At 45.4% G+C, this 56525-nt stretch carries 57 protein-coding genes and 2 rRNA genes (2 of these 59 running past the window's edge); 33 read left to right on the top strand and 26 right to left on the bottom strand.

From position 1 onward, the window contains the following. The 3 genes in view from hslU to ACPUEK_RS04730 are tightly spaced (at most 34 nt apart) and all read left to right on the top strand, a layout consistent with a single transcriptional unit that may run on beyond the window. On the top strand, positions 1-1002 hold the 3' portion of the coding sequence (gene hslU / locus ACPUEK_RS04740) for an ATP-dependent protease ATPase subunit HslU (protein WP_067032849.1). The gene continues 321 nt to the left of window position 1, outside the view; only the last 1002 of its 1323 coding nucleotides appear in the window; the start codon falls outside the window, past its left edge; it ends in the stop codon at positions 1000-1002. A gap of 34 nt (positions 1003-1036) precedes the next feature. After that, positions 1037-1423: a gamma-butyrobetaine hydroxylase-like domain-containing protein gene (locus tag ACPUEK_RS04735; RefSeq protein WP_067101606.1), complete on the top strand. Its 387-nt coding sequence runs from the start codon at positions 1037-1039 to the stop codon at positions 1421-1423. Between the two features lie 14 nt (positions 1424-1437). Next, complete coding sequence (locus tag ACPUEK_RS04730) at positions 1438-2058, top strand: ubiquinone biosynthesis accessory factor UbiJ (RefSeq protein ID WP_425642505.1); 621 nt, start codon at positions 1438-1440, stop codon at positions 2056-2058. Positions 2059-2505: 447 nt separating this feature from the next. On the opposite strand, the gene ACPUEK_RS04725 is transcribed toward ACPUEK_RS04730, so the two are convergent. Further along, positions 2506-2721 carry a hypothetical protein gene (locus ACPUEK_RS04725; protein ID WP_425642504.1) on the bottom strand — a complete coding sequence of 72 codons (216 nt, stop codon included), beginning with the start codon at positions 2719-2721 and terminating at the stop codon, positions 2506-2508. Between the two features lie 9 nt (positions 2722-2730). Further along, entirely contained in the window at positions 2731-2985 is a 255-nt protein-coding gene (locus ACPUEK_RS04720; protein ID WP_425642503.1) for a hypothetical protein, read from the bottom strand. Positions 2986-3002: 17 nt separating this feature from the next. On the opposite strand from ACPUEK_RS04720, the gene ACPUEK_RS04715 reads away from it, so the two are divergent. Continuing rightward, on the top strand, positions 3003-4100 hold the full coding sequence (locus ACPUEK_RS04715) for an ISAs1 family transposase (RefSeq protein ID WP_425641831.1): 1098 nt from the start codon (positions 3003-3005) through the stop codon (positions 4098-4100). 441 nt (positions 4101-4541) lie between these two features. Here ACPUEK_RS04715 and ACPUEK_RS04710 read toward each other — a convergent pair whose 3' ends face one another. From ACPUEK_RS04710 to ACPUEK_RS04695, 4 genes are all read right to left on the bottom strand, one after another. Then, on the bottom strand, positions 4542-5030 hold the full coding sequence (locus ACPUEK_RS04710) for a hypothetical protein (protein WP_425642502.1): 489 nt from the start codon (positions 5028-5030) through the stop codon (positions 4542-4544). Further along, positions 5030-5911, bottom strand: coding sequence for an N-acetylmuramidase domain-containing protein (locus ACPUEK_RS04705; RefSeq protein ID WP_425642501.1), 882 nt, complete (start codon positions 5909-5911; stop codon positions 5030-5032). Before ACPUEK_RS04705 ends, ACPUEK_RS04710 begins: the two co-directional genes overlap by 1 nt. Positions 5912-6400: 489 nt before the next feature. After that, entirely contained in the window at positions 6401-6988 is a 588-nt protein-coding gene (locus ACPUEK_RS04700) for a hypothetical protein (RefSeq protein ID WP_067221063.1), read from the bottom strand. Positions 6989-7060: 72 nt separating this feature from the next. Then, positions 7061-9601 carry a putative bifunctional diguanylate cyclase/phosphodiesterase gene (locus ACPUEK_RS04695; RefSeq protein WP_425642500.1) on the bottom strand — a complete coding sequence of 847 codons (2541 nt, stop codon included), beginning with the start codon at positions 9599-9601 and terminating at the stop codon, positions 7061-7063. A gap of 87 nt (positions 9602-9688) precedes the next feature. Here ACPUEK_RS04695 and ACPUEK_RS04690 point away from each other — a divergent pair, with 87 nt between their 5' ends. Continuing rightward, a complete protein-coding gene (locus ACPUEK_RS04690) occupies positions 9689-10492 on the top strand; it encodes a substrate-binding periplasmic protein (protein WP_425642499.1) in 804 nt (267 codons plus the stop codon). 83 nt (positions 10493-10575) lie between these two features. Here ACPUEK_RS04690 and argS read toward each other — a convergent pair whose 3' ends face one another. Together argS and ilvA are read right to left on the bottom strand one after the other, a co-directional pair. Beyond that, positions 10576-12309, bottom strand: coding sequence for an arginine--tRNA ligase (gene argS / locus ACPUEK_RS04685; RefSeq protein WP_425642498.1), 1734 nt, complete (start codon positions 12307-12309; stop codon positions 10576-10578). A gap of 103 nt (positions 12310-12412) precedes the next feature. Beyond that, positions 12413-13918 carry a threonine ammonia-lyase, biosynthetic gene (ilvA, locus tag ACPUEK_RS04680; protein WP_067221076.1) on the bottom strand — a complete coding sequence of 502 codons (1506 nt, stop codon included), beginning with the start codon at positions 13916-13918 and terminating at the stop codon, positions 12413-12415. A gap of 255 nt (positions 13919-14173) precedes the next feature. On the opposite strand from ilvA, the gene rpiA reads away from it, so the two are divergent. Then, positions 14174-14845 (top strand): ribose-5-phosphate isomerase RpiA, encoded by a 672-nt coding sequence (gene rpiA, locus ACPUEK_RS04675; protein WP_417507621.1) that lies wholly within the window; start codon positions 14174-14176, stop codon positions 14843-14845. A 167-nt stretch (positions 14846-15012) separates the two neighbouring features. Here rpiA and ACPUEK_RS04670 read toward each other — a convergent pair whose 3' ends face one another. The 3 genes from ACPUEK_RS04670 to ACPUEK_RS04660 form a co-directional block, all read right to left on the bottom strand. Beyond that, positions 15013-15756, bottom strand: a complete 744-nt coding sequence (locus tag ACPUEK_RS04670) for a hypothetical protein (protein ID WP_425642497.1) — start codon at positions 15754-15756, stop codon at positions 15013-15015. 78 nt (positions 15757-15834) lie between these two features. Then, the gene (locus ACPUEK_RS04665; RefSeq protein WP_425642496.1) at positions 15835-16578 is read right to left on the bottom strand and encodes a hypothetical protein; all 744 of its coding nucleotides are present in this window, start codon (positions 16576-16578) and stop codon (positions 15835-15837) included. A gap of 293 nt (positions 16579-16871) precedes the next feature. Beyond that, entirely contained in the window at positions 16872-17831 is a 960-nt protein-coding gene (locus tag ACPUEK_RS04660) for a zinc transporter ZntB (RefSeq protein ID WP_067221081.1), read from the bottom strand. Between the two features lie 127 nt (positions 17832-17958). Here ACPUEK_RS04660 and ACPUEK_RS04655 point away from each other — a divergent pair, with 127 nt between their 5' ends. After that, positions 17959-18918 carry a class 1 fructose-bisphosphatase gene (locus tag ACPUEK_RS04655; RefSeq protein WP_067221084.1) on the top strand — a complete coding sequence of 320 codons (960 nt, stop codon included), beginning with the start codon at positions 17959-17961 and terminating at the stop codon, positions 18916-18918. Positions 18919-19013: 95 nt separating this feature from the next. Here ACPUEK_RS04655 and ACPUEK_RS04650 read toward each other — a convergent pair whose 3' ends face one another. Further along, a complete protein-coding gene (locus ACPUEK_RS04650) occupies positions 19014-19331 on the bottom strand; it encodes a hypothetical protein (protein ID WP_067032826.1) in 318 nt (105 codons plus the stop codon). Between the two features lie 285 nt (positions 19332-19616). Between ACPUEK_RS04650 and fucP the strand changes: the two genes are divergently transcribed. Together fucP and ACPUEK_RS04640 are read left to right on the top strand one after the other, a co-directional pair. Next, positions 19617-20903: an L-fucose:H+ symporter permease gene (gene fucP / locus ACPUEK_RS04645; protein ID WP_425642495.1), complete on the top strand. Its 1287-nt coding sequence runs from the start codon at positions 19617-19619 to the stop codon at positions 20901-20903. Positions 20904-21160: 257 nt separating this feature from the next. Then, positions 21161-21544 (top strand): STAS/SEC14 domain-containing protein, encoded by a 384-nt coding sequence (locus ACPUEK_RS04640; RefSeq protein WP_067032821.1) that lies wholly within the window; start codon positions 21161-21163, stop codon positions 21542-21544. 12 nt (positions 21545-21556) lie between these two features. Here the strand turns inward: ACPUEK_RS04640 and ACPUEK_RS04635 are convergent, their stop codons facing one another. After that, a complete protein-coding gene (locus ACPUEK_RS04635) occupies positions 21557-23257 on the bottom strand; it encodes a GGDEF domain-containing protein (protein WP_425643017.1) in 1701 nt (566 codons plus the stop codon). Between the two features lie 177 nt (positions 23258-23434). Between ACPUEK_RS04635 and ACPUEK_RS04630 the strand changes: the two genes are divergently transcribed. Together ACPUEK_RS04630 and ACPUEK_RS04625 are read left to right on the top strand one after the other, a co-directional pair. Further along, positions 23435-23872 carry a hypothetical protein gene (locus ACPUEK_RS04630; RefSeq protein ID WP_425642494.1) on the top strand — a complete coding sequence of 146 codons (438 nt, stop codon included), beginning with the start codon at positions 23435-23437 and terminating at the stop codon, positions 23870-23872. 243 nt (positions 23873-24115) lie between these two features. Further along, positions 24116-24895, top strand: coding sequence for a DUF4852 domain-containing protein (locus tag ACPUEK_RS04625; RefSeq protein ID WP_067223646.1), 780 nt, complete (start codon positions 24116-24118; stop codon positions 24893-24895). Positions 24896-24952: 57 nt separating this feature from the next. On the opposite strand, the gene ACPUEK_RS04620 is transcribed toward ACPUEK_RS04625, so the two are convergent. Together ACPUEK_RS04620 and ACPUEK_RS04615 are read right to left on the bottom strand one after the other, a co-directional pair. Continuing rightward, positions 24953-25204, bottom strand: a complete 252-nt coding sequence (locus ACPUEK_RS04620) for a hypothetical protein (protein ID WP_067032810.1) — start codon at positions 25202-25204, stop codon at positions 24953-24955. Positions 25205-25276: 72 nt separating this feature from the next. Next, on the bottom strand, positions 25277-26524 hold the full coding sequence (locus tag ACPUEK_RS04615; protein ID WP_425642493.1) for a DEAD/DEAH box helicase: 1248 nt from the start codon (positions 26522-26524) through the stop codon (positions 25277-25279). 203 nt (positions 26525-26727) lie between these two features. On the opposite strand from ACPUEK_RS04615, the gene ACPUEK_RS04610 reads away from it, so the two are divergent. Further along, entirely contained in the window at positions 26728-27468 is a 741-nt protein-coding gene (locus tag ACPUEK_RS04610) for a substrate-binding periplasmic protein (RefSeq protein WP_067223652.1), read from the top strand. Between the two features lie 54 nt (positions 27469-27522). On the opposite strand, the gene ACPUEK_RS04605 is transcribed toward ACPUEK_RS04610, so the two are convergent. Next, on the bottom strand, positions 27523-29445 hold the full coding sequence (locus ACPUEK_RS04605) for a RecQ family ATP-dependent DNA helicase (protein WP_425642492.1): 1923 nt from the start codon (positions 29443-29445) through the stop codon (positions 27523-27525). Between the two features lie 158 nt (positions 29446-29603). On the opposite strand from ACPUEK_RS04605, the gene ACPUEK_RS04600 reads away from it, so the two are divergent. The 5 genes from ACPUEK_RS04600 to ACPUEK_RS04580 all read left to right on the top strand — a co-directional run bounded on the left by ACPUEK_RS04600 (position 29604) and on the right by ACPUEK_RS04580 (position 33250). Beyond that, positions 29604-29987 carry an STAS/SEC14 domain-containing protein gene (locus tag ACPUEK_RS04600; RefSeq protein ID WP_067223654.1) on the top strand — a complete coding sequence of 128 codons (384 nt, stop codon included), beginning with the start codon at positions 29604-29606 and terminating at the stop codon, positions 29985-29987. A gap of 55 nt (positions 29988-30042) precedes the next feature. After that, entirely contained in the window at positions 30043-30696 is a 654-nt protein-coding gene (locus tag ACPUEK_RS04595) for a TIGR02466 family protein (protein ID WP_067032787.1), read from the top strand. A gap of 26 nt (positions 30697-30722) precedes the next feature. Then, positions 30723-31076, top strand: a complete 354-nt coding sequence (locus tag ACPUEK_RS04590; protein ID WP_067032784.1) for a DUF4870 family protein — start codon at positions 30723-30725, stop codon at positions 31074-31076. A gap of 153 nt (positions 31077-31229) precedes the next feature. Next, the gene (locus ACPUEK_RS04585) at positions 31230-32243 is read left to right on the top strand and encodes a GGDEF domain-containing protein (protein WP_067223662.1); all 1014 of its coding nucleotides are present in this window, start codon (positions 31230-31232) and stop codon (positions 32241-32243) included. A gap of 110 nt (positions 32244-32353) precedes the next feature. Then, positions 32354-33250, top strand: a complete 897-nt coding sequence (locus ACPUEK_RS04580) for an aldo/keto reductase (RefSeq protein WP_067223665.1) — start codon at positions 32354-32356, stop codon at positions 33248-33250. 5 nt (positions 33251-33255) lie between these two features. Here ACPUEK_RS04580 and ACPUEK_RS04575 read toward each other — a convergent pair whose 3' ends face one another. After that, positions 33256-33816: a TetR/AcrR family transcriptional regulator gene (locus ACPUEK_RS04575; protein ID WP_067223668.1), complete on the bottom strand. Its 561-nt coding sequence runs from the start codon at positions 33814-33816 to the stop codon at positions 33256-33258. Between the two features lie 114 nt (positions 33817-33930). On the opposite strand from ACPUEK_RS04575, the gene ACPUEK_RS04570 reads away from it, so the two are divergent. Continuing rightward, positions 33931-34416, top strand: coding sequence for an HPP family protein (locus ACPUEK_RS04570; RefSeq protein ID WP_067223670.1), 486 nt, complete (start codon positions 33931-33933; stop codon positions 34414-34416). A gap of 74 nt (positions 34417-34490) precedes the next feature. After that, complete coding sequence (locus ACPUEK_RS04565) at positions 34491-35498, top strand: LLM class flavin-dependent oxidoreductase (protein WP_425642489.1); 1008 nt, start codon at positions 34491-34493, stop codon at positions 35496-35498. Positions 35499-35513: 15 nt separating this feature from the next. On the opposite strand, the gene ACPUEK_RS04560 is transcribed toward ACPUEK_RS04565, so the two are convergent. Beyond that, positions 35514-36422 carry an alpha/beta hydrolase gene (locus ACPUEK_RS04560; RefSeq protein WP_425642487.1) on the bottom strand — a complete coding sequence of 303 codons (909 nt, stop codon included), beginning with the start codon at positions 36420-36422 and terminating at the stop codon, positions 35514-35516. 453 nt (positions 36423-36875) lie between these two features. Here ACPUEK_RS04560 and ACPUEK_RS04555 point away from each other — a divergent pair, with 453 nt between their 5' ends. The 4 genes from ACPUEK_RS04555 to ACPUEK_RS04540 all read left to right on the top strand — a co-directional run bounded on the left by ACPUEK_RS04555 (position 36876) and on the right by ACPUEK_RS04540 (position 39518). Then, positions 36876-37283: a ketosteroid isomerase-related protein gene (locus ACPUEK_RS04555; RefSeq protein WP_425642485.1), complete on the top strand. Its 408-nt coding sequence runs from the start codon at positions 36876-36878 to the stop codon at positions 37281-37283. Positions 37284-37297: 14 nt separating this feature from the next. Continuing rightward, positions 37298-37888, top strand: coding sequence for a GNAT family N-acetyltransferase (locus tag ACPUEK_RS04550; protein WP_425643016.1), 591 nt, complete (start codon positions 37298-37300; stop codon positions 37886-37888). Next, on the top strand, positions 37885-38763 hold the full coding sequence (locus ACPUEK_RS04545; RefSeq protein ID WP_425642483.1) for a carbon-nitrogen hydrolase family protein: 879 nt from the start codon (positions 37885-37887) through the stop codon (positions 38761-38763). The genes ACPUEK_RS04550 and ACPUEK_RS04545 overlap by 4 nt, the downstream gene beginning before the upstream one ends. A gap of 209 nt (positions 38764-38972) precedes the next feature. Beyond that, entirely contained in the window at positions 38973-39518 is a 546-nt protein-coding gene (locus tag ACPUEK_RS04540; protein ID WP_425642481.1) for a YaeQ family protein, read from the top strand. On the opposite strand, the gene ACPUEK_RS04535 is transcribed toward ACPUEK_RS04540, so the two are convergent. The 4 genes from ACPUEK_RS04535 to ACPUEK_RS04520 form a co-directional block, all read right to left on the bottom strand. Then, a complete protein-coding gene (locus tag ACPUEK_RS04535; RefSeq protein ID WP_067101692.1) occupies positions 39505-39819 on the bottom strand; it encodes a hypothetical protein in 315 nt (104 codons plus the stop codon). The two genes, ACPUEK_RS04540 and ACPUEK_RS04535, sit on opposite strands and share 14 nt — an antisense overlap. Beyond that, entirely contained in the window at positions 39819-40220 is a 402-nt protein-coding gene (locus ACPUEK_RS04530) for a hypothetical protein (protein WP_425642479.1), read from the bottom strand. Before ACPUEK_RS04530 ends, ACPUEK_RS04535 begins: the two co-directional genes overlap by 1 nt. A 27-nt stretch (positions 40221-40247) precedes the next feature. Further along, the gene (locus ACPUEK_RS04525; RefSeq protein WP_425642477.1) at positions 40248-40589 is read right to left on the bottom strand and encodes a DUF883 family protein; all 342 of its coding nucleotides are present in this window, start codon (positions 40587-40589) and stop codon (positions 40248-40250) included. Between the two features lie 125 nt (positions 40590-40714). Further along, positions 40715-41947 (bottom strand): NAD(P)/FAD-dependent oxidoreductase, encoded by a 1233-nt coding sequence (locus ACPUEK_RS04520; protein WP_425642476.1) that lies wholly within the window; start codon positions 41945-41947, stop codon positions 40715-40717. 227 nt (positions 41948-42174) lie between these two features. On the opposite strand from ACPUEK_RS04520, the gene ACPUEK_RS04515 reads away from it, so the two are divergent. The 7 genes from ACPUEK_RS04515 to ACPUEK_RS04485 all read left to right on the top strand — a co-directional run bounded on the left by ACPUEK_RS04515 (position 42175) and on the right by ACPUEK_RS04485 (position 49369). Then, positions 42175-43152 (top strand): TRAP transporter substrate-binding protein, encoded by a 978-nt coding sequence (locus ACPUEK_RS04515; RefSeq protein WP_425642475.1) that lies wholly within the window; start codon positions 42175-42177, stop codon positions 43150-43152. Then, positions 43153-43668, top strand: a complete 516-nt coding sequence (locus tag ACPUEK_RS04510) for a TRAP transporter small permease subunit (protein ID WP_067223697.1) — start codon at positions 43153-43155, stop codon at positions 43666-43668. A gap of 13 nt (positions 43669-43681) precedes the next feature. Then, complete coding sequence (locus ACPUEK_RS04505) at positions 43682-44983, top strand: TRAP transporter large permease (protein WP_067032746.1); 1302 nt, start codon at positions 43682-43684, stop codon at positions 44981-44983. A gap of 198 nt (positions 44984-45181) precedes the next feature. After that, positions 45182-45613 carry a DUF7282 domain-containing protein gene (locus ACPUEK_RS04500; protein WP_067223703.1) on the top strand — a complete coding sequence of 144 codons (432 nt, stop codon included), beginning with the start codon at positions 45182-45184 and terminating at the stop codon, positions 45611-45613. Between the two features lie 161 nt (positions 45614-45774). After that, complete coding sequence (locus ACPUEK_RS04495) at positions 45775-46425, top strand: 2OG-Fe dioxygenase family protein (RefSeq protein WP_067223708.1); 651 nt, start codon at positions 45775-45777, stop codon at positions 46423-46425. 211 nt (positions 46426-46636) lie between these two features. Beyond that, entirely contained in the window at positions 46637-47653 is a 1017-nt protein-coding gene (locus ACPUEK_RS04490; protein ID WP_425642473.1) for an amino acid ABC transporter substrate-binding protein, read from the top strand. Between the two features lie 12 nt (positions 47654-47665). Further along, positions 47666-49369 (top strand): diguanylate cyclase, encoded by a 1704-nt coding sequence (locus tag ACPUEK_RS04485; RefSeq protein ID WP_425642472.1) that lies wholly within the window; start codon positions 47666-47668, stop codon positions 49367-49369. Between the two features lie 6 nt (positions 49370-49375). Here ACPUEK_RS04485 and ACPUEK_RS04480 read toward each other — a convergent pair whose 3' ends face one another. Both ACPUEK_RS04480 and ACPUEK_RS04475 read right to left on the bottom strand, forming a co-directional pair. Continuing rightward, entirely contained in the window at positions 49376-50935 is a 1560-nt protein-coding gene (locus ACPUEK_RS04480) for an EAL domain-containing protein (protein ID WP_425642470.1), read from the bottom strand. 150 nt (positions 50936-51085) lie between these two features. After that, positions 51086-51673, bottom strand: coding sequence for a DUF2057 family protein (locus ACPUEK_RS04475; protein ID WP_425642468.1), 588 nt, complete (start codon positions 51671-51673; stop codon positions 51086-51088). A 150-nt stretch (positions 51674-51823) separates the two neighbouring features. On the opposite strand from ACPUEK_RS04475, the gene ACPUEK_RS04470 reads away from it, so the two are divergent. The 3 genes from ACPUEK_RS04470 to ACPUEK_RS04460 all read left to right on the top strand — a co-directional run bounded on the left by ACPUEK_RS04470 (position 51824) and on the right by ACPUEK_RS04460 (position 53209). Then, positions 51824-52489 carry a 7-cyano-7-deazaguanine/7-aminomethyl-7-deazaguanine transporter gene (locus ACPUEK_RS04470; protein WP_425642467.1) on the top strand — a complete coding sequence of 222 codons (666 nt, stop codon included), beginning with the start codon at positions 51824-51826 and terminating at the stop codon, positions 52487-52489. Between the two features lie 70 nt (positions 52490-52559). Beyond that, complete coding sequence (locus tag ACPUEK_RS04465; protein ID WP_067223728.1) at positions 52560-52853, top strand: TIGR03643 family protein; 294 nt, start codon at positions 52560-52562, stop codon at positions 52851-52853. Between the two features lie 197 nt (positions 52854-53050). Beyond that, the gene (locus tag ACPUEK_RS04460; protein WP_067223730.1) at positions 53051-53209 is read left to right on the top strand and encodes a YqaE/Pmp3 family membrane protein; all 159 of its coding nucleotides are present in this window, start codon (positions 53051-53053) and stop codon (positions 53207-53209) included. A 1001-nt stretch (positions 53210-54210) separates the two neighbouring features. Here ACPUEK_RS04460 and rrf read toward each other — a convergent pair. Continuing rightward, a 5S ribosomal RNA gene (gene rrf / locus ACPUEK_RS04455) occupies positions 54211-54325 on the bottom strand. Between the two features lie 239 nt (positions 54326-54564). Then, positions 54565-56525, bottom strand: a 23S ribosomal RNA gene (locus tag ACPUEK_RS04450); it runs 926 nt beyond the window's last position.

Here is a 56525-nt window from a genome sequence, read left to right as displayed (position 1 = left end):
ATTTCCATGTTGCGCAAGCAAGAAACAGAGCGCATGAAAGACAAAGCCGAAGACGCCGCCGAAGACCGCATCCTTGATGCCCTACTTCCACCGGCACGCGGTTTCGAAGAAGATTCAGCGTCTAACTCAACGCGCCAAGCGTTCCGTAAAAAACTGCGCGAAGGTCAGCTAGACGACAAAGAAATCGATATCGAAGTGTCGGATTCCCCTGCAGGCGTAGAAATCATGACGCCACCGGGTATGGAAGAAATGACCAGCCAGCTACAAAGCCTGTTCTCCAACATGGGCGGCGACAAAACCAAAAAACGTAAGCTGAAAGTAAAAGACGCACTGCGCCAAATCCGTGAAGAAGAAGCAGGCAAACTGGTCAACGAAGAAGAACTGAAAGCACGCGCTGTCGAAGCTGTTGAACAACACGGCATCGTGTTTCTCGATGAAATCGACAAGGTCGCGAAAAGCTCGGATCGCTCCAGCGGTGAAGTGTCTCGTGAAGGTGTACAGCGTGACTTGCTACCACTGATCGAAGGTAACACGGTCAGCACCAAATACGGCATGATCAAAACGGACCACATCCTATTTATTGCGTCCGGTGCATTCCACCTATCCAAGCCATCGGATTTGATTCCCGAGCTACAAGGTCGCTTACCGATTCGTGTTGAACTGGACGCACTGACCGTGAACGACTTCAAGCGTATTTTGACGGAACCTAGTGCGTCCCTGACAAAACAGTACGTAGCACTGGCGAAGACGGAGAACATTCATCTAAACTTTACCGAAGAAGGCATCACACGTATTGCGGAAATCGCTTGCCAAGTGAACGAACGCACTGAGAACATTGGTGCTCGTCGTCTGCACACCGTTTTGGAGCGCCTACTCGAAGAAGTGTCCTACTCCGCAAGCGACATGCCGGATGAGCAACAAGTTGATGTTACGGCTGAGTACGTAGATCAGCAACTTGGCGAAATCGCTGAGAACGAAGATCTTAGCCAATACATTTTGTAATTTGATAACCTTTTAAGATAGATCGAGAGCAATCATGGCAACGCCTGTTCCAACAAAAATTCACTACCATAAACAATCCCGTGAACTGGAGCTGGCGTTTGCCGATGGCTCAAGCTATCGCCTCAGCGCTGAATATTTACGTGTTCACTCACCGTCCGCGGAAGTCCGCGGTCACGGTGCGCAAATTCCAATTTTACAGCATGGCAAACGCAATGTGATGATTATGAACATTGAGCCTGCAGGCAACTATGCCATTAAAATTACCTTTGATGATGGCCATGATTCTGGCCTGTATTCGTGGGACTACCTATACAATCTAGGCAAAAACCACGATGAGCTCTGGCAGATGTATTTAGATCGCCTTGAGAAAGAAGGCCGCACGCGCGACTCTTCTAGCATTCAAATTCATCAAGTACATTAAACTGGATCGAAACCATGTCTTTTAGCCTTGCCGCCTTTAGCTCTATCGAACATGCCATCAACTACGCCCTGAAAAAGGACCCGCCATCGCAACGCCACTTGGCAAAGCTAGCGGGCCAGCAAATTTTTCTGGAAGTAGAAGATTTTAATCTGATCATTCAGATTCATGTGTTGGAAGAAGGCGTCATGCTCGACTGCCCACAAAGTATGGAAGACATGGAGCTGGACGCAAAATTGGATACCCATGTTAAAGGCCCAAGTAGCGCTTATCGCAAGCTTCTAGAAGGGGATGGTTTCTTCGATGGAGATTTACGCATTCGCGGTAACGCTCAAGCACTGATGACGTTGCATAAAGTCATGCAAGGCTTTGAGTTTGACTGGGAAGGTATCTTAGCAGACAAGATTGGCGATCTACCTGCCGCCACCTTTGCACGTCTTATGCGCACACAATGGACATGGTCAAAACAAGCCGCCACCAATGCTCGCGTACATTTAGTCCACTACCTGCAATCCAACAGTGAGCTATTGCCAAGCAAGATCGAGTTTGATCACTTTGTCGATGAAACCGAACGCTTAGGCATGCAGATCGAACGCTTAGACGCCAAACTCAAACAAGCCGAGCGCAAGCGCGGTTAAACTCTAATTTATATACTGTTTTCATTTAAACGCCTTAATTTTAAATGAAAACAGTCATTAATAGCTTAAAAGATCGATCATCGATAAAAATCAAAGCCTCAGTTCTTTCTATTTTTATAGCTCCAACTATTATGTAAAAATGCCAAGAAGAAAAAGAAATATAAATAGGAATTTATTTTTAATTCATCAAAACTTTCACCGGAAGAAAAGAAAAAATAAGCAGCCAACAGTGGGTAAATATAAAAAGTAAATCTTATATATGAAAACAAAACCTTATTAAAAATAAGGTACTGAACAAACAAGGAAAAAATCAAAAATAAAGAAAACTCAACATTACCCATACTAGTCCCATTTAATTTATTGGATCTTATATAAAATCCTACACTTATAGGTAAAAAATAGGATGGTTGTATAAAAACTCAGTAAAATCAACTCGAATCACTACCACTAAATAAAATCATCACACACCCAATACCAGAGAATAGAAAAAAAACTTTCTATATTAAACTTCAAATCATCTTCTAAGAAATTAAAATCACCCCAAATAAGGTAAAATGAAAGTAAAAAATAAAATGGAGTCAATATTAAAATTATTTTTTTATTGAAGAAACCAACCACATAGGAATTAAGTAAAACGGCTAATATTACAACCACAGTGTCCAAAATCTTCTCCTATAGCTTAAAGCTCAACGTGTCATAATATTCTCTTCGTAATATATCTGATATTTCCATGCGTTGTTGACCAATGCCACCATTAACAGAAGCCTCTATTTTAATGAGTAAATCTTGATTGTTCATTTGATTTGTATTTTCAACAATAAAGTCAGTCAAATTACTTCTAACCCACATGCCTACCAGGGCGCGAGCATACTTTGAAGAACTAGCTTCAAGCCTGCCAAAACCTGTATTGTAGCGCTTGTAGTTCATCAAACAGGCTTCATTCCGTGACTCTTATCGAACATCTATCTGTTATTAAAGAAACTCGCTCTGATATTAACCAAAAACATGATTTAGTGGATGTCATGTTTCTCGTTATCACCGCCATTATGGCTGGCGCCGAAGGTTGGCAAGATATCGAAACGTATGGGAATGGGAAGTCTGAATGGCTGAAACAGTATAGAGCATTTAAACATGGTATCCCAAGACGCCACACTATTGCTCGCATTCTAAAGGGCCTGGTGCCAGAAACCTTACTGGAAGCATTAATCAATTGGGTTAATGAGAACCGGAAATCACAAGGAAAACCCTTGATCGCATTGGATGGAAAAGTGCTACGAGGAGCTTATAGAGGGAACCCGCAATCAGCTCTTCAACTTGTCACAGCTTACGATACTGAAAATGGCTTAGTTTTAAGTCAGAAAGCTACGGCCACGAAAACAAGCGAAATCACGACAGTACGAGATATGTTGAGTGTGTTAAATATTCAAGGGGCTGTGGTGACGGTTGATGCACTGCATTGCCAGAGAGAAACGCTAGAGCAAATTAGGGAGCAAAAAGGTCATGTTGTGGTTCAGGTTAAAGGCAATCAAGGGCAGCTAAAAAAAGCGATTGAACAGCAATTTGAGGCGTACTTTAAAAAGCCGAAAGCCACGCCTGTTATAGAGTTGAAAGAAAAAGGACATGGGCGAACAGAAGAGCGAAATGTCTTTCAACTGAAAGCGAAATTCCCGCCGGAGTTGTCTGAGAAGTGGCCCACTGTACGCAGTATCATCGCTGTAGAGAGGCTTAGAACGGTCAAAGGAAAAACAACGATAGACACGTCGTTTTATGTGAGCTCTTTATCGCCTAAACATAAGTCATTGCATCATTACATACGCCAACACTGGCGTATTGAAAACAGTCAGCACTATGTTCTGGATGTCGTGTTTAATGAAGATAAGTCAAGAATCGTGATGGATGATGCGGTAGAGCATATGGCTCTATTCAAACGTTTTGTGATGAACATACTTAGGCAATGTAATGATGATTCACCGAGCCAACGGCAGAAGCTAAAAAGAGCTACTTGGAGCGATGATTATCGTGCTCAATTATTGTTTGGTTAAAAAAGAACAAAGTATGCTCGAGCCCTGACATGCCTACAGCAGTACCTAAACCGCTATCAATTTTTCTCTTTACAGTCGAGCATCTTGCAAAACTCACAGACAACACAATTTGTGGCTAACTTATCGCCCCTTTAGAGGCTATTTTTTTGCTTAGTTAAGCACTTTTTTCTACGCGTTTTATTGCCGCTGTCGGAGCAGTTGATCTACACTCAATATAGGGCAAACGCATGAACGTTTTTCAATCAACTTAAGGCGTTTTAAATGACTAAAAACAGTCAAATATCGGTATAGATAGGCTAAAACGGCTAGGGAAATAGACTCAATTTATTGCTATGAGATCAAATAAGCGATATTTGCTTACTAAATAGGCATTTTTATTGTACAAATTATGCTCATGCGTTTGCCCTGCTCTTCAAAGTATGCTTGCGCCCTGCGTAGCACTTAGATGTCATTATACAAGTATAAGTTGCTTATAAAATCTCCCTGGCACTCATGATCATCTTCACCATTTTGGGTTTCAATTTTAAAACCATGTGATTCAACGGGGTAGCTATCCTTACCTTCTATGCCTACTGAATCATTATCGTATAGATCATAGACGGTAACTTTCTTATCTTTTAGATGAAAAGATAGCTCACTGTAATCGAACTGATACCTGAAGTGATGTTGATATATAAAAGCATTGTTCGATTTAATGTACTGACTTTCTTTATCATTAGGATCAGGAATAGGTATTTGTCCAACAGTTCCCTGGACTATTTCTTTATCTTTCTCAAATGATAGACTTGCAATCAACTCTTTATCTTTACTGGTTATGTTGATGGTATAGCCACCAGACTGGCATTGAAATGTGACGTCTTGATTTGAGGAAGGCTTATCTGACGCAACTGTATAAGAGGACATTAAAAAAGCAAATAAAAATATTTTCATTATTTTTTTTCCACCATACTTAAATATGCTGCTTCCATTCGAGCATCATAACCTCTTTGATATCGGCCATTATACCCTTCTGCAAACTCTGTCCAATCATGATTTTTTAAAGATTTGCTCAATCCCTTACTTCTAACGAATTTTGTAAATGCGATCAACTGCTTTTTTTCTGATAGAAACATATCCTTTACAAAACTTTCAACATCAGAGTAACCGCAACTGTCAAAATTAAACCCCATTATTTGAAAACGACCCCATGAGGCACATTGTAACCCTACTTTTCTATCTAAAACCATTGCCGTAAGCAACTTATGATATTGTGCTTTTTCTAGACCATATTCGATATTCTTAGGACTTTTTGTAGCGATTAAGGGGAATAAATTACAATATATATGACCTGTTCTAAGAGAAAATTGATAGGGTTCAAACAGTATTGCAGGTCTTCCTGATGGGAAAAATGCTTTACCCTTTGTTTCTACGTATGCAACAGCTTTAATTTCTTCTATATCACACCCAATGATTTGAGCCGCTTCGACGTAGTCTTCTTCGGCTAATGTAGGAGATACTGTTATCGGAGGGAGATGGGTGCTCTTACCGGGGAAAGTAATTCTTAAATAGGTGTTGATTGTCTTAAGTGTCACACTATTAGGTTCAATAGTTCCACTGGGGCTACCAAAATCTTGAATCATATTTGATTGAAATTCACGAATAGCTGCAACTGTTTTAGACTTATCAGGGTTAGATCCAATAATTCCATCAACAACTAGCATCTTTGTTTTTGGTATCAGCATTAGTAAAGTGTTAAGAGTTTTCTGAATTATTTTTACATCGTTTTTACGATTTTTTCCAGAATATCCAACAGAGTTTGAGATAATAGACATTATAAATCCTTTTATATCAGATGGTGGGAGAGAAAGTTTTTATTTCACAATAACCAGATTTTTTATATTGATATTAACTATTATGTTCATTGTAAGAATTAAGCTCATGCGTTTTCATTGATATCCAACCGCACTCCCTATCGTTTCTGAAAAAGTATCTCTATTATTGTTTAACTCAATGGATTGGCCTTTAGATGTAGCTCAGAGTACATTATGACTGATTAAAAGAGGCCGTTTGTAGATGGATTCATTCTAGATGATATCCTCAAAATAGCTTCATCAAAAGTATCAATCAAGGCTGATCCTATTCTCACACTACCATGATCAATTTAATTTTTATCGCAGCCTTACATATCTAGATAAACTATCTAATTAATGTTTTAGAAGGGGTTCTACTACTAAACCTTTAAGTTTATTAGTCAATTCCATTTTATAATCCTCAAGTAAGCCAGCTTTACGCTGGCTCATATGATTTTTAACACTGCTATATTACTTCTTACTATTTTGCACTTCGTACAAACGATAGAATTCATGCTGATCGTAAGATCCATGAGAGAAACAAAGCTCGTAGTTCATATCTTTGGGTAGTTTGCCTTCCGGCGTATATAGGCCCGCGTAGCCAGGAATATACAGTTTTGTATGGCGATCTGAACCATCGAAATAAAGCATGCTTTGTGTCGCGCCGTCGGCTTTGTTAACAATGCGGTATTTTAATGATGCGGTGTCAATGTCTTCTGCTTTGTAAAGCATAGCTTGGTCGTTTAGCTCCGTGTCTACACCAGAAATACGCACTAAGAAGTCTTTTGCAGATTTCTCGCCAACACGCATCACAGACACCGAAATAGGCGAACCACAACCTTCATAGTTGTATACGACTCGACCTAAGTCAGGGCGCTCTTGAGCAGCGAAAGTTAATGCAGAGAAGGTGGCGCCTAGGCCAATAAGAAGCTTACGATACATGATGATCAATCCCTTGTGTTTAATGAAGATCGCACCATAGCAAGCGACTTTACTAGGTAAAAGCGCAAACTTTGCCACCTGAAATAATTTTTCAATTTCATGACGAAAAGAGCCCATACATTACGCTTTGTATACAGTCCTTCTTCAGCGTATCTCGCGATCACTCTATAACAATAACGCAATGGAAGCTTACAGCGTCACACTGCGTAGCAACCATTGCTCAAAGTCGATTGCCGACATAGGACGGGCAAAATGATAACCCTGAAGGTAATCACATCCTTGGCGTGCTAAATACTCAGCTTGAGCGACTGTTTCTACCCCTTCTGCGACCACCTTCATATGAAGACCTTTAGCCATCGCAATGGTCGCAATTACGATGCATTCATCGGATTCGTTTTTACCTATACCGCCGACAAAAGATTGATCAATTTTTAAATAATGGGCTTCCAGTTCTTTGAGGTAACTGAGTGAGCAATAGCCGGTGCCGAAATCATCAATCGATATACTGATATTGTGATTACGAAATAATGATAAGTTACGTATCAACTGTTCTGAGCGCACCATTAACGTCGTTTCGGTGAACTCAATCGCAATCGCTTTCGCTGGAATATTGTAAAGCCTCATGCCCTCCAATAACTCTAATGCGACATCCGAGTTCGACAACTGAATGGTAGATATATTGATCGATAATTTACCGACTGGAATATCTCGGTCACGCCAATCTGCTAGTTGACGCAAGGAGGTATCAATGATCCAGCGCCCTAACTCGATGATTTGACCACTGTCTTCAGCAATCGGGATAAAGTCTGCAGGAGAAATCCACTCGCCACCGCGCTGCCAACGAACCAGCACTTCAGCACCTATTGATGCTTCGCTAAGAGCCGCGACCTGTGGCTGATAATGCAGTGATAGCTGATCACTCTGACTCAATGCTTCTTCCAAATGACGCTGAGTCGCCACCCGACGCTGCATGTTTTCATCCATGGACTCATCAAAGAAGCGGTACGTATTTTTACCCGAGTGCTTGGCTCGATACATCGCTAAGTCGGCTTGGCGTAATAGAGCCGAGGCATCAATTGAGCCAATCTCATTCATCGATACGCCAACACTGCAACTTACAGAAAACGTGGTATCACGATAATCAAAAGGAACCGCCAATGCTGACACGATACTTTGCGCTAGATGGTGTATTTGGGCTTCAGTGCCAGCAGGATGTAGGAAAATCGCAAACTCATCGCCTCCTAAGCGTGACAACAATGCCTCATCAGGCATCAGTGATTGCAACTTATTAGCAACACGCTTTAGTAATGCGTCCCCCGCATCATGGCCCAAGGTATCGTTGATTTCTTTGAACCGATCTAAATCGATAAACATTAATGCTACGGAGCCATATTGACGCTTAGAGACACAGTCTTCTAAACATTGCTCAAAGTATCGGCGATTAGCCAATCCAGTCAAATCGTCATGTTGCGCCATATACAAGACTTGTTGCTCAGCTTGTTTACGATCCGTAATGTCTTCGTGTACCGCGATAAAATATTCGATTTCATCTTTGTGACCCACGACTGGCGTAATGGTTTGATCGACCGTAATAAGACTGCCATCTTTGTGGCGATTAATCAGCTCATTGCGCCAACTATGGCCTCGGCTGATCGTACTCCAGAGCTCTTTAAAAAATAAACGTTCATGCACACCAGAATTTAATACACGTGGTGTTTTACCTCGCACTTCTTTCAAGCTATAGCCTGTTAAACGAATAAAAGCATCATTTACCCATTCAATTTTCCCTTTCGGGTCGGTAATAAAAATCGCATTGGCGGTACTTCGAATCGCCATACTGAGCAGGTAGTTATTCCCTTGTATCTGATCTCGTTTATGTCGTAGCACGAGGTACATGGCAAGCATCAGCACTAAAACACTCGCCAACACCGCAAAGATGGTTTTAACGACTTGAGCATCATGGTACCAGTTGGCGAGGGCATCTTTGTTATAAGACCTTATGGCGATGACAATGGGATAAAAAGACGTAGCACGGTAACTGTCTAGGTATTCGCCCTCTTGCCCTTGGCCTCGTACCTCGCCCCAAGATCGCTCCATAATCAATGATTGCAGCTTCTCATCTAATAGCTCAAGGTCATTACCAATAACGTTCTCACCCGTAAATAAAAACAGTGATACTTCGCGTCGGCTGCTGGAAACGGACTGAAACAGGCTTTGATAGTAATTCAAATTAATCGATCCAATGACATAGCCGACCACTTCACCATGGAGCTGGTAAGGCACACAGATTGGCCAGTATTCAAGCTCTGGAATCATTACTTCATCACCCCAGAAGCGACCCTTTTGCGAAGGTAAAAATAAAACTTCTGTATTCGATACGCGTTGCGAACATTGCTTGGCTAGGGCTAGCGGCACCACATCAATACTGCGCATTTGCGGTAGGCCGTGCAGTAACCGGTTTTTAAGTGTTTCTAATGTACGAGGTGGCCGCTCTAACACGTTGGCTGAAATCGTTTGTAATGCACCAACAGCAGATTGCAAAGAACGAATCACAGAATCCTCAAGCGCATACGCTAACGAGGCACTGGTCATAGACTGCTCCTCAAGAGAGCGTTCATAACCACGCACCAGAATATTTTGTAAACTGATCGCCATCACTAACAACACAATGACGGCACTCGCCACGATCACTGTCTGGCGCTGTATGATAGTAGATATAATTTTGAGCAATGTTATTAACCTAGATCAGTTCAAATACGTTATAGATCTGCATAATAAGCGTAGCTTATCGTTTATATTATTAGGAGGTTTTGACGTATGTCGCTTAGAGCCAAAGCAAGTGCTTTCTTTTTCGGGATTCTTATACTACTCACTGGAAATGCTTTCGCAGAAACGAATCCGACCCTCGACGCTATCACAGAAAGAGGACAAGTAAACGTTTGTATTTGGCCTGACTATTTCTCCATTACCTATCTCAGCCCACGCACACAGCAGCTAGAAGGGATCGACATCGATTTAAGTCAAGCGCTGGCAACGGATTTAGGCGTTCACGTAAATTACGTCAAAACCCATTTTGGCCGTTTTATGGATGACCTAGAAGCAGGCAAGTGTGATGTCGCCATGTTTGGTGTTGGTAATACCGAAGCACGCCGTCAGCGCATTGCTTTTACTGAGCCTTACTTGGCCAGCAATATGTATGCAGTCACTACACAAAATCATCCGTTTATTAAACGCTGGCAGGATATAGATCAGAAAGGCGTCATCGTGTGTGTCCAAAGAGGGACTTACATGGAAAGCGCCATGCGTAAGTCACTCAAACATGCCACGCTAACCACCGTCCGTAAACCAAACGAACGAGAATTAGAAGTACTGTCTGGCCGAGCAGACGTTTTTATTACAGATTATCCTTACGGGCAGAAGATGATCCATGTGTACGACTGGGCGGAGCTGCTCGCGCCACCCGGTAAGACAAAGCAGTTCCAATACGCTTATGCGGTTGCCAAAGGCGACACCAAGTGGCTTGCACGCATGGAACAGTTTGTCAGTGATATTAAGCAGGATGGACGCTTAGAAACGGCGGCGGCAAACAACAACTTGTCGCCAATCATCATTACAGAGTAAAGCCCACTCCCCTAACTAAACAATCAAAAAAGCCCGAGTATGCTCACCATGCTCGGGCTTTTTAATGATCAGAAGCATTAAGCTTACATACGTTCTAGGGTTTCGATGCCTAACAGCTCTAGACCTTGTTTCAAGGTCGATGCCGTATTCAACGCCAATTGCAAACGGCTTTCTTTGACCGCGTCGTCTGCGTTTAGAATTGGGCAGGCTTCGTAGAAGGTCATGAAGATACCCGCCAGCTCGTATAAGTAGGCACACAAGAAGTGTGGCATACCATCACTGATCACTTGCTGAATCGCTTCTTCTAACTGACAAAGTTTCACTGCCAAAGCACGCTCTTGGTCTTCTACCACGGTAATCGGAGCATTCAACGCTGATACGTCCATTTCTGAACGGCGTACAATACTCGCCACACGTGAGTATGCGTACAATAAATAAGGCGCTGTATTACCTTCGAAGCTCAACATAGAGTCCCAGTTGAACACATAATCAGAAGTGCGGTTTTTCGACAAATCGGCGTATTTTACAGACGCAATACCAACCACTCGGCCGATATTGCGTTGCTCATCTTCCGACATGTCTGGGTTTTTAGACGCTACCAATTGGAAGGCGCGCTCTTGCGCTTCTTCCAGCAATGCAGACAGCTTCGCCACACCACCAGAACGGGTCTTAAATGGTTTACCATCGCTGCCCATCACGGTACCGAACGGCATGTGCTCTAGGCTAGTTTCGGGCTTCACAAAGTTCGCTTTACGCGACAAGGTAAAGATTTGCTGGAAATGCAACGACTGACGCGCATCGACGAAGTACAACACTCGATCAGCATTTAGTGCTGTCTGACGGTAACGCACTGCTGCCAGATCCGTCGTAGCGTATAAGAAGCCACCGCCCGTTTTCTGCACAATAATAGGGGTAATCTCACCCTCTTTGTTTGCAAACTCTTCCATGAAAACACACTGTGCGCCGTTTGACTCTTGCAATAGGCCCTGCTCTTTCAGCTCATTGACCACATTCGCTAAGTCGTCGTTATAAGCACTTTCAGGTTTCACATCTTTACGTGCTAGAGAAACACCTAGCATTTGGTACGTCTCTTCACAGTGCTGTAATGACACTTGAATGAATTCGTTCCAAAGCTTCAGACATTGCTCATCACCAGACTGAAGTGAAACAACTAATTCACGCGCATGCGCCGCAAATGCTTCATCTTCGTCAAAACAGATTTTCGCTTCACGATAGAAGGTTTCAAGATCAGAAAGCGCCATACTCACTTCTGAACTCTGCGCACGTAGACGCTCCATGTACGCCAGCAACATACCAAACTGGGTGCCCCAGTCGCCGACGTGGTTCTGACGGACAACATTGTGGCCTAAGAACTCAAGGGTACGTACTACCGCATCACCAATAACCGTAGAACGCAGATGACCCACGTGCATTTCTTTGGCTAAGTTGGGGCCAGAGTAATCCACTACCACGGTTTGCGGATCCGCAACAACGGTCACGTCTAAGCGATCACTGTTACGCAGCTGCGCAAGAGCACCACTTAACCATTCGTTTTTCACGAAAATATTTATGAAGCCAGGGCCTGCAATTTCGACTTTGTCAGCCACATCAGACATGTCCAATTGCTCAAGTACTTTGGCCGCAAACTCTCGTGGATTCGTGCCAATTTTCTTAGCCGCGCCCATAATGCCGTTGGCTTGGTAATCACCAAATTGAACTTTTGCAGACTGACGAACCAATGCTGGCGCATCTTCAGCCGCACCGGCTGCGACCATGGCCGCTTGAATACGTTGATTAAGAAGCGTTTGAATATTCACAAAAAACCCATTTGTAGAATCACACAACCCTCTGGCAAAGCAATTCACCAGAGGGTTGTCATGTTAGTAGAAGTTGGCGCTATGATAACCGATTTTCGACGATTTAGCGAAAGAACAGCTTACACGCTGGGTTATCGTTCTCGTCTTGGTAAGGGTAGCCCAGTTCATCTAAGTAGCGCGTCACATCAGTTTCTTCACCTACCGCCTGTAAGCCCACCAATACTCGACCGTAAGCATCACCATGGTTACGATAATGGAACATAGAAATATTCCACTGACCGCCCAGCGTATTGAGGAATTTTAACAAGGCACCAGGACGTTCAGGGAACTCAAAACTGTACAGAAGCTCGCCTTTATCGCTGCGCAAATGACCGCCGATCATGTGACGTACATGAACTTTTGCCGTTTCATCATCGGTCAAATCAATAATTTCATACTCTTTCAGATCCTGTAGCAGCTCTTCTCGGCTGTGTGGACTACCGCCTAATCCAACCCCTACAAAAATCACCGCTTCGTTGTCATCACTGTAGCGGTAGTTAAATTCGGTAATGGCACGGCCCACTAGCGCCTGACAAAAGTCTTTAAAGCTGCCCGGCGCTTCTGGAATTTTCACGGCAATGATCGCTTCGCGTTTTTCACCTAATTCCGCACGTTCTGACACATGACGTAGACGGTCGAAGTTCACGTTGGCGCCAGAATTAATCGCCACTAAGCGCTGACCTGTTGCACCTTCGCGCTCAATGTATTTCTTCAACCCTGCCAGTGCACACGCGCCTGCAGGCTCAGTGATGGCTCGGGTATCATCGTAGATATCTTTGATCGCTGCACACATTTCATCGGTGTTCACAGTGATGACTTCATCGACGCATTCTTTGGCAATTTCAAACGTGTTTTTACCAATCTCAGCGACCGCCACCCCTTCAGCAAAAATGCCTACTTGAGCCAAACGTGTCGGTTTGCCTGCTTCCAAAGCCGCCTTTAAACACGCCGCATCCGTTGGTTCCACACCGATAATTTTGATTTCAGGGCGCAAGTATTTGATGTACGCCGAAACACCCGCAATTAAGCCACCACCGCCAACAGGGATAAACACCGCATCGATGTTTCCTTCGATCTGGCGCAACAGCTCCATACCGATGGTACCTTGACCCGCAATGGTATCGATGTCATCAAACGGGTGAACGTAAACTTGGCCTGTTTGCGCCATGATTTCTTGAGACTTCGCAAAGGCGGCATCAAAGGCATCACCAGACAACACCACTTCCGCACCACGAGCACGAACGGCATTCACTTTTACATCGGGTGTGGTTTCAGGCATAACAATCGTGGCTTTAATACCTAACTTTTTCGCAGCCAATGCTAAGCCTTGAGCATGATTACCCGCCGACGCTGCAATGACCCCTTTGGCACGATCGGCTGCGGAAAGCTGAATAATTTTGTTGTATGCGCCACGAATCTTAAACGAGAACACTGGCTGTAGGTCTTCTCGTTTCAAAATAATGTCGTTACCCAAACGCTTAGAAAGTTGCGTGGCATGGGAAACGGGAGTTTCTACTGCGACGTCATAGACTGGCGCTTGTAGAATTTTTTTGATGATCGTATGAGGCATATACATTCCTGCTTTTTTCTCCGAAAGCACGCCAGCAATGTGGCGCTCAAGGGGGTAACTCTGCTAAAAAACGAACCCGCAATATACTCCTTCCGCCCTTTATGAGCAAAGCCTTGGGCGGGATTTGACTGCTTTTTAGGTGAACACGGCAACTTCGTCCTAGAGGGGTAACAATAGCTCGGCTAACTGACTATAATGTGCTCACCCAATCGGGGTAACACCCTCACTCAAACATCAGTCACAGGTTTATCCAGCATGACGCAAGACGATTTAAAAAAAGCAGTTGCTGTCGCCGCAGTTGAATACATTTTACCGCTACTTGAAGAAGACACCATTGTCGGTGTGGGTACGGGTTCAACCGCTAACATGTTCATAGACGAATTGGCGAAACACAAACAACTATTCGACGGCACAGTTGCAAGCTCTGAAGCTTCTGCAGAACGTCTAAAAGGTCACGGCATTCCTGTGTATGACCTAAACGCTGTGAACTCGATCCGTGTTTACGTAGATGGTGCCGATGAATCAAACAATCACCTTCACCTAATTAAAGGCGGCGGTGCAGCACTAACACGCGAAAAAATTGTGGCCGCATGCTCAGAAGAATTCGTTTGCATCGCAGACGAATCAAAACTTGTGAAAGTATTGGGCGATTTTCCACTACCCGTGGAAGTGATCCCGATGGCGCGCAGCTACGTGGCGCGTGAATTGGTCAAACTTGGCGGCGACCCAGTGTACCGTGAAGGCGTGGTCACAGATAACGGCAACAGCATCTTAGACGTATACAACCTAGAAATCGTTGACCCAGTTAAACTGGAAAGCCAAATCAATGAGATCGTTGGTGTGGTGACAAACGGCTTATTCGCTGCACGCCCAGCAAACGTCTTGTTGCTAGGCACTCAGTCTGGTGTGAAAACACTTAAGGCTTAGTTTGTCAGATAGCCCGAGACCAATTCTCGTTTCTCGCTCTACGCGCAAGCGCTAGAGGCGCTTCAAAACGAAATTGGTCTCTGTCTTAACTGACCTATCAAAATAATTGTTGAGGTCTAGTCCTCTGCAAAAGTCGCTTCAATACGAAATTAGCTGTATTCACAGACTTATTCTTCCTCACTGTCTGAATTCTGTTTAAAAAGCATCTCAAAGAATGATGGGATTTGGGGTTCAGGCTGAGTCTGATTGCCTTGGGCTTTTGCGTGAGCAATATTGTTTTCTATGTCCTGCCTCCAATTACCAGCAATTTGAGCTTCTTCAATGGGAGGAAGGTTGTTGTAATGCTCCTTAATGCCTTCTAAAGCTTCGCTGAAGTCACCATTATTTTGCCTCCATTGCCTCTCCATTTCTGCAACAACCGCAGCTTTCCAAGCATATTCTTGATCGCCCTGTTCTGATAAAGCAGCTCGTCTTTCATTGGTCGTAAAGGTGCCGCTATCATCATAAATAATCAATGTCAGCTGGTCTGGGGCAAGCCTCGCAAAAGGATTAGTCCCGTTCCCATTGATAAATGCTGTGGCTTGCTTAGCCCGCTCTAAAAGAGCCGGGTCGTTTGTCTGGGGCACTTCAGCATCATGTCGAGCTTTATTTTGTTGGTACCTAGATCCAGAAAGCTGACTTCTAAGTGAATCAGCCTTATCAGCCAAAGCATCTCGATCAAGACTCGCATCTCGCTCATCGGCACGGATTTGGGCTTCATTGAGCTGCTGGGCAAGCGTAGAAATTTTAGGGCCGGATGTGCTCTGCGAGTCTGATGAAGCGACTTTTTCTACAGTATCGCCAGCATTGTTTTGAGCCACTCCGGTACTTTGAAGTGAATTTCGTGAAGTGAAGTGATTTATATTGATCATGACTTTCCTCCGTGAATATAGAACTTGTTATCAACCTAATGCTATTCCCAATGACTTCTCACCTTTATAGGTTAAAACTTATTCATCCTCACTGTCTGAATTCTGTTTAAAAAGCATCTCAAAAAATGATGGGATTTGGGACTGGGATTGAGACTGATTGCCTTGGGCTTTGGCATAAGCAATATTACTTTCTAAGTATTGTCTCCAATTACTGTGCAGCTGAGCTTCTTCAATGGGAGGAACGTTATTGTAATGCTCCATAATACCTTCCAAAGCTTCGCTGAAATCACCATTATTCTGCTTCCATTGCCTCATAATTTCATTAACAACTGAAATTCTCCAAGCACTATCTTGCTCATCTTGCTCTAATAAAGCAGCTCTTCTCTCATTAGCGGTAAAAGTGCCGCTTTCATCATAAACAATCAATGTCAGTTGGTCTGGAGCAAGCCTCGCAAAAGGATTAGCTCCCGTACCATTGGTAAAAGCAGTAGCTTGCTTAGCCCGTTCTAGATGAGCCGGATCGTTCGTGTCAGGCACTTCCGCATCATGCTTAGCTTTATTTTGGTAATAAATTGGTCCAGTAATCTGCTTCCTAAGTGACTTTGCTTTATCCGCTAAAGCCTCTCGATCAAGACTCGCATCCCGCGCATCGGCACGGATTTGGGCTTCATTGAGCTGCTGGGCAAGCGTAGAAATTTTAGGGCCGGATGTGCTCTGCGAGTCTGATGAAGCGACTTTTTCTACAGTATCGCCAGCATTGTTTTGAGCCACTCCGGTACTTTGAAGTGAATTTCGTGAAGTGAAGTTATTTATATTGATCATGACTTTCCTCCGTGAAAGTGGAACCTATCGTCGCAACTGTAGCTGAGATAGAAGTGTAATGTATTTAAGCAGACTTATTAGGATAGGACTCAACGTTATTATCCAGTGACTTCTAGCGCTTGCGCGTGGAACAGAAAATAATTGTTGAGGCCTAGCCTTCCTACCTAAACTCGTTCCGCAGACTTATTAAGGTAAAGCCCTGCGTTATTTTTCAGCGACTTCTAGCGCTTGCGCGTAGAGCGAAAAATAATTGCAGGGGTCTAGCTCTCTAAATAACCAGCAGAACTAACAAACTAGAACCAGCGACTTTTACGCATCAAAACAAATTGACCGATGCCCATGAATACCAGCACTCCGACAAACAGCCAGAATGCGGCACTATTCTCTACTCCAGGCATGCCACCAATGTTGATACCAAATAAGCCCGTTAAGAAGCCTAATGGCATAAAGATACCGGACAGGATCGACAGCACGTACATACGCGCGTTCATCTTCTCCGCTTGGTGGTTGGCAAACTCTTCCTGCATTAATAGACAACGCTCACGTAAGGACTCTAGTCCTTCCACATAGCGTGTGATCTCATTGGAAGCCTCCTGTATTTTCGCGACTTGCTCTTTCGTCATCCATGGCAGAACTTCCACGGCTAAACGCGCAATGGCTTCCTTTTGCGGCACCAGAAATCGACGTAAGCGGACGGTTTGCAAACGACGCTCAACTAAAGTACTACGTTGCTCCGGCAATACTTCCTCGGCCATATCTTCTTCAAGATCACCCAGCGTATCCTCTATACCGTCAATCACCCCTGCCATACGTATCGTGAGGGTATGCGTTAATGTGGCGATAAGATCGGCTATGTTTTCCGCGCCAATGCCCTGCTCTAACTGACTAACTTGCTCCATTACAGAGAGTAAACGTCGGCGGCGTGTAGAAACTACGAAATGCGGCGTCACCCATAAACGTAAAGACACCATGTCAGACGGATCTGAATCAGGGTTAAGGTTGACTCCACGTAGCGTCATTAATACACCATTTCCCATTTTGACGGTACGCGGACGTGTTTCGTCAGCATATAACGCTTGCACGACCGCTTCTGGAATTGAATCCATATTATCCATCCATTCACGTCCACCGTTTTGAGAACAATCGATGTGTACCCAGTGTGCTCCACTTTGAGGAACATCAGCCGGTAAGTCTGACATGCGTTCCGCACCGCCATGACCATCAAATTTCAAATAATGCAGTAAATATTCCATAACGTTTTCTCTCGCAGTGCTCAGTCCAAACCTTTGAACTCGTTAATTATTGGCTTTATAAGCTGACGTCAACTCAAGGGGGTGGCATAATTTCAATCATTGACTATTTATTAAAGGATCCTATGCCATGCAAAGTCTTTCTCAATTTTTAGAGTCTGATTCCTCTTCCGCATCATTACAGGAAGTTTTGTTCGTCACAACACAAACATGTATCGAAATTTCGAGCGCTCTAAAGAAAGGTTCTTTAGCCGGTATTCTGGGCATGGCAGGCAATGAAAACGTACAAGGTGAAGAACAAAAAAAGTTAGATGTCATTTCTAACAACATGCTAAAAAGTGCGTTATTGGCTTCTCCTGCCGTTCGCGCCATTGCGTCTGAAGAAGAAGACGACATCGTTCCAGCAACGACTACCGGCGAGTATCTGATTGCTTTTGATCCATTAGATGGTTCATCAAATATCGACATTAACTCAATGGTAGGTACGATTTTCTCCATCTATCAACAAATAGGCAGTGAACCAGCAACCGAAGCGGATTTTCTAAAGCCTGGTAAAGAACAAGTCGCGGCTGGCTATGTGCTGTATGGCCCATCAACAATGTTGGTCTACTCTACAGGCAATGGTGTACACATGTTCACACTGGATGTCGAAAAAGGTGAGTTTATTCTGACCCGTGAAAATGTCCAAGTTGAGACCGAAACGCAAGAGTTTGCCATCAACATGTCGAACCAGCGTTTTTGGGCTGACGCCATGCAACATTATGTGAATGACCTTGTTGCAGGCAAAGATGGCTCGCGCGGTAAAAACTTCAACATGCGATGGGTTGCTGCCATGGTCGGTGACGTACACCGCATCTTATGCCGTGGTGGTATCTTTATTTACCCATGGGACAACAAAGACCCAAACAAGGCAGGTAAACTGCGTTTGATGTACGAAGCAAACCCAATGGCAATGTTACTCGAACAAGCTGGCGGTAAAGCCTTCACGCACACAGACCGTATTTTGGATATCCAGCCTGAAGGCATTCACCAGCGCGTTGCTGTGGTATTGGGTGCGGCCAACGAAGTGGATAAGTGCTTGAGTTATTAACAATGTATTTTTGATACTAAAAGACCGACTAAATTAGTCGGTCTTTTTTATGTTCGTGTGTCAGAAGTAGAGAACTCTTGATAGGAACGCCCTATTTAGTCTACGGTTACGCCAGATAAAAACACTTGCACTTGCTGATGGGTATCACCCCAAATATGAGTTTTCACATCTTGTAAAAACTTCTGCGCTTCAGTCAATGTTACAATACCTGACATAAGCTCTACACCAACCCCTTCTTGACCAAAGAAAAAACGCCACACATGGCCATCTACTTTTACTTCACCTTCACCGTTTACATAAGACACTTGCTCGAAGGTGTAATCTGATGGCACAAAACATGATAACTCTTGTCCTGTTTCACCGTATTTCATGTCCGGAACATACCCTTGACGATCGACTAATCCGAATTTCATACTGCACTCCTGTTGTTGTTTTCTTCAGCATAGCCCTTTCAAAATTTATTTGCTGCTATTTTTAATAAGCGCTTGTCCAGCATCAGCTATTTAACGGCCTTGTTCGCGCTGTCGCACTCACACCGCCAGACTTTGCAAGACTTAATTGCACAGTTATTGCTTACTCAACCTTCCCTGTTAATCCTTCATCAGTAAAAGCCTAATAAGGTGCTGCCTTTGTGCGTGGATTTGGCAATCAAAACCAAATTTAAAACAGTAATAACAACACAACATAGGCAAGAACCAATGCAAACAAACGAACGTCAGCCCTTCGTTTATGCCAACATGCGTTTGGCATTTATTTTATTGATCACCTGCTTTGCCGCATGGGGTGTGGCAGCCAATATGACTGACCCACTGGTAAAAGTGTTTAGCAAGATCTTTACCATGAGCAACCTACAATCCGCTCTGGTGCAATTTGCTTACTACGGCGCGTACTTTTGTTTGGCATTACCGGCCGCGTTTATCAATGTGCGTTTCTCCTATAAAACCGGGGTGCTAACCGGTTTAGGCTTAGCCTGCTTAGGCGCGTTGGCGTTCTACCCTGCTAGCATTTCCATGACCTATGGCTTCTTCCTTGCTGCGCTGTTTATTATGGCAGCGGGGTTATCCATCCTCGAAACCTCTGCAAACCCTTTTGTTATGGCCATGGGGCCGCAAGAGAATGCCACACGCCGCTTAAACTTGGCTCAGGCGTTTAACCCGGTTGGCACCAACATTGGCGTGTTTCTAGCGGCAGCGCTTATCTTGCCAAACCTGAACACGGCGACCGCTGAAGAGCGCGCAGCCATGACACAAGATGCACTCAATGCGGTACGTGCCGCTGAGCTTCAGGCCGTCATGACACCGTATGTTGGCATGGCCATGGTGCTGTTAGTGATTTGGCTGTTGATCGTCTTCGTTAAAGTACCGCGCGCAGAAAATGCGGGCATCAGTACTGAACAAGAAAACCATGATGGTTTTCCTGCCACACTCAAGCGCCTAATGAAGTTGCCTCAGTACCGCTGGGGTGTGGTGGCCCAGTTTTTCAATGTAGCGGCACAAACCTGTGTGTGGACGTTTACCATCCAATACGTACAAGAAACCATTGGTGGCACAGAAGCCAGCGCGTCCGACTACTTGCAGTACAGCTTGATCTTATTTTTGATTTCACGCTTTGTGATGACGTGGTTAATCGGTATCTTCCGCCCAACCATTCTCTTAGCGTTGTTGGGCGCGATTGGCGCTCTGCTGTGTGTGTACGCTGCCATGGCCTCAGGTGTGTCAGGTATTTGGGCCATCGTCGCAATTTCAGCGTGCTTGTCGTTGATGTTTCCAACCATTTACGGCATCGCGTTAAATGGTCTAGGCAAGGATACTAAGTTTGGCTCAGCAGGCTTAGTGATGGCGATCTTAGGCGGTGCGATCATGCCAATGGTACAAGGTGCGGTGATAGATACCTATGGCGCCACAGTGTCTTATCTAGTTCCTGCTATCTGTTTTGTCATTGTTGCAGGTTACGGCGTCTTTGCAATTCGCCACATTCAAGACTAATCCTAGTCTCGTAAATTAACATTCCTAAAGCGTCTACCCTTGGTAGGCGCTTTTTTGTATTCAGCACCTTTATGTTGACACTTCTTGTAGCTTTCACTACCTGAGAATCGCATTTATTCGTATTTCATGCGAGGTCTGTTCAATGTCTTATATTTGCCCTGTTTTGCTGACAATTGATGCTGAGCTAATCAACTTTCCTATGGCAATTTTTGTTTTACATTGTAGATAACAAAACAGATCTTAAGAAGGACAGCAAAATGAACTATCAAGGCGAAAACATCTCATTGAATCTCTCGCGCTTCCAAGACACGTTAGTCATGAACTTAAAGCCGTCAGGCCGTCCAAGTGACGATGATTTTGATAAGTTATCAAACATGATTGAGACCGCCGTCTACTCAATTCAAGCACCGCATATGGCACTGTTAGTTGACCTAAGCGAACTGCAAGGCGTGAGTGCACACAGTGCATGGCGAGAATTATTGCACAGCCTCAAGATTGGCTGTGAATTTGACCGTATTGCAGTGTTTGGCCATAACCACTGGCGCAATCTCATGATCAATGCGTTAAGCTGGTTGATTTCACCCAATTTAAAAGTCTTCCAACGCAAAGACGAAGCAACCAACTGGGTAATGGCGTCCTAACCTATATCCGCGTTAGGACGGCAATGAGTCGTGTACTGATGTCACTTGAGCATGTTTTGATTGCTTATGTTGATACATCGCTTCATCGGCTTCTGTCAGACTTACCTTTTTATCTTTCTTAGGGTTGCCTTTCGAAAAACCATAGCTAATTCCAGACGTTGGCCACTGAGTTTTAAGCTCTGTCTCGATGTTCAAAATAAGCTGTTGCAGCTGAGATTTTAGCGCAATCATGTTTCTATCTTGAGCCTCTACCAGCCATAAAAATTCATCGCCACCAACTCGAAAAACACTATCATCTTCCGCTATTTGGTCACGCATCAAACTGGCCGCTTCGATTAAAAAGCGATCGCCTTCTTTATGTCCGAGACTGTCATTAATGGTTTTCATACCATCAAAGTCGATGAACACAATCCAATAATTTCCATTAAGCTCAGATAGCTTTTCATCCATCGCAAAACGATTGCCCACATTCGTCAGCATATCGACTTTCGCTTGATATAAAATCTCCGTCAGCTCCTTTTGTTTCACACGCAGCCATTCGGACAAAGACAACAATATACAAAAACAATCCAACGCCAACGCCGCTAATACCACCAACTCTGGGTACGGTAAAACAGACCCAGCTAAGGCATGAGATGCGGTGTAATACACCAATGAAGAGCCGTAAAGCAGGTTACCCGTTAAGTAGTATTTCGCTTTGAAGTCATGCTGGCCAAGCATGGTTATCCCAGTGAAGATACTCAATGGCACCCAAATTAACGCCAGTATATGCGCCAAATAAAACACCGTTATGAATGGCAACCACAGCATAATGACCGCCATCACAGCACCACAAACAGCCACACCACGAAAAACGCGATATAACCTCGGTGCATGCTCTTGAGTATTAAATAAACCCGCGGTAAACATGGCCGCACATGCAATCGCAATGGGGAAAAGATGCATGCCAGCGTAGGTGAAATTAACGCCCAGCGATGGCAGCAAACTGTTGATTTCCCCCGAAGCAACCGCCCAACCAATGCCGTGCAAGCCTACGTACCCAGCAAACCAAAACGTCAACATCAGCTTGGTACGGAAATAAATAGCCAAGGCTAAAAGCGCCAAAGTCAGCATGACAAAAACCGAGCCTTGAGTCACCAGCCGGACAACGCTCTGAACATGGTAATAATCTGATGCATTATAAAGCGTGAGGGTAATCGGCGTGGGGTAATACTGAGCGCTAATGACAATCCACAACACACCACGACTTTGCTCAGGTACATTAACCAGGAAGGCTTGGGCATGCAGCATATCGGGTAAGCGTTGAGGGCTGAGTGTAGCAAAGTCTGCAATCTTTCGTGGCGGCTGTCCCTCGGGCTGCCAATAAGCAACACCGTTGTCCAGAAAGTTGGCTCCCACTACCACAAAGCGTGATTGGGCTTGCCCAGCAGACAGCGATAGTTTGGTCAGATACCTGCCTGTTTGACCAATGATCGTACCGCTTGGCTGTGTACTTTGATGAAGCAAAGACAAAGTATCTTCATCTAGATCCACGCCCTTTTCTAGCTGAATGGGATGCCATAAACCGTTATCGTCTAATTTGATCGTTGCATCACCCAACTGCAACGTCGAATCAGACGCCGCCCAAAGCAATGAGCTAAACGACAGCAATACGAAACATGCCCCAGTAGACAAGACAACAGTGAGTAAATAACGGCAAAAGGATCGCGGCACAGACAAAAAAGCCCCCTAAACAAATGTCTTATGATCAAGAAGTGTACCGTATTTATTAGAACTTTCTGTAAGAGTATTGTTACCCCGAGAACAAACTCACTCGACAGGAACCACACACTCGGGGTAACTTCGGAAATTAAGTACTCTTTTAAGTATTATCACACTAAGGATTGCGCCATGATCTCCCCCGTTATCCAAGAAGAAGCCACTGGCTGTGGCATTGCCTCGGTCGCCAACATCGTCGGCAAAACCTACCCCGAAATGAAAGCCATCGCCAACGGCCTAGGCATCTACGCCGACGACACCGCACTTTGGTCTGATACGCAATATGTGCGCACCTTACTAAAGAATGAAGGCATCGCCACCTCAGACAGTGAAACACCGTTTACGACATGGGATACCTTACCAGACACCGCCCTACTGGCGATCAAACACCATCAAGAAGACGGCAAAGACTTCTGGCATTGGGTGGTGTTTCGACGCATCGACGGTAACGCCATGGTCATCGACTCTGCTGCGTATTTAGATTCAAATATCCGCACGGACTTTTTTGAAATGGAACCAAAGTGGTTTATTAAAGTTAGTCTACTCCATGAATCAAGTTTCGATGCCTAAGGTGTTAATACGATAAACAACAACAGGATGGAGAGATCAAGAGCTGTTAAATAGGAAATGGGGCAAACTGCTTTTTATTCTTTAATAATTTAAGTCTATTCACATTGAATAATAAATATTTGGATAGAGAAAAGACTTACGGTATTCTTCCCAAAATCTCATGGAAGACGAAGTTATTTATCACATTATTTTTCTCCCTTCCTAGTTCCAAAAACTTAAAATTTTACTCATTAAGGAATATAAATGTCTCTTTTTAGAAATGCAGTGCTCTCCATATTGGCACTTAGTCTATGGGGGTGTGCAGTTGACGGAAAACATCTTTATGTAGAAGGTAAATGCGTATCCTGCTGGCAGGATACATTCAAAAAAGATAAGTCTGATTACGAAATTATTGGTGCAAATAACTACGATATCATTTCTTGGCAAGAACTTGCTTTAGAAGGATTATCCAGAGAAGATAATCTCAACGTGGCAACTTATGGAGAAGACTACCTTACTTACAAATTAGGCAGTAACTCAGATCATAGCCTCACAATACATGGCTATACTAAACGCAATGAACTGACATATAGACGAGATGTAAAAAAAGCAACAGAACAGCTAGAGTCTGACTTACATAAACACCAGCTTAAACCTATTTATCAGATTACCATGCCATCGACGTTAGACAACTATGATTTCGATAGGCAAGAGTTTCCTGTTGACTACACAACAGGAGTTACACTAGAAGGCGGTAAGGATATAAAGCTTCTACCTAAGGAAATTTCTGTAATATTCGATAACTATCAAGATTTCCCAGAGCTAAAAATGCCACCTCATACTGCTGAAAATTTTTTAAAGGGAAGGAATCAGAAAAGAAAACTGTTCATTAGGTACATTTTTGAAATTAATGCTATGACTACACAGTCTTCTTTTCAGGGTACTGTCAAAGAAATTCAATTCATTGATGTCGTACCAAAAAAATATTATCAAACGCGAAAAGAGATTGAAAAATACGCACCTTTTGAAGCAATTCAACTATAAGGCTCATACTTTCAGAGCACAGATCTATCAATTGAGATTTGTGCTCGAAAATGGCATTCAATCAGCCTTAACCGTGGCGGCGATGCCCGGTTCTGGGCTCCATTTGCGCATTTCGGCAAAGACATCTGGACGATCATCTAGGTATTTCTGTGCTTCGGCGATGTCAACAAAGGTGGTTTTCGCTTGTTCGGTCATGATGCGGTCGCCAATGTCGAGCAGTTGCGCTTGATTGAAGTAACCGATGCCTTCTACTGTGGTGACTTGTAGTTCTACGCCAGCGAAGGTTTTGGTTTGGATATCGAGTTCCATGGTGTGTCTCTTTTTATAAATTAGGTATTAGGCCACATACTAGGTGGCCTTGGTCGAAGGAACAACTAAAACCTAGCGACGGCGCGGTTTACCGCTTTTCACCTGAGCACCACTTTGCCCTAGTGCTTTGGCACGCAGTGTCTTTTTAGACGGTTTTCGTTTTGAACTGGCGGCCTCTTCTTGCACCATTGGGTTGGGTTCAAAGCCTTCCAGCCACTGTGGTACAAAGGTCTCGCCAGTGAGTTTTTCAATGTCGGTCAGTAAGTACTTTTCTTTGGACGAGACAAGTGAGATTGCTAACCCATCTTGCCCTGCACGCCCTGTGCGCCCAATACGGTGAATATAATCTTCCGCGTTGTACGGTAACTCGTAGTTGATCACGTATTGCAGCTGCTCAATGTCCAAACCCCGTGCAGCCACATCGGTGGCCACCAACACGCGTACTTGGCCCGTTTTAAATTCTTCTAGGCCACGATCGCGTGCCCCTTGAGACTTATCTCCATGCACCGCAACGGCCTTGATGCCGTCTTTACCCAACTCTTTGGCTAGGTCGTCTACCGCTTGTTTGGTTCGGGTAAAAATCAGTACCTGTTTCCAGTTTTTTGAACCAATCAAATAGGCGATCAATGCCGCTTTGCGCTTGTTATCGACTTCGTAGATACGCTGCTCCACTTGTGTCGCGGCGGCATTACGCTCAGAGACTTCAATAAGCTTTGGGTCTCTCAACAAAGTTTTACTTAAAGCAAACACTTCGTCGTTAAACGTGGCGGAGAAAAACAGTGTTTGGCGAGTCTCCGGCAAGCGTTTCAAGATGCGTTCGATATCAATAATAAAGCCCATATCGAGCATGCGATCGGCTTCATCCAATACCAAGGTTTCCACGGAATTCAGATCAATCAGCTGCTTCATAGTCAGTTCAAGCAACCGCCCCGGTGTCGCTACCAGCACATCACAGCCTTCGTTTAACGCATCAATCTGAGGGTTAATGCTTGCACCGCCGTACGCCACGACAGCATTAAGGCCCAAGCCTTGACTGTATTTTACGAAGCTTTTATGGACTTGCTGAGCCAGCTCTCGCGTCGGAGTAAGTACTAACACACGAATGGCTTTTTCTGATGCTTCTCGCGTTAAATGACGCTGAATTAAAGGCAATGCAAACGCTGCGGTTTTACCGGTACCCGTTTGCGCCCCCGCCATCACATCATGACCCGATAAGACTTCTGGGATAGCCGCCAACTGAATCGGTGTCGGCGTTTGATAGCCAAGCGTGTCGAGCACGGACAATACATCCGCATGAAGACCTAGGGTCGAAAAACTCATAAACAAAGCACCGTCATTTCAAAGGAATAATACAACGCCATTGTAACATCTTGATCCGCCATAAAAGGATGTTAAGAGCATCATTTTGCTTTAACAGATCAATAAAAAATCATGTTTCAATTGACAATTTCACGAGATAGAACAATATTCTTTATATTAGTCTTCCTTTGTTCTTACTAGATAACAATATTTAAGGATTAAAAATGAATAAAAATAAGAAAAACTGGCTTTTAATCGCAGGATTAACGCTAAGCGCACCACTTTTTGCACAGGACGTGAGCTATACAACCCTAAACTGGCCACCGTTTATCGGTGAAAGCGAAGACAGAAATGGCGTCCTAGCTGAAATTGTTAAACAAACAATGGACGCCTCTGGAACAGATTACACACTTGAATTTACGGACTGGAGTAAAGCACTGGAAGACGTACTCACAGGTGAAAAAGATGCCATCATCGCGGCCTATTATTCAGAAGAGCGTGCTAAAAACTATCATTACTCATTACCAATTTACAGTGTCTACACGGGGCTTGTGACACGCGAGAGTAGCGGCATTGATATTAAATTTTTTCAATCCTATGATGAGTTGAACTCTTACCGCATCAGTAAACTTGCAGATTCGGTAGTGGGTGAAACCTTCGACAAACACCCGTTCCCAAATATAAAACCTTACGCGACAGAGCAAGAAGCGGTGCAGGCCTTGTTTGATGGTGAAGTAGATTTCTACGCGGGCAATTTAGATGTTGCCAAGGACCTTGCGAAGAAGATCGGCCAAGACAGTGCGGAGCTGTCTATTGTTCAACCGCCGATTAACGAACAAGAAATCTTTGTTATGTTCTCTAAAGCAACAGAAAATGGTTTAGAGCAACGCGATGCATTCAATAAGTCCTTGGTAAATTTACAAGCCAGCGGCCAATATGACGCCATTCTTTCAAGCTTTAAATAAGACTTGAACTCTGTGCAACATGGCTGTTTCTATTCCATGTTGCACAGAATTTCTCTAATGCTCTTTCGCGCTCGCTAATACCTCTTCGTAAGCCATTTCTTCGTACTTACCAAACACCGGTTGCTGACGTGCTTTGAGCTTAGTAAAGATCGGCTGAGTTAGACCTACCAAAAAACGAGTCATTAACACTGGCGTTACTTGCGCTTGAGGCAGTTTCTGAAGCAGCCAAGTCTTAGCTATTTGGATATCCGAACCTAGGCTATCTATCACTTGATTGACGCTATTTTTCTCGAAAGACAACACGTTGCCGCGACATACCGAACAGTGACCACAATGCTCCGGCGCATTCTGATCACCAAAGTAGCGTGCTAAGTTGCGATTCAAACAACGGTCCAATTCAAAGAAGCGAATCATGGTAGCAATACGCTCAATCTCTGAGGTTTGTTTTTGCTCCACATAGCGTTGCAGAGTGTGCGCCATGTCAGGGGTAAGCAATTCCGTTCGAACACCGTACACTTCAGTCAGACCTTTGGTTTCTAGGGTAATACAATCACGGTCAGCGAGTTGCTCTAATAAACTGAGCACCGTGCCGCGATCAACGCCTTGCTGATGTAGTCGTTCGAAATCCGGAACGCCCCAGATTTTCTTAAACACGGTTTGTTGAGCAACCTGGCTAAACAACGCTTGCTGCTCAGGCGTTAACGCTTGCGCGATCTGCTCAAGGCTTTGATTCCATTTGAGCTTCACATCACTGTAGTAGCTATAACGAGGCACTATCGCCCCCGCCAGCTCCAGTTGCACCAATAACGTTTTCAGCGGCAAGGCGCGAATATTGGTGACCTGTGACAAGCCATAGGCTTGGGTTTCCCACTCACCGTTGACGGTATTACTGAAGACTTCCTGCAGCAATGCTTGAATATTGTGAGGCTCTGGTGTGTCACCGTAGACAAAGTTTTCCAGTACGTGCAAACCGTCAAGACTTGCCAACATAACGCAGCGGCTCGGCTGTCCGTCACGCCCTGCACGCCCTATTTCTTGGCTGTAGTTTTCAATTGATTTAGGGAGGTCGTAATGCACCACAAAGCGAATATCCGACTTATCAATGCCCATACCAAAGGCGATTGTCGCAACGATAATGCGCGTTTGCCCTGCCATAAAATCATTTTGTATCGCTGCCCGAACCTCATTGCCTAGGCCTGCATGATACGACACCGCCGAATAGCCAGATTGCTGCAAGCTGGCCGCCAACTCGTCGGCGGTTTTTTGCTGCGTTACGTAGACAATGCCCGTGCCTTGCGTGTCATTGAGCACTTGGCGCAACAGGGCTTGTTTGTCTTGACCTTGGGCGGGGATTAAGTCGATGTCTAGGTTTTGACGGTAAAAGCCAGTTTGCACGATGTGCTCGGGGGCAATATGAAATTTCAGCGCCATGTCTTTTTGCACGCGACGGGTCGCCGTCGCCGTTAGCAATAACACCAAGGGAATATTCAGCTCCTGCTGATATTGCGGCAGCTTCAAATAATCGGGGCGGAAGTTATGTCCCCATTCGGAAATACAGTGCGCTTCGTCCACGACCAACATCGACACCGGCACGTTTTGAATAAAACGACGGAAGCGTTCATTTTTGAAACGCTCCACCGAAATCATCAAGATTTTAATACGCCCATCGCGTACTTGTTGCATCACGGCTTGGCTTTCTTCTTTGGTTTGCGTCGAGTCTAAACTGGCGCTCGGAATGCCTTTGCTTTGTAGAAATGCAAGCTGGTCATGCATCAACGCAATCAACGGCGAGATCACGAGCGTTAAGTTCGGAAGCTGAGTCGCGGTAAATTGGTAGCACAGGGACTTTCCTGAGCCGGTAGGGAAGACTGACAGCGCGGAATGCCCTGCTAGAAGTTGCTCGATCGTTTGTTGCTGTCCTTCGCGAAAACGGTCGAAGCCGAAGTATTGTGTTAGCAATCCTGCTAATTGTTGCATAAATCGTGGCCCTATTTTGAATAACGGTGGAAGCTGCAAAGCAGGCATACCATTGTGACGAATTCGGTGCTCCAATAACACCTATAGTCATTAACTAACGTGATCGATTCAACGCACCGATCCCTATTGGGTGTAGATCATAGGGAGAAGAGGAGCAAATGCCAGAACATCAGCACGGCCTATTTATTGACGCAGAGCGTTATCAGCAAACATTATTAGTCCGAGTCAAAGTCAGTGGTAAGCTGACTCAGGCAGACTATAAAGAGCTGTCACCGAAACTGGACGCGGCGCTGTATGCTATGCACGCCTCACAGGTGAACATTCTGGTCGACATTTCTGAGTTTGATGGCTGGGAATGGCGTGCTGTATTCGATGATATGAGCCTTGGGTTGCGTTTAGGCGCAGAATTTAATCGAGTTGCTTTGTATGGCCAGAAGTCTTGGCAAGGCCTGTTAGCACGCAGTCGCAGCTGGTTTACTGGCAGCAAGATCAAAGCTTTTACCCATTATGACGATGCATTTAAGTGGTCACTGGCTCCTTAAACAGGATTCTCTGTTAGAATCGCGCCATTCTTTTTTGCATGAGCGCTGATCTATTATGGAAACTCCGACCATTGAAGCCATTGAGGCTTGGACAACTCCTCTATTTGTCACTCAGTTGGCAGACCATGAGTTTTTAAAAGATGCTCTATTAGCACACGTCTATCAACGCCAAGCGGCGCAAGAAAATACTGTCGACAGTGATATTGCCGTGCTGGCAAAACACAACCTGTCGGAAAGTCGTTTGGACTTTCTAGAGGACGATGTTCCAGAAGTCATGGAGCTGCGCCGTATGGTCGAAGAAATGGTGGCTGATGTAGCCCTTGAGATGAATCATCAACATTGGCCTGAAGACAGCGAAGCGTACGCGCATGTGATTGAGTCTTGGTATCACATCACAAAAAATGGCGGCTATCACGACGCTCACTCCCACCCAAATTGCTCATGGTGTGGCATTTATTATCTGGACCCAGGTGAGGCTACACTTGAAGGCCGTAATGGGATTAACCGCTTTTACGACCCTAGGGTAAACGCCGAGCATTACGCAGACCCAGGCACCGCCTATTTAGGTGGCCAAGGCTTTTGGGACTTCGCACCAAAAGAAGGTCAAGTGGTGATCTTTCCATCGTATTTAAAGCACTCAGCACTGCCCTATTTCGGTCAGAAAGACCGCATTGTGGTGGCTTTTAATTGCGTGATAGAGTTGGACTAAGTAAGTCTTTTAAGAGGCCCTATAGCATGAATTTAGACGATATCCCGATGTCACCCCATGACGATCAAGCGAAACGCGATGCCCTCATCGGCTATGTATTCATGTTATTGGGTTTATTTACCGGTATTTTTTGGATCATCGGAGCGGTATGGGCCATGGCCAAAACGCGCGATGCTCAAGGTTCCATATTCTACGATCACTTCCGTAACATTACAGGAATATTCTGGTGGGGGCTTGGCATCAGTTTGATTGGTTTTATTCTTGCCATATTCTTTATTGGCTACTTATTGCTGCTCGGTATTTGGATTTGGTCAATCGTGAAATTAGTGAAAGGGATCCTACGCCTTACGAACGACCTTCCCTATCATGACGCGGCCTAAGCCTCGCGTCGCTCAATTGCTGTGGAAAATGGTGCCATTATATTGACCTAGATTCGGTTTCAGACACTTAAACAGATATATCGTAGTGGTAATATATGGTCATATTTTTTACCACCTCTGTCTATTTGGTTCATTCCATAAGGAACGCCTGCTGTGTCAAGCCGCTCTGCTGCCAAAATAAATCAGTACTTTCGTCAGACCATTCCTATGATGGTTAAGAATAATGTGCCGATTACCCCACCGTATTATACGCTTTGGTATTCCTATACCTCAGGGGATATTCCTGAACTAAGCACTCGTATCGACGACATCGTACAACGACTTGGGCAGTGTGATCGCTACATGTGTGACGTTTTGTTAGAGGAGTTTGTCGTAGACGCTGCGGAAGACACATTGGCACAAGTGCAAAGCAGCATCAATCAAGTGGTAAAATCCCTACACGCTTCGACTGAGAGCGCCATGAGCCATGCCGATCACTTAAATCAATCCATGTCTGCTGATATCGAAAAGCTCTCTCAAGAGGCTATTCAATCAAATACTCATTCAGCTCACAAATTGGTATCCATCGCCCGCCGTTTTATCGACAAAACGGAAGATTACCGTACCCAGCTAGAACAACAGAATGCTGAGATCCAAGCGCTCAAAGCGAAAGTCGCCGAGACTGAGAAACAACTCTTTATCGATGGATTAACGGACATTAATAATCGCCGTAAATTCAACGACGACATTGCTCTCTACACGGCATCAGCTGATAAGACTTGCTTGGTAATGGTCGATATCGATCACTTCAAACCGTTCAATGATGAGTATGGTCACTTGCTAGGCGATAAAATCATTCAAACTGTTGCCAAAACGCTAGAACAAAGTTGTGTACAAACCTCTGGCGCACAAGCGTATCGCTTTGGTGGTGAAGAGTTCGCGATACTCTTGCCTAACGCTAACCTTAAAGCGGCCATTCAATTCGCTAATGACGTGCGTGAGCGCATCAGCCGCCTAAACCTAAAAAATAAAAAAACCGGACAAAGCATTCGCCCAATTACAACGTCCGTTGGCGTCGCGCAGTTTCAGCCAGGGGAGTCTCTAGAAGCACTACTTGAGCGCGCAGATCAATACCTCTACGCAGCCAAACACGCTGGTCGGAACTGTGTGCGAGCCGCCGTCGCCTGATTCCTACTCCCGCTCAATTAAAACTTAACCGCTCAGTCTAGTAGGCAGTTAAGAGCTGAATTGCTAGAGTAGACGAACCATACAATAGAAGTGATTAGGAGAGCGTTTTTATGGCGCACCAATACCACCCACTCGGATTTGAAGGTTCTCGTATTGCTCAAGGATATTGGCGTCTTGCTGAGTGGGGCATGAACGACCAAGAGCTGTTGAGTTTTATTGAACAAAGCATTACCGCGGGCATTACCACTGTCGATCATGCCGACATCTATGGCGATTACCAATGTGAAAGCTTGTTTGGCCGAGCATTAGCACTGAAACCTTCACTACGCGATAAACTGCAAATCATCACTAAGTGCGGCATTAAGCTGCCTAGTAAAAACCGCCCAGAAATTACCTCGCACCGTTACGATCAAAGCGTGCAACATATTCTGCAAAGCGTTGACAACTCTCTGCAAAACCTAAAGGTAGATCACATAGAGCTGTTATTACTGCATCGCCCTAGCCCGTTGATGGACGCCGACCATATTGCCGAAGCGTTTGAGCATTTGCACACCATCGGCAAGGTCCGACACTTTGGTGTATCAAACTTTAACGCTCAGCAGTTTGATTTGCTGCAATCGCGTTTGGAAATGCCACTGTTAGTCAACCAAGTCGAGCTCTCTCCGCTCGAGTTGAAGCACTTTGAAGACGGCACCTTAGAACATGCGCAGCAACATGCAGTCACACCGATGGCATGGTCACCGTTTGCGGGGGGTGATATGTTCCGTTTAGAAGGTATAAACCCAACACTTTTTAAAGCGTTAACAGAAGTATCCGAGGCGCATAACGCCAGCTTAGATCAAATCGCTTTGGCTTGGCTAATGCGTCATCCTTCCGGTATTGCACCGGTGATTGGCTCGGGGAGTATCGAACGGGTATTGTCCGCCCAACAGGCACAATCCATTGAGCTCAGCGACGATCAATGGTTTGCCATTTGGGTCGCGTCCAAAGGTCATCCCGTACCTTAACGGTATTAAGGCGTTGGCAGCAGTGCCAGCGCCATACTTCCTGCCAGCTTTGCTGCATGGTGATCATGGCCTAAATAGGCTTGAGCAATCGCGCCTTCTTTTAAAAGGACAACCTGATTCGCCAGCTGAGCCGCTTGCTCAGCCGAATAAGTCTCGCTTAAGCGCATTTGCGTGTAATCTAGGATAGCTTGCTTATGAGCATGACACAGCTCGTTCACGCGATGCTGGAAAAACTCGCCATTGACCTTCACAAAGAAACACCCCTGAAACGGCATCAAAGTCTCCACTCGATCATTAAACCAATCATCTAGGCCTTGAAACATCGCCGCAATCGCCGCAGGGGCCGACGATGTTGAATTCATTAAGCCAAATAGCCACGTCTGAAAGCGCTCATCACGATAGGCAATCACGGCTTCCAATAATGCTTCTTTGCTCGCAAAGTGGCTATACAGGGTTTTCTTAGCAATGCCTGCTTCGCTCAAAATTTGATTAATGCCCACACTGTGCACGCCATTCATATAAAACAACTTAAATGCCGTTTGAATTAATTCGTCTCGTTTCGTCATACCAACTCGCCTCCAATGCTAAAAAGTTTGACAGAGGTAGACCGATCTGTCTACCCTTTAAGAGTAGATAGATCGGTCTATCCCTGAAACCTATTATCGATAGAGACCCACATTATGATACTAAACACCGTAAATCAGTCCTCTTGGGGCAAAGCCTTGGTCGCAGGCCTCGGCGCCAGTTTGTGTATATTTTTACTTAGCCTTGGCGGCAAACTGAGCCCTGAATATGTGGGTCTCATGGCGCCGTTTGGAGCCACCATGGTAATTCTCTTTGCCTTGCCGCAAAGCCCCTTAGCGCAACCCCGTAACATCATCGGTGGACATGTATTAACCGCTGCCATCGGTGTTCTGATGGTGCATTATTTTACGGTATCACCGCTTTCGTTAGGGGTTGCGGCAGGCTTAGGTGTCGTAGGCATGATGCTTACCAACACTCTACACCCACCGGCAGGCGCTAACCCACTTTTGATTATGTTGACGCAAGCACCATGGAGTTTCGTATGGAACCCAGTACTAACGGGAGCCTTGGTTATAGTCTTTGTAGGCTGGTTATACCATCGCTTTGTCAGTGGTACGCAATACCCTAAAAAACAAGGATGATGACCCTCACTTGCTTGCTAAGCAGTTCGATTGTCCCCATGGTTACAGTCATGATGAGATAACCGGAGGACAATATGTCAGTCCCATTTTCAATTTTAGATTTAGCCCCTGTCGGTGAAGGCCACTCTGTGGCAGACGCGATACAAAACAGCCAAGCCCTCGCCCAATGCGCCGAAGCACATGGCTATCAGAGGGTTTGGCTTGCCGAGCATCATGGAATGCGCGGTGTATCCAGCGCAGCGACCGCTGTCATGTTAGCGGGTATCGGTGCGGCAACAAGCAAAATTCGTATTGGGTCGGGAGGCGTCATGCTTCCAAACCACGCGCCACTGGTGATTGCTGAGCAATTCGGTACACTCGCTGAAATGTATCCTGGACGGATTGACCTAGGGTTAGGACGTGCGCCGGGAACAGATATGGCGACGGCTAGAGCATTGCGCCGTAATATGGGCGGCCAAGTAGACACTTACCCAGATGATGTAGAAGAGCTGCAAGGCTATCTTGCGGATGAAAACAAGGTGAAGCCTATTATAGCCGTGCCAGGACAAGGGACCAATGTACCCATCTGGTTACTCGGTTCTAGCTTGTACTCGGCTCAATTGGCTGCCCACATGGGCTTGCCGTTTTCATTCGCATCCCACTTTGCACCCGATATGTTACTCGAAGCAATCAATGTCTATCGCGCCAATTTCCGCCCTTCTGAGCAACTGGATAAGCCTTATGTATCGGCCGGTGTCATGGCTTCAGTGGCTGACACTCAACACGAAGCAGAATACCACTTCACCTCGGCTCAACGTCAATTTGCACATCTACGCAGAAATGCTAATCGTCCATTTCCAGCGCCAGTAGAAGACTTGTCATCTGTAATTGCTGCCGCCGAAATGCCGATGATAAACCAGACACTGCGCTATGCAATGGTCGGTACACCTGAACGAGTGCAGGACAAACTGAGCCAATTTATTGAACAAACCAGCGTAGATGAAATGATCTTCTCATTTCCCATTCATGATCAAAAGGCTCGCCTAAAAGCCGTCGAATTGACAGCTGGAATAGACCTCATGCAAAAACAAGACTGGCATTAACGGATAACCCCAGAGTTACGACTCTGGGGCGGTAATCTTAGGCTTTTCAGGTAACAATTTTTCCAGCGCCATCGTCAACGCGGGCGGAGCAACCGTACCATGATTCATGTAAGGAAGTATTCGATATTCACTGTCTAGCCCTTGCTCCGTAAAACGGTCTTGTGCCCACTGCGCGTCCTCTAGCATATAGTCGGCTTCTTGCTCGCCCATCACTATAAAGATTTGCTTGCCCGTTCTAGAAGTACTTTCTTGCTTGGCCAACAACGGTTTCAAATAGCCATTATTCCACCATAACGATGGGCTAATCGCGCTATAACCATTAAAGGCTTCTGGGCGTGTATTCAGCGCGTACAACGTAAACAGTCCGCCTAATGAATGACCAAAAAGGATCTGTTGATCTTCGTTAATGGGGTACTGCTTAGCAAGCCAAGGACGAATGTCGTCCACCAGTAACGACAACGTCTGCTTGCCTCCGCCAAACGTCATATCTTTAAAACGCGCCATATGCTTTTTCGGCATCACCGGCGGCGCTAGCGTTGGAGGTGTCAAATCTAGCCAACGACGCTCCGTATCGTGTGTGCCTTCAATTGGATACCCCAACCCAACAATGATCGCTGGCTGCTTATTTTCAAATCGAGGGTGCATTAATTTTTTACTGGTAATGACAGCGGAACTAAAAAAAGCATTACCATCCATCAAATACACCACAGGAAAACCATCGGCTGGCGCTTCGCCTTCCGGTACAGAAATAAACACTCGATAAGGTGCATCCTGCTTAGCCACTTGCCAATCCACGTAATAACTGTCGGGCAAAGTCATTATCACAGGCTGCGGTTCAGACACCGGCTCGGCATACACCTGAGTCACACAACTCATGGTACATATTGCCATGCTGCATAGTCGGCGTACTGATTGATAAAACATATTGCTACTCCGTAGTGATCAGTGAAACTAGACAACTCGACAGATACCATTCGATAGATAGACGAAAAATGAATAAATCTAACTGCAAACCTAGCTAACTCGCTACATGCCCAATGACTTATCACTACTATGCTGAACGACAAAGCTGTCTGTTAGAATAGAATTAGGTGACATGGAAGAACTCAACACACGCCACCTAACCGAGCTCTGCTCAGAAAGTGAAATAATGCGGGCAAACAAATACAAATGCAAATCATTATCCTTTAAGCATACTAATCTATTAATGACTTATGGTTAAAGACAGCTAAATGGCTCTTCTATCGCAGCAAAAGTCTTTCATTTTGCGACACAGACATGCATGATTTTGCCCATCCTGAAACAGGAGCCTTTCACCACGAAAGCGGCACGATTAATATGCCGTTTTTAGCTTTTTAAATACGTTGGAGTTCCCTGATGAGCCAAGCAACTGTTGAATTACTGCAAAAATATTACGAAGCCTTTAACGCTCAAGACATGGGCACTTTTTTGTCGCTTCTCACGGATGACGTAGTGCATGACATCAACCAAGGTGATCGTGAAGTGGGTAAAGACTCGTTCGCGGCGTTCATGGATCGTATGAACCAAAACTACAAAGAAACCATCGTCGACATCGTCGTTATGTCAAACGTCACTGGTGATCGTGCAGCGGTAGAGTTCACCGTACTGGGCGAATACCTAGCCACCGATGAAGGTTTACCCGAAGCCAACGGTCAAACTTACAAGCTTCCAGCAGGTGCGTTCTTCGATATTCGTGAAGGCAAAGTGGCGCGTGTAACAAACTACTACAACCTAGAAGATTGGATCGCCCAGGTTTCAGCCTAAGCGTTGATTACGTGATGCTAACATTTCAACGTTTATCCGGCCCCGATCTCAACCAGTACATCGATGAACTGGCCCAGTTGCGCATGCGCGTATTCCGCGACTTTCCGTATTTGTACGATGGCGATGCGGAATACGAAGCACGTTATCTAAAAACCTACATTGACGCCCCCGACAGCGTCATCGTCCTAGCATTTGATGGGGATAAGATCGTGGGCGCTTCCACAGGCTTACCGCTGCGCCATGAAACCGATGAGGTAAAACAGCCATTTTTAGACGCTGGTTATGATCTTGACGATATTTTCTACTGTGGCGAATCAGTGTTGCTGTCAGAGTATCGTGGTCAAGGCGCTGGTGTGGCGTTCTTCGATCATCGTGAAACGCATGCACAAAGCATAGATGGTATGAAATATTCTTGCTTCTGTGGTGTGCAGCGCCCTGATAATCACCCAGCTCGTCCAGCAGACTACGCGCCACTGGACCAGTTCTGGGGCAACCGTGGTTACCATAAGTGTCCAGAACTGACGACTCATTTTAGTTGGAAAGACGTCGGGGACACCGAAGAATCCCTTAAACCCATGACCTTTTGGATGAAGCCACTATCATGAGCGCATTTAAACTTGCTACTGCCCAATACGACATTAGCTTTTTCAGTGAATGGCAAGGGTTTGTCGACAAGCTCGACACTTGGGTCGCGGGCGCCGCTCAGCAAGGAGCCAAACTATTGGTATTCCCTGAATACGGCAGTATGGAGCTGGCATCTCTGTTTGGCGAAGCCGTGTACAGTGATTTACAACAGCAATTGCACGCCATGCAAACGTTGCTTTCCAAATGGCACGCTTTGCACGAAGAGCTTGCCCAACGCTACGATGTCCTCATCCTCGCAAGCTCATTTCCTACAGAACAAAGTGATGGCTCTTTCTTAAACCGAGCTAATCTATTCGGCCCAGAGGGATTGCTAGGTTTTCAAGACAAACTGATGATGACGCGCTTTGAAAACGAGCAATGGCACATCACGGGGGGCGAAGAAATCAAAGTGATCGATACGCCACTGGGGCGTATTGGCATTCATATCTGCTACGATTCTGAATTCCCAATGATCGCAAATCAACAAGTCGCAGCGGGAGCCGATCTGTTATTGGTGCCCAGCTGTACCGACACTCCAGCGGGGTTCCACCGTGTGCGTATTGGCTGTCAGGCTCGTGCCTTAGAAAACCAGTGTTACGTGGTGCAATCTCCGACCGTTGGCAACGCACCTTGGTCCGAAGCCGTCGACATCAATACTGGCCGCGCCAGTGTTTATACACCCGTGGATTATGGTTTCCCTGATAACGGTATCTTAGCCGAAGGCAACGATAACGACATCGGCTGGGTTTACGCCACCGTCGACCTAACGCAGATCGCCCGTATTCGCGATGAAGGCCAGGTCTTCAACTACCGCGACTGGCCAAAGCAATTCGCTCTAAGTGGCCCTAGAGGATAGCCTACATTTGGATAGGCTGAATTTTATGCCATTCAATTAGCTTGCACCTGTCTCGTTTTATTTCTAAACATCAACGCGTCAGCGCTAATTGTACGCATGGAAGCAATCCCAACAGGCCTTCATTGTCGCTAAAACCCAAAAAACTAATGCGCCATTGGCACTGATTTAGGAGTACAATGCGCGCCATCTTTTATTTGTGGTAGATAAAAATGGCCATTAAAGCAACGATTTATAAAGCGTCAGTACAAGTGTCCGACATGGACCGTAATCATTACCAAGGTTATGAGTTAACACTCGCCTTACACCCGTCTGAAACCGAAGAACGCATGATGGCTCGTTTAGCTGTCTTTGCATTACTTGCAGATGAGAAAGACGGTGTGGAACAGCTATCCTTTACCAAGGGGATCAGTACCGATGAAGAACCGGATTTATGGCAGAAAAACTTTTCTGATGAAGTCTTGCTTTGGGTCGAGCTAGGTCAACCGGATGAGAAGCGCCTGCGCAAAGCTTGTGGTCGTGCGCAACAAGTTGTCATAGTGAATTACAATGACAAATCAGACATCTGGTGGGAACAAAACAAGAGTAAACTGAGTCGCTTTAGTAACCTACGCGTACTGCAATTTGCCGAATCAGAAATCAAAACGTTTGAAAGCCTGTGCAGCCGATCTATGCAGCTCAATGTGACCATTCAAGATGGCGAAATGTGGGTATCAAACGACCAAGGTGAGTGCGTCCTGCGGCCTACTTGGCGCTAGACGTTGAGTCAGGCGGGCTCTGCTCGCCAGATGAACCAAAGCGAGTTGCAACATATTGGCTAATGACACCAAATAATTCTGTTTGAATGCCCTTTAAAACCGTTCGTCGAGTTTGGTGGGCGGTCTCACATTGCGTAGTCAACCCCAAAACAAAGCTGATAACCAAACCCTTCGTGCTCGAAACAGACTCTAAAGTTTGTTTTTTGATGAGAGTACGATCCGCACCGGCTTTCGCCTGCTGACGTTTACAACGCTTGTAGAGCTTTTCACGCTCTTGGTACATCTCATTTAATCCAAACATTAGTCATCCTCACTGTCTGTCGGAATAATCGCATCTAAAGTTCGAGTCAGATCCAGTCGCTTTAATGTGCGTTTAATTAAATACACTAAAAAAAAGGCACCTAGCAAGGTCACGACAAACGCGGTAAATAAAATGCCAAGTAAGTGTAGCCCTGCATACCAAGCTGCGGTAGCAATTAGCGCTATTAGCAGCAGCCAGCTGGTTACCAACAGGAAAACGGCACCACTTAACAAAGCGACGAGCTGAGCTCCTGACGTCATCCAGATCTTGGCTTCTAGTGCGCCAAGTCCAATGATGCTTTTGAGCCACTTTTTGTGGCTCATAGTCAGCTGATCGACCGTTACCGCCTCATCAGTAGAGGAAGTATCTTGCGTGCTTGCTCGGTTTTCCTGTTGGTTCATGCAGTGCCTTCCATTTGCGGGCAGAGGTTACTTTCGTTTACACAAAAGGCTTGCTGCCACTGCGCCAGCAAGAAATGCAAAGCCGACTGTTTTTAATGGATTCTCTTTCGCATAAGTACCAACCGCACTGCTGACTTTTTCAGATTGTTGACGTGCTGTATCCGCAATTTGATGCGCTTGTTCACTAATCTGATGTGCTACGGCTTCAATGCGCTCTTGACCGTTCTCCGCTGCAGCGGCCGCACCGTCAACTCCTTTGTGAGCACCTTCAGCGGCTTTGTCGACTGCATCGTGTGCTTTGCTCTGAGTGTTATTCTTCGCTTGAGAAGTAGTGCTCTTTTCCTGAGTAGTGCTGTTTGCTGTAGCCATGATGGGCCTCCTTTGAGTAAGTTCAGTATCTAAACTAGCCTCACCGTGAGACTAATGGAACCTTTGATCTCTAATCTTCTCTTTGTTTACAAGTTAGCAAAAAGCATCCAGCAAAACAGGTACATTTAAAAACGATGTTCTGGAGCAAGTGCCGATAGCAATTCCGATGACTCTCCAGCAATACTCTGCGCTAACAACTTGGCAGTTGTAGGACCTTGAGTAAACCCTTGATGGCCGTGTCCAAAATGGAACCACATGCCTTTATGATTGGGCGCCGCTCCTACCACGGGCAGCATATCCGGCATACAGGGCCGAGTGCCAAACCACTGGTTTTCTCTGACGCGATCCCCCATCGTCAACAAAGTGCGCAGTGACGTTACCCCCCGCTCTAGCTGAATCGGTTCGGCAGGATCATTAAGCCCGACTAACGCTGCACCAGTGGTAACGCGAATACCGCGACTCATAGGGGATGCGAGAACACCATTTTCCACATCTAAAAATGGGCGATTTAAGGACACATGCGCTTTGTAGTGACCATGATAGCCGCGCTTATACACCATCGGAATGTCATACCCGAAGCGTTTCAATAACTGCGCGCTCCATGGCCCCAAGGCAACGACAACATGCTCGCTGTGTATGTCCCCTTCCTCACTTTTGAGATGCCAACCCGAAGCACGCTGCTGCAAGCTATTTGCATCGCCCTGAACCAGCGTTCCGCCGCGCTGAATAAATAACTCGGCATAGGCGGCCGTTAAACCACCAGGGTCACTACAGCTCCAGCTTTGCAGCCAGTGCACTGCGCCAATGGGCGCTTGTTTTAGCGCAGGTTCTTCAGCTTGATAATCCACACCATTCACCACACGTGAGCTCACTCCATATAACTGATCTAAGCATTCAGCCTTTTGCACGGCCTCTTGAAAACGCCTTTCATCACGATACAGCATCGCCAACCCTGTTCGGCGAATCATCGTGTCGGCTCCCGATGAACGAATCAAAAGATCATGATCTCGCGTCGATTGTGATGCCAACTGTGCGTAAACAGCAGAAATAGCACTATGATTCTTAGGTGCAGAGTTACGAAAATAACGCCATAACGCGGGGGCCATTCTGATCGTTGGGATCAGTTTCCAAGTCACATCGTTAGTTTGCCCGATAGCGAAGCGCCACAACGTCGCAATGTCCTGCGGCAGCGCATAAGGTTCAGCTGCCTCTGACTGAATGATACCTGCATTGCCATAACTGGTTTCCAAGCCGGGACTGACTTTGTCCACCAACGTGACATGATGCCCTTGTTCTTGTAAAGCAAGTGCCGAAGAAACTCCGACCATACCCGCTCCCAGTACTGTAACCTCAGCCATATCTTCTCCCTTCTTATTGCTGCGACCCATACCTTTACTATGCTATGAGAATAGATCATCTACTTAATTATTACGTACTGAAAAACATTTTTGGTCCAGTGTTTGCTTCGCTAAATGACGTAATGTGCGTGTCGTAGATACAACATATCTCAGTCGCTCTATGATAGCTTTCACAAAAAATTACACATATAGTAATAAAACATACATGGAACAAGGACAGAAGAATTATGCGAGTATCTGGTTTATTACTGACAACGCTTCTTGCATCAAATGCAACGGTAGCGTTAGCTGCTCAATTTGATTTCTCAAATGAATACAACACCAACTCTATCCATGCCCAAGGCGATCTATTTTTCATCGATAAGGTGAAAGAACTCAGTGCTGGCGAGATCGACATTACCCTACATTCAGGCGGTGCTTTGGGCTACAAGTCCTCAGACCATTTTTATGCGGTAGCCGATAATGCTGTGCAGATTGCCGATACATTGGCAGGTAGCATGTCTGGTATTGACCCTATTTTTCTTCTGTCTTCATTACCGTTCCTAGTACAAGATGAGGATCAGGCCGAACTGCTATACAACATCGCCAAACCTTATTACAAAGAAGTGTTTGAAGAAAACGATCAGATTTTACTGTACGCATCACCATGGCCAGCAAGCGGTATTTGGTCGAAAGAAAAAGTCGATTCACAAGAAACCTTAAACGGTTTGAAAATCCGTACGTACGATAAAAATGGCACGATTACCTTGCGTGAAGCGGGTGCATCTCCGGTTAAACTGTCTTGGGCGGATGTTGTACCGCAGCTGTCTACAGGTGGCATCGAAGCCGTATTAACATCAGCAGACGCGGGGGCCAGCGCTAGCTTCTGGGAACACCTAGACAACTACAGCGCTATTCAATACGCGATTCCATTGAACATGGTACATATGAACCGTGATGAATTCGAAGATCTCTCTGACGTGGAACAAAGCGCCATTCTTGAAGCGGCAAAGTTAACCGATGAACATAACTGGAAAACAGTTCGCATGCGCGTGAAAGACAACTACAAAGAGCTTAATGACCACGCGGTAGCCATTCATAAAGACTTACCGCCTGCGTTTATAAAACACCTACAAGACTCTGCTCGCCCAGCACTAAAAGACTGGTTAGATGACGTGGGTGGTCGTGCCGAAGCGATCTTAGCGGAATTCGATAAAGAGAAATAAATGCTACTCAACTTACTATTAGGCTGCTCCCGATTCCTGAATAAGGTATCGGGCAGCATTGCCATGTTATTAATCGTTTATATTTTGGGGCACATTCTCCTAGAGATTGTGCTTCGTTTTTTTGGCACATCGACCTACGTATTGGACGAGTTTGTCGGTTATGCGGTCGCGACACTGACATTCTTAGGCCTAGGCTATAGTCTTGAACGAGGCAGTCTGATCCGTGTTGGTTTAATCATTGAGCGTCTTCCTCCGAGCAAGCGCTGGATCTTTGACTTGTTCGCCACCTTGGTTTCATTGGCCATGTTTACGTGGATCTACAGCTACTGGCAAACCAATGTGCTGCGCAGTTTTAAGCGAGGTACGACAAGCGAATCCATCATGGAAACACCACTATGGATCCCACAAGGATTGGTGCTCGTTGGCTTGGGGTTACTGTGCTTTACATTGTTTACCCACGCCTTGATTTTGTTGTTTAGACAGCAGTCGCCCGAAATTTCTTCTCCCCACGAGTAAAAGGACGCTTAATATGGAAGTCGTATTATCCGCCATTGGGGTGATTACCCTAATTTTAGTGATTCTTGGTATGGGGGTTTGGGTATTTGCCGGTCTGGCCATCGTCGCACTGCTTTCTTTGGTGCTGATTGGCGATGTTAGCCTCGATCGTTCAGGGGCTATTTTAAGCCGTATCATATTTCGAGCGGGGAACTCGTGGGAGTTGGCCGCCATTCCGCTCTTCATTCTAATGGGTGAACTGATTTTTCGGTCGAATATATCGGATCGTTTATTTCGCGGTTTAGAGCCGTGGACGCGCCATATTCCTGGCGGCATTTTACACACTAATGTGTTTGGCTGTGCCATGTTTGCCGCCGTCAGTGGCTCCAGTGCAGCGACTACAGCAACCGTTGGTAAGATCACGACCAATGAGCTCAAAGTGCGCGGTTATGATCGAGATTTATCGATTGGCTCATTGGCCGGTGCGGGCAGTTTAGGATTATTGATCCCCCCTTCTATTGTGATGATTGTGTACGGTGTACAAGCCGAAGTGTCTATCACCAAGCTGTTCATGTCAGGCGTGTTACCAGGCCTTCTCGTTGCCGCACTGTATACCGGTTATTTAATGACTCGCGCATTGATGAACCCGTCCATCGCGCCAAAAGAAGCGGCATCTACAGTAACGAAATGGCAAAGTCTTGGCTTACTGTTCCCAGTACTATTACTCATTACAATCGTCATGGGTGCGATCTACTCCGGTATTGCTACACCTTCTGAAGCAGCCGCTGTCGGGGTGTTAGCAACGCTACTTTTGCTGTTAGCAGAAAAACAATTGAGCATTCATATTTTCCGCGAAGCATTGGTGGGCACATTACTCAGCTCAACCATGGTGTGCAGTATTTTGATTACCGCGGCGCTGCTGTCGACCGCGATGGGCTATTTGCATTTGCCTGCAGAATTAGCGACTTACATTGCGAGTTTAGACTTGTCTCCCGCTTGGTTACTGTTGGCGTTGGCGCTGTTCTATATACTATTGGGACTGTTTCTAGATGGTATTTCCATCACAGTAATGAGTTTACCGATCACATTGCCGATCGTGATTCAAGCCGGCTTCGACCCATTATGGTTTGGTGTTTTCTTAGTCATCATGGTCGAGCTTGGGCAGATCACACCGCCGGTTGGATTCAACTTATTTGTGTTGCAAGGGTTAACCGGCGAGAAGATCGGACGTATTGCAAAAGCCTCTTTCCCATTCTTTATACTGATGTGTATTGCGGCCTTATTATTGTGCATCTTCCCCGAGATCGCGCTATGGCTGCCTAATGCTTTAAGCTGATTCTATTTAGGCGTGAGCCACTGCGCTCGCACCTAAATTTAGTTAATCAAGAACACTTAGAAAAACCTTAAAGCTCATACTCAAAAAAACCTCAAATAATTTGAAACTTTTCTGAAATAGCTCCGTGTCTGTTTATACAACGCGCTAATGCGTTAGCGCGCCTTTCACGTATCACAAATCATTTACAGGATGGTAATTATGAACACGACAACGTTGAAAACCTTAAAAGCACTTTCTTTAACCGTTGCGCTAGCGGGAACGGCTAGCCTAGCCAATGCCGCTGACCATGGCGTTGCAGTGAAAGGAATGGACCAAGATGTCTCTCATGGTGCCGTTGCAGCAAGTATGGTGCAATCCGAAGCAAACGGTTGGCTCGTTGTGCATCGCACCGACAGCAACATGAAGCCGGGTCCTGTTGTAGGCTATGCTCCTGTAATCAAAGGTACGAATAATAATGTCAGTGCGATTTTGCAAGAGAATGTGAAATCCGGCGAGATGCTAATGCTGATGTTACACGGCGAAGCAGGCGGCATGAAAACAGGTGTTTTTGAATACACCTTGGGCGCAAAAGAAGACGGTCCAATAAAAGTCGATGGCAAACTTGTTATGGACGTCATTACCGCGAAGTAATATCGACTATAAGGCCGCGCACGAAAGCGGCCTTTTTACTCTCAGGTCTATTAGCAATGTTTATCCATTTAAAAATGCGTCTACACTTAAAGACGAGTGTACCCACTCAATTTTATCGACGACGTTGCGCATAATCTGCCAACGACTAGGAGGATATTGCTATGTTGACGACCAAATTAGCTCAAGAGGCTTTTCGTCTAGAAATCGGGCAACTCACTAAAGAGAGTGTTAAGCATCTAGTGCCTTCATTTGAGCACTTACCAGACAATCCCTACGCCGATGGTTCTTATCGTCTACGCCGATATTCACGGTTTGTATTTCGTGATGATCGCTTACAGCGCTTACCCACTAAAGCATTTGTGCAGGACGCCAGCATCAACCACTTTCAGGGAGATGTAGAGCGAGTTTATCCAGAAATAGAACAGCAAACGGTTACCGATCCAGCATTTTTAGAATTATTCGAACACTTTCAAAAAATGGCAGATATCGGTGATGGCAGCACCATTGAAGTACATCAAATGCGCATTTTCGCAGATCATCATCAAGTAGACGTTGCTCCTGAGGGCGTTCATCAAGATGGCTTTGACCGTATTGGCATATATGTAATACAACGTCACAACATTAGCGGCGGCGAAGTCAGTATTCATACCGCCGAGAGCAGCCCTGCTATGATGAAGCACCCACTCAATAATGGGGAGTTTGTGGTGCTCAACGACCGTCGCTTTTACCATTATGCCTCACCCATAAAACCCATTGATGGTGAGCTTGGTTACATGGACGCATTTGTCTTAACCGCTAATTTAATACACTAAACATTGAGCTTATTAAGGTAGGTCGATTTAGATCAGACCTACCTTAATAAAAAATCGTTATATTGCAGTGAATACTGTTACAAAGAGCAACACCTAAACTGACCACTTGGTAAAAAAGTGGTGAGATTCCAAGAAGTTGGCTATATTAGCAGCTAGTGTTATAAATATTGTGTATGCGTCAGAAAATCGTTGTTTTATTTAGGATGCTTAGATGAATCTACCCCTCTCCCTTCGATCAGCATTGATTGCTGTCGCCATGGGCACCATTAGCGTCTCTACATACGCGAATACGTTATCGGATGTTCGACAAAAAGGAGATGTAAGCTGTGGTGTGTATCCCGATGACCCTAGCCGAAGCGCACTCGATAGCCACGGAAAATGGCAAGGATTTTATGTTGAATTTTGTCGTGGTGTCGCCGCCGCTGTTTTAATCAACCCAGAGTATGTGAACTTCGTTGAAGTCGGTTCCACCTCTCGCTTTACCTCTTTAAAAGATAAAACCACGGATGTCGTGATGTACAGCTCCACCTGGACACTAAGTCGTGAGAGCACCTATCAAGTCAGCTTTCCTGCGCTGTATCTGTTCGATGGTCAGGGGTTTGTGGTACGTAATAGCGCTAATATTAATCGACTTGAAGACCTTCGCGATAAAACCGTTTGCGTGACAGACAACACGACCACTCAGCAGAATTTAGAAGACTTTATTCAAGCAAAAAATTTTCAGACAAACATTGTCTATGCCAATGGCGATCAATTTTTCCGTGGCAGTATCTGCGATGCTTACAGCGCTGACCGTATGAATCTCGCAGTCAATTTAGCTAACCGAGTCGAGAATCGTGACGCTTACCGCATCTTACCAGATACCCTCTCAAGAGAACCTATTGGACCGACTGTTCGTAACGACGATCCTCAATGGGAACGCATTGTCCGTTCCGTTGTTCACGCCACTCTTTTAGCGGAAGAAAAAGGAATCACTAGCGATAATATTGATGACATCAGACAGACGACGCAAAGTGCTGAAGTACAAAATCTATTAGGCCTGAAAGGTAATATTGGTGAACAACTAGGGCTTGATCCTGAATGGGCCTATCGTGTCATTAAATCCGTCGGCAATTACGCTCAAATCTACGATCGACACTTTGGACTAGGCACCAACGTAAATCAACCTAGAGGGCTTAACGCGCTTTGGCAGGATGGCGGTGTTATGTTTGCGCCCCCCTTTAAATAGAAAGCATTTACAATGTCGCCAAATAGTTTGTTTACAATACCTCGACTGCAGAAACTTGGGATTCGACTCAATCTTATTCTGTTAGGGATCATTCTCTTTTTTTTAGTCTCTTCAGGCTATGGCATCTGGACCCTGCAGCAACAGTCAGCTCAGTTTAAAACGATTACTCAAACCTACTACGACCGCGCTATGTTAGCCGCTGAGCTTTCTCGAGATGCCGAACTCATTGCAACCAAGGCAATGGAGCAAACGCTCACACAGCGACTTAGCAGTATCGATGCTAACATCTTACAAGATGACCTCACGCGCACATTCACCGTGGCTCGTGATCGTTTGAATGCTCAATCTTCTGAGGAGCAAGCTGTCCTAGCAAATATCGACCGCCTAACTCAACCCTACTTTAACCAGTTGACGACCTTCTATACGTTCATTGAGCTTCAGCAGCGCCTTGAGCAAGAAATGGATACTCTCAACTTTATTCGGGTGAAACTAACCACTCCGTATTTACCTGAATTCAAAGGAATTAACATTGAGACATTCGACGCCCTTATGACCAGTGCATCAAATGCCACACTACAGCTACTTGATGCTCACAGCCCTGGTCTGATAGCGCGCCGTGATTCAAAAATTAACAGCGCTATCGTTGCGCTGTCATCTCTCTCCGCACTCGATGAGTCGCAAAAGCGCGATAGAGATGCCCTAGTCGCCAATATAAATCAAACCCGTGAGTTGAAAGAGCAACTCGACCAATCGCACTTAAAAACCTTAGCAGCAATGCGTAAAACTCGACTTCAAGCCCAGCGCTTAAGCAGTGTATGTTTTGACTTCTATTTACTCGTGAAAGCGCGGGCCCAAAACGCCTCACAGAAACACAGTCAATTAATCGAGCGTGTTACGCTTCAGATTGCATTATTCAGCAGCGCATTTTTAGGTCTGATCGGCGTCGCATATTGGCTTATTCGACACTATATTGTACGTCGCTTAAACCGCTTGAGCTTTGTAATGAGTCAGCATGCGATCGGGTATCCTGAGAGAATTCCCGAAGACGGTAACGATGAGATTACCGTGATCAGTAAAACCTTTGCGCAATTTGTTGCGGCGAATAATCATGCTCAAGACGAAGCACAACGAGCCAAGAAAGTCGCCGAAAAAGCCAACGAACGCTTACGAGAGCTGAATGCGATCTTGCATCAACAAAGTAATACCGATGAGCTTACGCAAATCCCTAATAGACGTTCATTCTTTCATTGGTTGAATACCATCGGTCCTGAGCTTTCAGCAAAGGAACAGAGCGTGAGCATTTTTATGATCGACATCGACTGGTTTAAATCCTACAACGATCATTATGGTCATCAAGCTGGCGACGTATGTCTTCATCAAATCGCTCAACTTCTTAGGGACGTAACAAAAGAGTCATCCGGTATGCTTGCAAGGTATGGTGGTGAGGAGTTTATTGTCGCGATTCCAGATATATCTCCTGAACAAGCAAACACTTTCGGCCAGGCAATACTGGATGCAATAGAACATGCACAGATCCCTCATGGCTATTCGCCAAAACATCATATTACGGTGAGTATTGGCGTTTCGACCGCTTATGAAGGCTGCGCAGATCATTCATGTGAAAAGCTTATTTCTAATGCGGACCAAGCCCTTTATGAGGCAAAAGCGCTGGGAAGGGCCTCCGTAGTGAGTCATGTCATGAAAGACTCGCTGTAGTTATTTTTAACGATCCAAACCATTAGTTGTTTGAGATAAGTAACCTTGCAGCTGATCAATTGGCATCGGTTTAGCGTATAACCAACCTTGCACAATCGCTTGAGGACAATATTGTAAGATATAGTCTGCTTGCTCCTGAGTCTCTACACCTTCAAATACGCGAACCACATTTAGTCTTTGCAACAAGCTGAAGATCGCATCAAGCATGGTTTGATTGATCGAGTCTGTACCAATGGATTGAGTAAAAGATTGGTCGACTTTTATTTCTGAAGCATTTAAGTGCCCAAGCCAAGCAAGGTTTGAATAACCCGTCCCGAAGTCATCTAACGAAATACTAATGCCAGCTTCAGTGTATTGCTTAACAATATCGGACAAACTTACACTATCACCCGCAGAACGTTCCGTAATTTCAAAAACCAACTGTTCATGCTGAATCTTATATTGCTTTGCTTTTGCGAGAATAAAGGGTAAAAGGCTTAAATCGGTAAGGTCTTGAATCGATAAATTGATGCTGAGTGTAAAATCTGGTTTTGCATCAAGCGTCGCTTGCATCTGAGCCATACTCAAATCAATAACCCGATGCGTTATTTTTCGAATTAGTCCATATTTTTCAGCCACTTCTATAAACACATCAGGCCGTACAACCCCCAAAGCATGGCTGTCCCAGCGCACTAAAGCCTCTACGCCTACCGGCATAGAATCACTCAAGCGGATTTTAGGCTGAAACACGATGGATAACTCATCTTTAGTGATCGCATTTTTCAAATGATAAACCATTGAATGCCGATGTTTACGCGCTTTATGTACCAAAGAATACAAACCAAACCCACTAAGACATGAGGCGAAAACTAAGATGAGATGCTGAGAAAACGATAAACTAAAGATTCCTGCACGATCTCTTTCTCCCATAACGCATACGTTTACTTCTGAACACGACGCATAGCTTAATGTGGCACTTGTCATTTGGGCAGAAGACGCTAAATCGCGCGGCTGATTAAAACCAAATGTTTTAAATACGTAACGATTATTTTTACTGTAAATGATCGCCGAAACCGTTGGGTCAGGGTAACGTATGGCATCAAACGCAAAAGGAGATGTTATGGCCAGCACACTACCGGTTAACGTCATATCCATTTCAAAATGCGTTCTTATCAGAGCGCTAGAATTACGCCAAAAAGATACGCCGTTATTCAAAACCGCATCTGCCGGCGGCAGTGCGACGGCTTCCTTCAACACACCTCGTTCAGCGCTACAAATCAAGTTACCATTTTGAACGCGACCAATATCTTTTAGGTATTTATGCTGCCATAGTAAATCGCGTAGCAGTTCAAGATCGTTGTGAGAACAAGCCGTGTAGGGAGATGATTGAGCACTCACAACACCCGTTTTTAGATCGGCTGTGACTCCACTGGCGTAGTTCAGCGCGTAATCAGAGTAATTCTTTAAAGCCGTCCATTGTTGTTTTTGCAAGACAAAGTGTGTGACCCATAAAGCAATAGAGAGACAAATAAGTACACTGATGATCGGCTCAACTGGTAATCGCTTACTGAACACCGTTACTTGCAAAATATCTTAACTCCTCATTCGTCCTTGTACGACTTATACAGTATCGTTATAAGTATATTTTATTTCCATATTTTTAATATGGGCATTATTTAAAATAATAAGGAAACCTCTAGAGTTCGGTACAGATAAAATGCTTCTCTACCATTTTAGCTACTGCTTTATTACCCATTCCTTTATTTCATTTCGCTGTTTTTGGTTCGCTTGAAGGTACAGTAATTGAATCGATTTCAACAAATCATTGCCAGCTTCATCTGATTCAGCCACTTGATAAAAACCATTTTCCTGAGCTTTATTGTATTGATCCAACACTTTTTGAATAGCTTCCTTCGGAAGGTCTTTTTCCGTTAACGGATCGTAATTAACCGTTTTAATCGAACCATCAGCGTATTTAACACGCCAAACAGTTCGATTACTAAAATACAACTCAGCTTGGCTTTTGGTGCTGAGCTGCGGCGCTAGGATTTCAATATCATCATTCGCCAACGTATTTAAATTCATCAAAAGCGGCGGTGTTTTAAACTCAACCTCACGTCCACCATCTTGTACTCGGTTCTTGTATCGAAATACAAATTGATGATCACCTGATTTTAGATCTCGAGGTGTTGTATTGAGCGCATCTATCACTCTACCGTCGAGAGCCAACAACTCGATTTCTTTATCAACATAAAGCGTGCCCGCTTGAGTCAGCGGCGCCACGATTACCGCGGTTGATAACAACCAGTGCTTCCAGTATTTCATATTTGCCTCCTAAGCGTTTGCAAAATCAGCGCCCCAGCATAGACACTAAAATTGGTTAATGTATAATCAGCGCCCTTGTTTGACCATATGGTTCACAAGACAATCCGATATTTGGGTTCCCTTACCCCAAACTAACTAAAAAGGTACGCCATGAGCTCTTTTACTCCTGCGCAACAAGGCAAGGCATTGCGCTATTTAGTCGCCTTCCATCTATTGATCATCGCATCAAGTAACTACCTAGTACAAATCCCATTCACTCTATTTGGTTTTCATACCACTTGGGGTGCATTTACATTTCCGTTTATTTTTCTTGCTACAGACCTAACCGTTAGAGTATTCGGCGCAGCCTTGGCACGTAAAATTATTTTCCTCGTCATGATCCCATCGTTATTGGCGTCCTATGCATTATCGGTACTGTTTTACGAAGGTGCTTTTCAAGGATTTTCCGCACTAGGCTATTTTAATCTATTTGTTGCTCGTATTGCGGTGGCTAGCTTGATGGCCTATGTATTAGGGCAAATATTAGATGTGCATGTGTTTAATCGCTTACGTCAATTACGCAGCTGGTGGATTGCCCCAGCCGCTTCCACTGTCATTGGTAATGGCTTGGATACGCTGGCGTTCTTTGGCATCGCTTTCTATCAAAGTCCTGACGCCTTCATGGCGATGCATTGGCAAGAAATCGCATTAGCGGACTATGGATTCAAATTACTTATTAGCCTAGGCCTTTTTATTCCGATGTATGGCGTAGTGCTAGCGTTCCTTGTGAAAAAAATCACTGCCTCGAAAACCGATTTCCAACTCGCTAACGTATAAAAGAATACGCCAAAGCCGCGGTCATAACACCGCGGCTTTTTTTATGCATTCTATTTTGAGTGAGTCAGAAATGAGCCCAAACAAAGCTTTTACTACGTTAGACCCTGTCGCAAAGTCACGTATTATTGAAATGGCTTGGGAAGACCGCACTCCCTTTGAAGCCATTGACGATGAGTTTGGGCTGGTTGAACAGGACGTTATCAAGCTAATGCGTTCAGAACTCAAGCCTAATAGCTTCCGTAACTGGCGTGCACGTGTCTCAGGACGTACAACAAAGCATAAAGCGCTTAGATCAGAAGATGTTATTCGCGGCTACGCACCAGCTCAATATAAGCCCAACCACGGTCTTAAAAGACGCGTATAAAATAATTTGGATCTTCAAGACTCCCTTCAACTACTTTTAGTAAGAACATCGCGTCTTGGTAATTACTGTTTGAGCATTGAGTAATAAATATCGCGATAGTGTGTAAAGAGCACTAATTGCCTTGCGGAAATCGTCTGTTCGCGCCAAAGTGTTTATACAGCTAAGACAAACAGTGACCAACAAGAGGATTTAAAGACATGGATTTAATTCGTATTATTTTTGCTATCTTACTACCACCACTTGGCGTATTTCTTCAGGTAGGTATTGGCGGTGCTTTCTGGCTAAACATCTTACTGACTATTCTAGGCTATATCCCAGGTATTGTTCATGCAGTGTGGGTCATAGCACGACGCTAATAGAGGTTGCTGTTTACTCAGCTCTTTTCATAATCGGTTCCACTTCAGCCCAGCACCTTGCTGGGCTTTTTTTTACTTTCCATATCTATAAAAAAGGGCTTATCTCATAAAAAGATGGGGATAACGCACGCATTTATCCACATAAAAATATAAAAATGAGACTTACCCTCGATCAATACACTCAACAACCACGATAGAGTGGATGCAAAACAAGAGACTGAGTACGTCGCTATCAAACACAATCGCTAATCTTTTCTTTAAATTGACCTGTAATTTGTAGTGCCTCTATTTGATGCTCCCTTAAGCTAGTGCTATGTGGCTAATCACAGACACAAAAAAGCCTGACAGCATCGCTATCAGGGCTTCCTTTGTATGATGCTTGATGATAGTGCCTTTCCTACCATCGGCGATGGTGAGCGCCTGCGACGTGTTGAGAGCTACTTCTGAGTTCGGGGTGGGATCAGGTGGTGCTCTGTCTCTGTTTTTCTGAACACCTTCTCTGACCAATGCCATAAGGCGCACGCTTTTGATGTCACGCGCTGACGTGTCGAAGCATGAGACAGGCGCAAGCGGGGCATAAAAGGGATGCGCAATCTAGCTGCGTTGATGCGTTGAGATGCGGAAAACCGCAGATATAAAAAAGCCCTGACAGCGTCGCTATCAGGGCTTCCTTTGTATGTTGTATGATGCTTGACGACGACCTACTCTCACATGGGATCTCCCACACTACCATCGGCGATGGTGAGCGCCTGCGGCGTGTTGAGAGCCACTTCTGAGTTCGAGATGGGATCAGGTGGTGATGTCTCTGTTTTTCTGAACGCCTTCTCTGACCAATGCCATAAGGCGCACGCTTTTGATGTCGACGCGCTGACGCGTCGAAGCATGAGACAGGCGCAAGCGGGGCACAAAAGGGATGCGCAATCTAACTGCGTTGAGGTGAGGAAAACTGCAGACGCAAAAAAGCCCTGACAGCATCGCTATCAGGGCTTCCTTTGTATGATGCTTGACGACGACCTACTCTCACATGGGATCCCCCACACTACCATCGGCGATGGCGCCTTTCACTTCTGAGTTCGGGATGGGATCAGGTGGTTCAACGCCTCTATGATCGTCAAGCAAACGGGTTTGCGATCGTTTTGGGGGGCTTCTGTTTGCCTTAGCCAAAACACGCAAGTTCGTGAACTTGAGTCTTTAACAATAAAACTTTTGAAATAGTGATAACCAAGTATCAAACCAGTGTTGGTATCGTAGTCTGTAGTACAGCGAGTATGTTTTCTTCACACTCGACCTCCATGGAAGGAGGAAGTACTGTTCGTTGTCTGGAACAACGACAGTAAAAACCATTTTGGTGTTATATGGTCAAGCCTCACGAGCAATTAGTATTGGTTAGCTCAATGCCTCACAGCACTTACACACCCAACCTATCAACGTCCTAGTCTCGAACGGCTCTTTAGGGCACTTTAAGTGCCAGTGAGATCTTATCTTGAAGGAGGCTTCCCGCTTAGATGCTTTCAGCGGTTATCCCGTCCGAACATAGCTACCCGGCAATGCCACTGGCGTGACAACCGGAACACCAGAGGTTCGTTCACTCCGGTCCTCTCGTACTAGGAGCAACTCTTCTCAAATCTCAAACGTCCACGGCAGATAGGGACCGAACTGTCTCACGACGTTCTAAACCCAGCTCGCGTACCACTTTAAATGGCGAACAGCCATACCCTTGGGACCGGCTTCAGCCCCAGGATGTGATGAGCCGACATCGAGGTGCCAAACACCGCCGTCGATGTGAACTCTTGGGCGGTATCAGCCTGTTATCCCCGGAGTACCTTTTATCCGTTGAGCGATGGCCCTTCCATACAGAACCACCGGATCACTAAGACCTACTTTCGTACCTGCTCGACGTGTCTGTCTCGCAGTTAAGCGCGCTTTTGCCTTTACACTCTATGCATGATTTCCGACCATGCTGAGCGCACCTTCGTGCTCCTCCGTTACTCTTTGGGAGGAGACCGCCCCAGTCAAACTACCCACCACACAGTGTCCTCGATCCGGATAACGGATCTGAGTTAGAACCTCAAACATACCAGGGTGGTATTTCAAGATTGGCTCCATGAGAACTGGCGTCCTCACTTCAAAGCCTCCCACCTATCCTACACAAGTAGGTTCAAAGTTCACTGTGAAGCTATAGTAAAGGTTCACGGGGTCTTTCCGTCTAGCCGCGGATACACAGCATCTTCACTGCGATTTCAATTTCACTGAGTCTCGGGTGGAGACAGTGTGGCCATCGTTACGCCATTCGTGCAGGTCGGAACTTACCCGACAAGGAATTTCGCTACCTTAGGACCGTTATAGTTACGGCCGCCGTTTACTTGGGCTTCGATCAAGAGCTTCGCTTGCGCTAACCCCATCAATTAACCTTCAAGCACCGGGCAGGCGTCACACCCTATACGTCCACTTTCGTGTTTGCAGAGTGCTGTGTTTTTAATAAACAGTCGCAGCCACCTGGTATCTTCGACCGACTGATGCTTACGGAGCAAGTCCTTCACATCGGCCGGCGCACCTTCTCCCGAAGTTACGGTGCCATTTTGCCTAGTTCCTTCACCCGAGTTCTCTCAAGCGCCTTGGTATTCTCTACCTGACCACCTGTGTCGGTTTGGGGTACGGTTCGATCATATCTGAAGCTTAGAAGTTTTTCCTGGAAGCATGGCATCAACCACTTCGCCCAAAAGAGGGCTCGTCGTCAGTTCTCAGTCTTAAAGGGACCCGGATTTGCCTAAGTCCCAAACCTACCGCCTTAAACACAGACAACCATCGCTGTGCTGGCCTAGCCTTCTCCGTCTCTCCATCGCAATATGTACGAGTACAGGAATATTAACCTGTTTCCCATCGACTACGCATTTCTGCCTCGCCTTAGGGGCCGACTCACCCTGCCCTGATTAACATGGGACAGGAAACCTTGGTCTTCCGGCGGGGGAGTTTTTCACTCCCCTTATCGTTACTCATGTCAACATTCGCACTTCTGATACCTCCAGCCTGCTTTACAGCTTGACCTTCAACGGCTTACAGAACGCTCCTCTACCATACTAGTAAACTAGTATCCGTAGCTTCGGTGTACAGTTTGAGCCCCGTTATATCTTCCGCGCAGGCCGACTCGACTAGTGAGCTATTACGCTTTCTTTAAAGGATGGCTGCTTCTAAGCCAACCTCCTAGCTGTCTAAGCCTTCCCACATCGTTTCCCACTTAACTGTAACTTTGGGACCTTAGCTGACGGTCTGGGTTGTTTCCCTTTCCACGACGGACGTTAGCACCCGCCGTGTGTCT

This window comes from Marinomonas gallaica (assembly GCF_049821165.1).
GTDB classification, from domain to species: Bacteria; Pseudomonadota; Gammaproteobacteria; order Pseudomonadales; family Marinomonadaceae; genus Marinomonas; species Marinomonas gallaica.
The sequence above is the reverse complement of the archived record's forward strand: the minus strand, read 5'-3'. Positions and strand labels throughout refer to the sequence as shown.

Bases quoted from the DNA above. Each gene is read 5' to 3' on its own strand.
- fucP (WP_425642495.1), top strand. From the start codon at position 19,617: ATGCAAACAAACGAACGTCAGCCCTTCGTTTATGCCAACATGCGTTTG.
- ACPUEK_RS04535 (WP_067101692.1), bottom strand. From the start codon at position 39,819: ATGTTTGGATTAAATGAGATGTACCAAGAGCGTGAAAAGCTCTACAAG.
- ACPUEK_RS04710 (WP_425642502.1), bottom strand. From the start codon at position 5,030: ATGAAAATATTTTTATTTGCTTTTTTAATGTCCTCTTATACAGTTGCG.
- ACPUEK_RS04460 (WP_067223730.1), top strand. From the start codon at position 53,051: ATGGATTTAATTCGTATTATTTTTGCTATCTTACTACCACCACTTGGC.
- ACPUEK_RS04475 (WP_425642468.1), bottom strand. From the start codon at position 51,673: ATGAAATACTGGAAGCACTGGTTGTTATCAACCGCGGTAATCGTGGCG.
- ACPUEK_RS04700 (WP_067221063.1), bottom strand. From the start codon at position 6,988: ATGGGCTCTTTTCGTCATGAAATTGAAAAATTATTTCAGGTGGCAAAG.
- ACPUEK_RS04610 (WP_067223652.1), top strand. From the start codon at position 26,728: ATGAATAAAAATAAGAAAAACTGGCTTTTAATCGCAGGATTAACGCTA.
- ACPUEK_RS04620 (WP_067032810.1), bottom strand. From the start codon at position 25,204: ATGGAACTCGATATCCAAACCAAAACCTTCGCTGGCGTAGAACTACAA.
- ACPUEK_RS04465 (WP_067223728.1), top strand. From the start codon at position 52,560: ATGAGCCCAAACAAAGCTTTTACTACGTTAGACCCTGTCGCAAAGTCA.
- ACPUEK_RS04595 (WP_067032787.1), top strand. From the start codon at position 30,043: ATGGAAACTCCGACCATTGAAGCCATTGAGGCTTGGACAACTCCTCTA.
- ACPUEK_RS04660 (WP_067221081.1), bottom strand. From the start codon at position 17,831: ATGGAATATTTACTGCATTATTTGAAATTTGATGGTCATGGCGGTGCG.
- rpiA (WP_417507621.1), top strand. From the start codon at position 14,174: ATGACGCAAGACGATTTAAAAAAAGCAGTTGCTGTCGCCGCAGTTGAA.
- ACPUEK_RS04470 (WP_425642467.1), top strand. From the start codon at position 51,824: ATGAGCTCTTTTACTCCTGCGCAACAAGGCAAGGCATTGCGCTATTTA.
- ACPUEK_RS04570 (WP_067223670.1), top strand. From the start codon at position 33,931: ATGATACTAAACACCGTAAATCAGTCCTCTTGGGGCAAAGCCTTGGTC.
- ACPUEK_RS04520 (WP_425642476.1), bottom strand. From the start codon at position 41,947: ATGGCTGAGGTTACAGTACTGGGAGCGGGTATGGTCGGAGTTTCTTCG.
- ACPUEK_RS04530 (WP_425642479.1), bottom strand. From the start codon at position 40,220: ATGAACCAACAGGAAAACCGAGCAAGCACGCAAGATACTTCCTCTACT.
- ACPUEK_RS04575 (WP_067223668.1), bottom strand. From the start codon at position 33,816: ATGACGAAACGAGACGAATTAATTCAAACGGCATTTAAGTTGTTTTAT.
- ACPUEK_RS04500 (WP_067223703.1), top strand. From the start codon at position 45,182: ATGAACACGACAACGTTGAAAACCTTAAAAGCACTTTCTTTAACCGTT.
- ACPUEK_RS04605 (WP_425642492.1), bottom strand. From the start codon at position 29,445: ATGCAACAATTAGCAGGATTGCTAACACAATACTTCGGCTTCGACCGT.
- ACPUEK_RS04555 (WP_425642485.1), top strand. From the start codon at position 36,876: ATGAGCCAAGCAACTGTTGAATTACTGCAAAAATATTACGAAGCCTTT.
- ACPUEK_RS04690 (WP_425642499.1), top strand. From the start codon at position 9,689: ATGTCGCTTAGAGCCAAAGCAAGTGCTTTCTTTTTCGGGATTCTTATA.
- ACPUEK_RS04615 (WP_425642493.1), bottom strand. From the start codon at position 26,524: ATGAGTTTTTCGACCCTAGGTCTTCATGCGGATGTATTGTCCGTGCTC.
- ACPUEK_RS04625 (WP_067223646.1), top strand. From the start codon at position 24,116: ATGTCTCTTTTTAGAAATGCAGTGCTCTCCATATTGGCACTTAGTCTA.
- ACPUEK_RS04545 (WP_425642483.1), top strand. From the start codon at position 37,885: ATGAGCGCATTTAAACTTGCTACTGCCCAATACGACATTAGCTTTTTC.
- ACPUEK_RS04550 (WP_425643016.1), top strand. From the start codon at position 37,298: ATGCTAACATTTCAACGTTTATCCGGCCCCGATCTCAACCAGTACATC.
- ACPUEK_RS04600 (WP_067223654.1), top strand. From the start codon at position 29,604: ATGCCAGAACATCAGCACGGCCTATTTATTGACGCAGAGCGTTATCAG.
- ACPUEK_RS04655 (WP_067221084.1), top strand. From the start codon at position 17,959: ATGCAAAGTCTTTCTCAATTTTTAGAGTCTGATTCCTCTTCCGCATCA.
- ACPUEK_RS04510 (WP_067223697.1), top strand. From the start codon at position 43,153: ATGCTACTCAACTTACTATTAGGCTGCTCCCGATTCCTGAATAAGGTA.
- ACPUEK_RS04505 (WP_067032746.1), top strand. From the start codon at position 43,682: ATGGAAGTCGTATTATCCGCCATTGGGGTGATTACCCTAATTTTAGTG.
- ACPUEK_RS04640 (WP_067032821.1), top strand. From the start codon at position 21,161: ATGAACTATCAAGGCGAAAACATCTCATTGAATCTCTCGCGCTTCCAA.
- ACPUEK_RS04490 (WP_425642473.1), top strand. From the start codon at position 46,637: ATGAATCTACCCCTCTCCCTTCGATCAGCATTGATTGCTGTCGCCATG.
- ACPUEK_RS04495 (WP_067223708.1), top strand. From the start codon at position 45,775: ATGTTGACGACCAAATTAGCTCAAGAGGCTTTTCGTCTAGAAATCGGG.
- ACPUEK_RS04580 (WP_067223665.1), top strand. From the start codon at position 32,354: ATGGCGCACCAATACCACCCACTCGGATTTGAAGGTTCTCGTATTGCT.
- ACPUEK_RS04515 (WP_425642475.1), top strand. From the start codon at position 42,175: ATGCGAGTATCTGGTTTATTACTGACAACGCTTCTTGCATCAAATGCA.
- ACPUEK_RS04540 (WP_425642481.1), top strand. From the start codon at position 38,973: ATGGCCATTAAAGCAACGATTTATAAAGCGTCAGTACAAGTGTCCGAC.
- ACPUEK_RS04730 (WP_425642505.1), top strand. From the start codon at position 1,438: ATGTCTTTTAGCCTTGCCGCCTTTAGCTCTATCGAACATGCCATCAAC.
- ACPUEK_RS04735 (WP_067101606.1), top strand. From the start codon at position 1,037: ATGGCAACGCCTGTTCCAACAAAAATTCACTACCATAAACAATCCCGT.
- ACPUEK_RS04525 (WP_425642477.1), bottom strand. From the start codon at position 40,589: ATGGCTACAGCAAACAGCACTACTCAGGAAAAGAGCACTACTTCTCAA.
- ACPUEK_RS04705 (WP_425642501.1), bottom strand. From the start codon at position 5,911: ATGTCTATTATCTCAAACTCTGTTGGATATTCTGGAAAAAATCGTAAA.
- ACPUEK_RS04560 (WP_425642487.1), bottom strand. From the start codon at position 36,422: ATGTTTTATCAATCAGTACGCCGACTATGCAGCATGGCAATATGTACC.
- ACPUEK_RS04650 (WP_067032826.1), bottom strand. From the start codon at position 19,331: ATGAAATTCGGATTAGTCGATCGTCAAGGGTATGTTCCGGACATGAAA.
- ACPUEK_RS04665 (WP_425642496.1), bottom strand. From the start codon at position 16,578: ATGATCAATATAAATAACTTCACTTCACGAAATTCACTTCAAAGTACC.
- ACPUEK_RS04565 (WP_425642489.1), top strand. From the start codon at position 34,491: ATGTCAGTCCCATTTTCAATTTTAGATTTAGCCCCTGTCGGTGAAGGC.
- ACPUEK_RS04590 (WP_067032784.1), top strand. From the start codon at position 30,723: ATGAATTTAGACGATATCCCGATGTCACCCCATGACGATCAAGCGAAA.
- ACPUEK_RS04720 (WP_425642503.1), bottom strand. From the start codon at position 2,985: ATGAACTACAAGCGCTACAATACAGGTTTTGGCAGGCTTGAAGCTAGT.
- ACPUEK_RS04630 (WP_425642494.1), top strand. From the start codon at position 23,435: ATGATCTCCCCCGTTATCCAAGAAGAAGCCACTGGCTGTGGCATTGCC.
- ACPUEK_RS04485 (WP_425642472.1), top strand. From the start codon at position 47,666: ATGTCGCCAAATAGTTTGTTTACAATACCTCGACTGCAGAAACTTGGG.
- ACPUEK_RS04670 (WP_425642497.1), bottom strand. From the start codon at position 15,756: ATGATCAATATAAATCACTTCACTTCACGAAATTCACTTCAAAGTACC.
- ilvA (WP_067221076.1), bottom strand. From the start codon at position 13,918: ATGCCTCATACGATCATCAAAAAAATTCTACAAGCGCCAGTCTATGAC.